The 52,947-nt window shown below is 49.2% G+C and carries 45 protein-coding genes, 1 tRNA gene and 1 riboswitch; of the genes, 23 read left to right on the forward strand and 23 right to left on the reverse strand.

Annotated features, from left to right (window positions below):
* The 7 genes from SPM24T3_RS19285 to SPM24T3_RS19310 form a co-directional block, all read right to left on the reverse strand.
* The coding region (locus tag SPM24T3_RS19285; RefSeq protein ID WP_009638488.1) for a hypothetical protein at nucleotides 1-830 on the reverse strand (830 nt) is incomplete at its 3' end.
* 78 nt (nucleotides 831-908) lie between these two features.
* Entirely contained in the window at nucleotides 909-1,571 is a 663-nt protein-coding gene (locus tag SPM24T3_RS19290; RefSeq protein WP_009638489.1) for a hypothetical protein, read from the reverse strand.
* A 164-nt stretch (nucleotides 1,572-1,735) separates the two neighbouring features.
* Nucleotides 1,736-2,704, reverse strand: a complete 969-nt coding sequence (locus tag SPM24T3_RS19295) for a TerC family protein (protein ID WP_304412044.1) — start codon at nucleotides 2,702-2,704, stop codon at nucleotides 1,736-1,738.
* A gap of 37 nt (nucleotides 2,705-2,741) precedes the next feature.
* Nucleotides 2,742-2,912, reverse strand: coding sequence for a hypothetical protein (locus tag SPM24T3_RS25975; protein ID WP_237713122.1), 171 nt, complete (start codon nucleotides 2,910-2,912; stop codon nucleotides 2,742-2,744).
* A 100-nt stretch (nucleotides 2,913-3,012) separates the two neighbouring features.
* Complete coding sequence (locus tag SPM24T3_RS19300) at nucleotides 3,013-3,759, reverse strand: glutamine amidotransferase (RefSeq protein ID WP_009638491.1); 747 nt, start codon at nucleotides 3,757-3,759, stop codon at nucleotides 3,013-3,015.
* Nucleotides 3,760-3,846: 87 nt separating this feature from the next.
* Nucleotides 3,847-4,839, reverse strand: a complete 993-nt coding sequence (locus SPM24T3_RS19305) for a Gfo/Idh/MocA family protein (protein ID WP_009638492.1) — start codon at nucleotides 4,837-4,839, stop codon at nucleotides 3,847-3,849.
* Nucleotides 4,840-4,913: 74 nt separating this feature from the next.
* Nucleotides 4,914-5,420, reverse strand: coding sequence for a M48 family metallopeptidase (locus SPM24T3_RS19310; RefSeq protein WP_009638493.1), 507 nt, complete (start codon nucleotides 5,418-5,420; stop codon nucleotides 4,914-4,916).
* Nucleotides 5,421-5,591: 171 nt separating this feature from the next.
* Between SPM24T3_RS19310 and rlmG the strand changes: the two genes are divergently transcribed.
* Entirely contained in the window at nucleotides 5,592-6,731 is a 1,140-nt protein-coding gene (gene rlmG, locus SPM24T3_RS19315) for a 23S rRNA (guanine(1835)-N(2))-methyltransferase RlmG (RefSeq protein ID WP_009638494.1), read from the forward strand.
* Nucleotides 6,732-6,733: 2 nt separating this feature from the next.
* Here rlmG and SPM24T3_RS19320 read toward each other — a convergent pair whose 3' ends face one another.
* From SPM24T3_RS19320 to SPM24T3_RS19330, 3 genes are all read right to left on the reverse strand, one after another.
* A complete protein-coding gene (locus SPM24T3_RS19320) occupies nucleotides 6,734-8,767 on the reverse strand; it encodes an NADPH-dependent 2,4-dienoyl-CoA reductase (RefSeq protein WP_009638495.1) in 2,034 nt (677 codons plus the stop codon).
* A 184-nt stretch (nucleotides 8,768-8,951) separates the two neighbouring features.
* The gene (bglX, locus tag SPM24T3_RS19325; RefSeq protein ID WP_009638496.1) at nucleotides 8,952-11,264 is read right to left on the reverse strand and encodes a beta-glucosidase BglX; all 2,313 of its coding nucleotides are present in this window, start codon (nucleotides 11,262-11,264) and stop codon (nucleotides 8,952-8,954) included.
* Nucleotides 11,265-11,503: 239 nt separating this feature from the next.
* A complete protein-coding gene (locus tag SPM24T3_RS19330) occupies nucleotides 11,504-11,785 on the reverse strand; it encodes a YjcB family protein (RefSeq protein ID WP_009638497.1) in 282 nt (93 codons plus the stop codon).
* A 718-nt stretch (nucleotides 11,786-12,503) separates the two neighbouring features.
* Here SPM24T3_RS19330 and SPM24T3_RS19340 point away from each other — a divergent pair.
* From SPM24T3_RS19340 to SPM24T3_RS19365, 7 genes are all read left to right on the forward strand, one after another.
* Nucleotides 12,504-13,118 carry a response regulator transcription factor gene (locus SPM24T3_RS19340; RefSeq protein ID WP_009638499.1) on the forward strand — a complete coding sequence of 205 codons (615 nt, stop codon included), beginning with the start codon at nucleotides 12,504-12,506 and terminating at the stop codon, nucleotides 13,116-13,118.
* Nucleotides 13,119-13,212: 94 nt separating this feature from the next.
* Nucleotides 13,213-13,746 (forward strand): methylated-DNA--[protein]-cysteine S-methyltransferase, encoded by a 534-nt coding sequence (locus tag SPM24T3_RS19345; protein WP_009638500.1) that lies wholly within the window; start codon nucleotides 13,213-13,215, stop codon nucleotides 13,744-13,746.
* A 789-nt stretch (nucleotides 13,747-14,535) separates the two neighbouring features.
* On the forward strand, nucleotides 14,536-14,778 hold the full coding sequence (locus SPM24T3_RS25605) for a hypothetical protein (RefSeq protein ID WP_009638501.1): 243 nt from the start codon (nucleotides 14,536-14,538) through the stop codon (nucleotides 14,776-14,778).
* Nucleotides 14,779-15,115: 337 nt separating this feature from the next.
* Entirely contained in the window at nucleotides 15,116-16,261 is a 1,146-nt protein-coding gene (locus SPM24T3_RS19350; RefSeq protein ID WP_009638502.1) for a polysaccharide export protein, read from the forward strand.
* Between the two features lie 26 nt (nucleotides 16,262-16,287).
* Nucleotides 16,288-16,722 carry a protein-tyrosine-phosphatase gene (locus tag SPM24T3_RS19355; protein WP_037379197.1) on the forward strand — a complete coding sequence of 145 codons (435 nt, stop codon included), beginning with the start codon at nucleotides 16,288-16,290 and terminating at the stop codon, nucleotides 16,720-16,722.
* Nucleotides 16,723-17,069: 347 nt separating this feature from the next.
* Complete coding sequence (gene wbaP / locus SPM24T3_RS19360) at nucleotides 17,070-18,497, forward strand: undecaprenyl-phosphate galactose phosphotransferase WbaP (RefSeq protein ID WP_009638504.1); 1,428 nt, start codon at nucleotides 17,070-17,072, stop codon at nucleotides 18,495-18,497.
* Nucleotides 18,498-18,821: 324 nt separating this feature from the next.
* The gene (locus SPM24T3_RS19365; protein WP_009638505.1) at nucleotides 18,822-20,069 is read left to right on the forward strand and encodes a glycoside hydrolase family 28 protein; all 1,248 of its coding nucleotides are present in this window, start codon (nucleotides 18,822-18,824) and stop codon (nucleotides 20,067-20,069) included.
* 285 nt (nucleotides 20,070-20,354) lie between these two features.
* Here SPM24T3_RS19365 and SPM24T3_RS19370 read toward each other — a convergent pair.
* A tRNA-Ile gene (locus SPM24T3_RS19370) sits at nucleotides 20,355-20,431 on the reverse strand.
* A 142-nt stretch (nucleotides 20,432-20,573) separates the two neighbouring features.
* On the opposite strand from SPM24T3_RS19370, the gene mug reads away from it, so the two are divergent.
* Complete coding sequence (gene mug / locus SPM24T3_RS19375) at nucleotides 20,574-21,068, forward strand: G/U mismatch-specific DNA glycosylase (RefSeq protein ID WP_009638506.1); 495 nt, start codon at nucleotides 20,574-20,576, stop codon at nucleotides 21,066-21,068.
* A 215-nt stretch (nucleotides 21,069-21,283) separates the two neighbouring features.
* On the opposite strand, the gene rpoD is transcribed toward mug, so the two are convergent.
* From rpoD to rpsU, 3 genes are all read right to left on the reverse strand, one after another.
* Entirely contained in the window at nucleotides 21,284-23,122 is a 1,839-nt protein-coding gene (gene rpoD / locus SPM24T3_RS19380; RefSeq protein ID WP_009638507.1) for an RNA polymerase sigma factor RpoD, read from the reverse strand.
* A 575-nt stretch (nucleotides 23,123-23,697) separates the two neighbouring features.
* On the reverse strand, nucleotides 23,698-25,443 hold the full coding sequence (dnaG, locus tag SPM24T3_RS19385) for a DNA primase (protein ID WP_009638508.1): 1,746 nt from the start codon (nucleotides 25,441-25,443) through the stop codon (nucleotides 23,698-23,700).
* Nucleotides 25,444-25,632: 189 nt separating this feature from the next.
* Nucleotides 25,633-25,848 carry a 30S ribosomal protein S21 gene (gene rpsU, locus SPM24T3_RS19390; RefSeq protein WP_001144069.1) on the reverse strand — a complete coding sequence of 72 codons (216 nt, stop codon included), beginning with the start codon at nucleotides 25,846-25,848 and terminating at the stop codon, nucleotides 25,633-25,635.
* A 347-nt stretch (nucleotides 25,849-26,195) separates the two neighbouring features.
* Here rpsU and tsaD point away from each other — a divergent pair, with 347 nt between their 5' ends.
* Nucleotides 26,196-27,209, forward strand: a complete 1,014-nt coding sequence (gene tsaD, locus SPM24T3_RS19395) for a tRNA (adenosine(37)-N6)-threonylcarbamoyltransferase complex transferase subunit TsaD (RefSeq protein ID WP_009638509.1) — start codon at nucleotides 26,196-26,198, stop codon at nucleotides 27,207-27,209.
* Between the two features lie 167 nt (nucleotides 27,210-27,376).
* Here the strand turns inward: tsaD and plsY are convergent, their stop codons facing one another.
* Entirely contained in the window at nucleotides 27,377-28,018 is a 642-nt protein-coding gene (gene plsY / locus SPM24T3_RS19400; RefSeq protein WP_009638510.1) for a glycerol-3-phosphate 1-O-acyltransferase PlsY, read from the reverse strand.
* 123 nt (nucleotides 28,019-28,141) lie between these two features.
* On the opposite strand from plsY, the gene folB reads away from it, so the two are divergent.
* Together folB and bacA are read left to right on the forward strand one after the other, a co-directional pair.
* Nucleotides 28,142-28,501 carry a bifunctional dihydroneopterin aldolase/7,8-dihydroneopterin epimerase gene (gene folB, locus SPM24T3_RS19405; RefSeq protein ID WP_009638511.1) on the forward strand — a complete coding sequence of 120 codons (360 nt, stop codon included), beginning with the start codon at nucleotides 28,142-28,144 and terminating at the stop codon, nucleotides 28,499-28,501.
* Nucleotides 28,502-28,680: 179 nt separating this feature from the next.
* The gene (gene bacA, locus SPM24T3_RS19410; protein WP_009638512.1) at nucleotides 28,681-29,508 is read left to right on the forward strand and encodes an undecaprenyl-diphosphate phosphatase; all 828 of its coding nucleotides are present in this window, start codon (nucleotides 28,681-28,683) and stop codon (nucleotides 29,506-29,508) included.
* 68 nt (nucleotides 29,509-29,576) lie between these two features.
* Here bacA and SPM24T3_RS19415 read toward each other — a convergent pair whose 3' ends face one another.
* Nucleotides 29,577-30,815, reverse strand: coding sequence for a multifunctional CCA addition/repair protein (locus SPM24T3_RS19415; protein ID WP_009638513.1), 1,239 nt, complete (start codon nucleotides 30,813-30,815; stop codon nucleotides 29,577-29,579).
* A gap of 192 nt (nucleotides 30,816-31,007) precedes the next feature.
* A complete protein-coding gene (locus SPM24T3_RS19420) occupies nucleotides 31,008-31,628 on the reverse strand; it encodes a TIGR04211 family SH3 domain-containing protein (protein ID WP_009638514.1) in 621 nt (206 codons plus the stop codon).
* Nucleotides 31,629-31,859: 231 nt separating this feature from the next.
* On the opposite strand from SPM24T3_RS19420, the gene SPM24T3_RS19425 reads away from it, so the two are divergent.
* From SPM24T3_RS19425 to hldE, 3 genes are all read left to right on the forward strand, one after another.
* On the forward strand, nucleotides 31,860-33,167 hold the full coding sequence (locus SPM24T3_RS19425) for an inorganic triphosphatase (protein ID WP_009638515.1): 1,308 nt from the start codon (nucleotides 31,860-31,862) through the stop codon (nucleotides 33,165-33,167).
* Between the two features lie 54 nt (nucleotides 33,168-33,221).
* Complete coding sequence (gene glnE, locus SPM24T3_RS19430; RefSeq protein WP_009638516.1) at nucleotides 33,222-36,074, forward strand: bifunctional [glutamate--ammonia ligase]-adenylyl-L-tyrosine phosphorylase/[glutamate--ammonia-ligase] adenylyltransferase; 2,853 nt, start codon at nucleotides 33,222-33,224, stop codon at nucleotides 36,072-36,074.
* 151 nt (nucleotides 36,075-36,225) lie between these two features.
* Nucleotides 36,226-37,656 (forward strand): bifunctional D-glycero-beta-D-manno-heptose-7-phosphate kinase/D-glycero-beta-D-manno-heptose 1-phosphate adenylyltransferase HldE, encoded by a 1,431-nt coding sequence (hldE, locus tag SPM24T3_RS19435; protein WP_009638517.1) that lies wholly within the window; start codon nucleotides 36,226-36,228, stop codon nucleotides 37,654-37,656.
* 132 nt (nucleotides 37,657-37,788) lie between these two features.
* Here hldE and SPM24T3_RS19440 read toward each other — a convergent pair whose 3' ends face one another.
* On the reverse strand, nucleotides 37,789-38,097 hold the full coding sequence (locus SPM24T3_RS19440) for an accessory factor UbiK family protein (protein WP_009638519.1): 309 nt from the start codon (nucleotides 38,095-38,097) through the stop codon (nucleotides 37,789-37,791).
* Nucleotides 38,098-38,232: 135 nt separating this feature from the next.
* Nucleotides 38,233-38,417, forward strand: a riboswitch (FMN riboswitch).
* 136 nt (nucleotides 38,418-38,553) lie between these two features.
* Here SPM24T3_RS19440 and ribB point away from each other — a divergent pair.
* Nucleotides 38,554-39,207, forward strand: coding sequence for a 3,4-dihydroxy-2-butanone-4-phosphate synthase (gene ribB, locus SPM24T3_RS19445; RefSeq protein WP_009638520.1), 654 nt, complete (start codon nucleotides 38,554-38,556; stop codon nucleotides 39,205-39,207).
* 299 nt (nucleotides 39,208-39,506) lie between these two features.
* Nucleotides 39,507-40,295, forward strand: a complete 789-nt coding sequence (ygiD, locus tag SPM24T3_RS19450) for a 4,5-DOPA dioxygenase extradiol (protein ID WP_009638521.1) — start codon at nucleotides 39,507-39,509, stop codon at nucleotides 40,293-40,295.
* A gap of 11 nt (nucleotides 40,296-40,306) precedes the next feature.
* On the opposite strand, the gene SPM24T3_RS19455 is transcribed toward ygiD, so the two are convergent.
* The 3 genes from SPM24T3_RS19455 to tolC form a co-directional block, all read right to left on the reverse strand.
* Nucleotides 40,307-41,467, reverse strand: coding sequence for a glutathionylspermidine synthase family protein (locus SPM24T3_RS19455; protein ID WP_009638522.1), 1,161 nt, complete (start codon nucleotides 41,465-41,467; stop codon nucleotides 40,307-40,309).
* Nucleotides 41,468-41,469: 2 nt separating this feature from the next.
* The gene (locus tag SPM24T3_RS19460; RefSeq protein WP_009638523.1) at nucleotides 41,470-42,132 is read right to left on the reverse strand and encodes a DUF1190 family protein; all 663 of its coding nucleotides are present in this window, start codon (nucleotides 42,130-42,132) and stop codon (nucleotides 41,470-41,472) included.
* A 248-nt stretch (nucleotides 42,133-42,380) separates the two neighbouring features.
* Nucleotides 42,381-43,886, reverse strand: coding sequence for an outer membrane channel protein TolC (gene tolC, locus SPM24T3_RS19465; protein ID WP_009638524.1), 1,506 nt, complete (start codon nucleotides 43,884-43,886; stop codon nucleotides 42,381-42,383).
* Nucleotides 43,887-44,117: 231 nt separating this feature from the next.
* Between tolC and nudF the strand changes: the two genes are divergently transcribed.
* From nudF to parE, 5 genes are read left to right on the forward strand one after another with little or no spacing between them, the layout of a single operon-like run.
* The gene (nudF, locus tag SPM24T3_RS19470) at nucleotides 44,118-44,753 is read left to right on the forward strand and encodes an ADP-ribose diphosphatase (RefSeq protein ID WP_009638525.1); all 636 of its coding nucleotides are present in this window, start codon (nucleotides 44,118-44,120) and stop codon (nucleotides 44,751-44,753) included.
* Nucleotides 44,753-45,175 carry a DUF1249 family protein gene (locus SPM24T3_RS19475; RefSeq protein WP_086013240.1) on the forward strand — a complete coding sequence of 141 codons (423 nt, stop codon included), beginning with the start codon at nucleotides 44,753-44,755 and terminating at the stop codon, nucleotides 45,173-45,175. The genes nudF and SPM24T3_RS19475 overlap by 1 nt, the downstream gene beginning before the upstream one ends.
* Before the next feature lie 27 nt (nucleotides 45,176-45,202).
* Nucleotides 45,203-46,030: a 3',5'-cyclic-AMP phosphodiesterase gene (cpdA, locus tag SPM24T3_RS19480; RefSeq protein ID WP_009638527.1), complete on the forward strand. Its 828-nt coding sequence runs from the start codon at nucleotides 45,203-45,205 to the stop codon at nucleotides 46,028-46,030.
* The gene (gene yqiA, locus SPM24T3_RS19485) at nucleotides 46,030-46,611 is read left to right on the forward strand and encodes an esterase YqiA (RefSeq protein ID WP_009638528.1); all 582 of its coding nucleotides are present in this window, start codon (nucleotides 46,030-46,032) and stop codon (nucleotides 46,609-46,611) included. Before cpdA ends, yqiA begins: the two co-directional genes overlap by 1 nt.
* A 55-nt stretch (nucleotides 46,612-46,666) precedes the next feature.
* On the forward strand, nucleotides 46,667-48,562 hold the full coding sequence (gene parE / locus SPM24T3_RS19490; protein ID WP_009638529.1) for a DNA topoisomerase IV subunit B: 1,896 nt from the start codon (nucleotides 46,667-46,669) through the stop codon (nucleotides 48,560-48,562).
* A 48-nt stretch (nucleotides 48,563-48,610) separates the two neighbouring features.
* Here parE and dcuR read toward each other — a convergent pair whose 3' ends face one another.
* Both dcuR and SPM24T3_RS19500 read right to left on the reverse strand, forming a co-directional pair.
* The gene (gene dcuR / locus SPM24T3_RS19495; protein WP_009638530.1) at nucleotides 48,611-49,327 is read right to left on the reverse strand and encodes a two-component system response regulator DcuR; all 717 of its coding nucleotides are present in this window, start codon (nucleotides 49,325-49,327) and stop codon (nucleotides 48,611-48,613) included.
* Nucleotides 49,327-50,958 (reverse strand): sensor histidine kinase, encoded by a 1,632-nt coding sequence (locus tag SPM24T3_RS19500; protein ID WP_009638531.1) that lies wholly within the window; start codon nucleotides 50,956-50,958, stop codon nucleotides 49,327-49,329. Before SPM24T3_RS19500 ends, dcuR begins: the two co-directional genes overlap by 1 nt.
* A 276-nt stretch (nucleotides 50,959-51,234) precedes the next feature.
* On the opposite strand from SPM24T3_RS19500, the gene mqo reads away from it, so the two are divergent.
* The gene (gene mqo, locus SPM24T3_RS19505; RefSeq protein WP_009638532.1) at nucleotides 51,235-52,899 is read left to right on the forward strand and encodes a malate dehydrogenase (quinone); all 1,665 of its coding nucleotides are present in this window, start codon (nucleotides 51,235-51,237) and stop codon (nucleotides 52,897-52,899) included.
* The last annotated feature ends 48 nt before the right edge of the window (nucleotides 52,900-52,947 follow it).

Consider the following 52,947-nt stretch of genomic DNA (forward strand, 5'->3'; position numbering starts at 1 on the left):
TTGGCATCCATTTTTTTAGTTACCACGAATGCGCTTTCATAGGAGTTATAAGACATACGAGCATTATTTTTTGGCTTACTGGTTTTATCACTCTCTTTTACTTCGAATCGAATATCGAGATTTTCTGTTTCTACACTATTATGCCGCAGCGCTCGATACATCTGGTCGATAGTGTCATCAATGCTTAGCTGGCAGTCACTAGCAAAATTATAGGCTTGCCTGATGATGACGTTGTAGTGATGAGTGTTGGAAGCGGTGCGGATCTCCGTATTAACCAACAGATTTATCTTTGGTTCAACGATTAAGGTATCTTTGTCTTGATGAACAATGATGTTGTTTTTACTCATCAGTGCGCGCTTTTCTTCAAAGCTATTGATTTTTTTATAAGCCTCGCTCTGATAAAGAAAATTAAATCTTGTTTCTAACTTAGCGTTGCTGTTAATAAATATAACCTCCTCCCTGGGCGCTAAAATTTCCCGAGCAACAAAAATGTCAGGCTTTGGCGCGGATTTTTCCAGACGACTAAAATTATTGATTGAGCCAATCGGTATCTGGAACATCATTCTATTAATGGCTGCGTTAAGCCGTTTGCTATTATGGTTAGAATATTTACTTAAATGCTCTTGTAAATCCTTTAACTTGGCTAAAGCTATTGGATCATATTGTAATTCTTTTTTAAGACCCAGCTTACCGAGTAAACTAGTAGGTTTGTTTTTTGAAACTGAAACATGGTTGATATATTTTATTATGTTTTTTTCGGTTCTTGTGTCAGCAGCTCGATCAAATAAAATGCTTGATTGAATTGCTGCACTGCCCATTATAGCTTTCATTACATTTCCCTGGATATTGGCAAATTGATTCAGGATCCTAAGTTTTGGCGGTGTTTTTAACTATCATAAATCGCTGATTTAAAAGTGTGTGTAGCAATTCCCTTCTTGATCATAAAAAGTGACGCCAAGATGTTTCTTGAGATTCTCATTCCTTGCTGCGGCATATTGCATGCGCGGTGAGTCTTCAATGCGGGTTGATTGGGTCTCTGGGATGCTGATTGAATCGTAATATTCTGTTGAACGGCCGTGCTTTTCAATGAGTTTAAAGCTATTTTGCAAATTTGAATCGGTTCCGAAAGCCGCTTTAAACAGCTTTTTTGTCAGAGTAGAAGTTGAGTAGGGAATCTTCATTTTTTGGTTTGCCGGATCAATCTTTTGCTGATTCAGGTATTCACTGAAGCTATTGCTGCCAACAGATAAATCAGGGTGATATAACGGTTTGAAATCAAGCTTCCTGTTAATTATTCTATTAAGGTTTTTGGCTATAGCCTGATTGATTAGAGTATGTTTCTTTTCGCTAAAGTTGGCTTGGCAATGTTTTAGCTCTAACAAATCACTGTGTATTTTAGAATAATCAAAAGAGTTATTGTTATTCTTTTTAGAGAATAAACATCGGTTGTTATTTTTAACCGCGCAGACATTCTTTATATATTTATTAACGTTCTTGGTGGTTGGGTTTTCTTCAATTTTTGTTAATAATATAGCTGAACGTAAAGATAAACTGGCTATGAGTGGTTTCATTAATTTAGCTTATTAAAGTGGTTGAGTAATCCAAGATGATAACTCAATACTGTGGTTTGAAACTGTCAGGAATCGATTATTTTGATTTTTTATTTTAGGCGCTATAGTTGTAGTAATAATAACAAGCACGTAATAAATACGTGCCTGTTAAGTTTTTATTATTTTTATGATTGACGCAGCTTGTCTTTTCTATGATTGACCCAGGCATTGATAATCAACGTCAATGCCAGAATGCTCGCGACGACGCCGAGAGAAATCCCCACCGGGATATGCACCAGGTCGAGAAGCAACATTTTTGCTCCGATAAAGATCAAAATAACCGCCAACCCATACTTAAGCATTGAGAAGCGTTCTGCGACGTTGGCCAACAGAAAATACATGGCGCGCAGGCCGAGGATTGCAAACAGGTTAGACGTTAAAACGATAAACGGATCGGTGGTGACGGCAAAAATGGCTGGAATACTGTCGACGGCAAAAATGACGTCGCTCAATTCAACCATGATCAAAACCAGGACCAGCGGAGTAGCAAAGAGCAGGCCGTTGCGGCGTACAAAGAATTTTTCCCCTGACAGTTCATCGGTCATGCGCAGGTGTCCGCGAAGCCAGCGAATGATTGGTTTGTCACCGATTGCGCCGTCATCCTCTTTGGCGATCGCCATTTTTATACCGGTGAAGAGCAGGAAAGCGCCGAACAGGTAGAGGATCCAGCTGAATTCTGCCACTAGCCAACTGCCAGCGAAGATCATTCCAGTACGCAGTACAATCGCGCCTAAAACGCCGTAGACTAACACTCGACGCTGCAGGCTTGCTGGCACGCTGAAGTAACTAAAAAGCATCAGCCATACGAAGACGTTATCGACCGCCAGTGCTTTTTCGATCAGGTAACCGGTCAGAAAAGCCAATGCTTGTTTATCGGCGACTTCGCGGCCAAATTCGCCGTTCAGATACCACCAGAAAGCAAAGTTAAATAGCAGAGAGAGGCTAACCCACAGTAGAGACCACAGCGCTGCGCTTTTCATGGTAATGGTTTGCGCGCCTTTACGGCCCTGAAGCAGCATGTCGACTGCCAGCATGACAACCACCACCACGGCAAAAGATCCCCACAGCAGCGGACTTCCCACGGAATTCATCATTATTTACCCCTCAAAAAAGCAAAAAAAACGGCTAACGTCAGAAGACGTGTGCCGCTTTTTCAGACTTTTTGTCTGGATTGTAAGCAACCTCGCCTTCCGGCAAGGTCTCACTCACAACCTGAATATTCTTTTTTATTAACGCGATAACCACGCCAATTGTCTTGAATACTGAATTCGGGTTGCTCGGTAACCGGGTGATAAAAATCACCGTAATGACGATTAGCCGACTTGGAAGTTACTCCCCTTTGCATCGACGAAAATAATTCAAAATATTTCTATCGTCAAGCATTTTGTAACAAATTTGCCTGTTATCCCGCCAGTGCGCGCTGTTTACCAAGAGACTCGACAAAGTTTAGCAATAGACTCTGGCTTAGCGGGGTGTCGCTGATGTTTTGCAGTTTTCCCTGATAATCAACGCTGTCATCTTCGGCCTGTTGGTCCAGCCACGGTAAATAAGTTTTCATGATTGCCGCACTAAATTCCGGGTGGAACTGGGTGCTAATCGCATTGGGGCCATAGCGCAGGATCTGATGCGGATCGTGAGCAGATTTTGCCAATACGGTGGCACAGGCGGGCGGCTGCAGCACGGTTTGTAGATGAATCAAATTTGCGCTGAAGTGAGCCGGAAGCGTTGAAATTAAAGGATCTTTCGCGGCCTCAGGCAATAATTCTATCGCTTCGGTTCCGACTTCGATTCCTTGCGGATGATAGCCGACCTCACCACCCAGCGCGTAAGCCATCAGTTGATGACCATAGCAGGCACCCAGCATCGGCAAGTCAATCAGCATGGCCTGACGGATCCAGTCGGCGGCGTCTTCGCTCCAGTCCAGATGCTCGGTGACCATGCTGCGTGAGCCCGTGATTACCGCACCAGCGTAATGCTGTGGTGGCTGCGGGCGTTCACCAGCCTGTAAATCGATGATTACCACCTGCTGACTGTCCATATTCCCCTGGCGAATAAACATCTGCGGAAAGTTGCCGTGCAGCGCGCGGATCGGCTCGGGTGCCTGGCCGGTTTGCAGAATAAGCAGCGGTTTCAGGTAGGTTTGACTCATGCTGGCTCCTTACATTTTTTATCGAATGGTTTCATCAACAGGCTTTTCAGCAGCCTTCAAAAAACAGGTTGTCTATCCGCAGACTGTTTATTGATCTGCCGGGAAAACCACGCCGGTCTGACGACGAATTTCAGTCAACAATTTAGCGGTAATTCGCGACACTTCCAGTCCCGGATGACCGTAAAACTTGCTGTCTACCAAGGTCGCAAAGGTTTCGGCTTCATAAAGCATACTGTTAATGTGCTGTGGCTGCGTCAGGTCGAGCATCTGCCCGCCGCGTGGCGTGTAACTCAGGCTTTGACATTCGGCAAGCTTCTCGATGCGCAAAGTACCGTCTTCACCCTGTATCTCGCTAGGCAGCCAGGAATCACTCACTTTGGAATGGTTAATCACCACTTCGAAATCGCCATACTGATGATTGCCGTAGCTCAGCAGCACCGTGCCTTGTGCATCGACACCGCTGGCAAGCAGAGTGGCGGTAGCTATCACCGAATCTGGTTCGCCAAATAGGGCAACGCTGCTCGCCAGGCAGTAATACCCGATATCCATAATCGAGCCGTTGGAAAAGGCTGGATTAAAAGTATTTGGATTTTCGCCGTTTAAATAGCGCTGATAACGTGAAGAATATTGGCAATAATTGAGCACAGCTTTGCGCAAGGTGCCCATGCGGCTGAGGGTGCTTTTTAGATGCAGAAAATTGGGCAGATAAGCCGTTTTAAACGCTTCGAACAGCACCACCTGATTTTCTGTAGCGCAGCGGATCATGCGTTCTGCTTCCAACTGATTGGAAGCCAGCGGTTTTTCACAAATCACATGCTTTTGATGACTAAGAAAAAGCAATGCCTGCTCGCAATGAAGCGAGTTTGGGCTGGCAATGTAGACTGCGTCAATCTCTTCTGATGCGGCCAGCGCTTCCAGTGAATCAAAATAGTGTTGGACAGGGTAGTCGTGACCGAGTGCCTTGGCATTTTCCAGCATGCGTGAATAGACTGCCGTAAGCTTGAGTTTGCCGCTTTCATGCGCCGCATCGATAAAGCTTTTGGTTATCCAGTTGGTGCCCACTACGGCAAAGCGAATCATGGTTTACTCCCTTTATTATTTTTGTGAGAAAGACCTGAGTAAGTTGTGAAAAAACACTGATAAAAATCTGATGATCAGACGTAGAGCTTGCCGAATAAATCAAGATGAGTCAGATACATGCGAGTATCGAACTCGAGCTGATGGTAATCGGGTGTCATATGACAGCACAGGCTGTAGAAAGCCTTGTTGTGATCTTTTTCTTTTATATGTGCCAACTCGTGAACCACAATCATACGCAGAAAAGCTTCGGGCGCGCTCTTAAATACCGTCGCGACGCGGATTTCTGCTTTAGCTTTAAGCTTGCCGCCCTGAATGCGCGAAATGGCGGTGTGTAATCCAAGGGCGTGACGCATGACGTGGATTTTGTTGTCGTAAGCCACCTTGCTCAGCGGCGACGAACTGCGCAAATATTGATTCTTCAAGTCGAGCGTATACTGATACAACGCTTTGTCGTTGGTCAGTTCATGAGGCTCGGGGTAACGACTTAGCAGCACACTGCCAAGACGCTCTTGTTCGATTAGCTGGCGCACCTGAGCTTGAAGATGCTCCGGGTATCCTTGCAGATAGGTCAATTCTGGCATAACTGTTTGCTTTGGCTCTCTTTAATGGAGGGAAAAGCCGCACGCAATCTGCCCGAGAACGACCGTCGGGCAGCAAGGTGTGACAGATAATCCCTTTTTAACTGAAAAAACATTTTACTGATAGCGCAATTTAAGGGATAAACAGCGCAAATTGAAATATGAGGAGGGCCAATGAGCCATTTTGAACTGGGTACACTGCAACTTGAGTTGGAACGTTATCCCTTACAGGAAGAGTCCACGACGTTGCAGGCGTGGGAAGCCGCGGACGAATATCTGCTGCAGACCTTGACCACCGATACACTCAATGGCCGTCCTGTGCTGATCTTTAACGACAGCTTTGGCACCTTAACCTGCGCGCTGCATGAGTTCTCGCCGATTAGCATTGGTGACTCATTCATGAGCCAGCTGGCGACGCGCTATAACCTGCGCCTGAATGCTCTGGACGATGAAATGGTTACTACCCAGAGCAGTCTCGATCCGCTGCCGCAGGCACCCGGACTGGTGGTGATTAAAGTCCCTAAAACGCTGGCACTGCTGGAACAACAACTGCGAGCGCTGCGCGAAGTCGTGACACCGGATACGCAAATCATCGCCGGTGCCAAGGCGCGCGATATCCATACCTCGACGCTGCAACTGTTTGAAAAAATCCTCGGCACGACCCGTACCAGTCTGGCGTGGAAGAAAGCGCGCCTGATCCACTGTCAGCCAGAAAATGATCTACAGCCTGCCGAGCCGGTGACCACTGAATGGGCGCTCGACGACAGCGAGCTGCGCATCACCAATCACGCCAACGTGTTTTCACGCACCGGTCTGGACATCGGCGCACGCTTCTTTATGCAGCATCTGCCGGAAGGCATTGAAGGGCGTATCGCCGATCTCGGCTGTGGCAACGGCGTTATCGGGATCACCGCGTTGGCGCTGAATCCTGATGCTGAGATGCTGTTTGTCGATGAGTCTTACATGGCGGTGGAATCCAGTCGCGCCAACGTGGCCAACAACCTGCCGCAGGATCTCGAGCGCTGCGAGTTTGAAGTCAATAACATGCTTTCGGGCGTTGAGCGCGAATCACTGCATGCTGTGCTTTGCAACCCGCCGTTCCATCAGGGTACAGTTATCAGCGATGACACGGCATGGCGTATGTTCTGCGACGCCAAGCGCTGCCTGCAACCGGGTGGTGAACTGCGTATCGTCGGCAACCGCCATCTGGATTACTATCAGAAATTGCGTCGCCTGTTCGGCAACTGCACCACTATTGCGACCAACCAGAAGTTTGTGATTCTGCGTGCGGTTAAAACCAACGCGGGTTATTAATCCTAAATAGTCAGCGCCAGACGGGTGCCCTGATCGATTGCGCGACGGGCATCCAATTCCACAGCAACATCTGCTCCACCAATCAAATGGACGATTTTTCCCTGTTGCATCAATGGTTCAAGCAGACTGCGCCGAGATTCTTGCCCGGCACAAATAATGACGTTATCCACTTCGAGACAGTGGCTTTCGCCGCCAACGTTAATATGTAAACCACGATCGTCAATGCGCTCATAGCTCACGCCATTTTGCATCTGCACACCTCTTGCCAGCAGGCTTGCTCGATGTATCCAACCCGTGGTTTTGCCTAAACCCGCCCCGACTTTGCTGCTCTTGCGCTGTAATAAAGTGATTTGCCTTGGCGATGGCTGAGGCACAGCCCCTTGAGCTGCCAGGCCACCACGCTGGCGATAATCCTCATCAATGCCCCATTCCTGATTAAACGCGGCGATGTTTAGACTTGCCGCAGGTTCAACGTGGCTGAGATACTCCGCAGTATCAAAGCCAATACCGCCTGCGCCGATAATGGCGACTCGCTGGCCGACCGGTTTTTTATCTCTCAATACATCAAGATAGGTCAGAACGCAGGGATGATCGATGCCTTCGATTTCCGGCAGGCGCGGCAAAATTCCGCAGGCGAGGATCACCTCGTCATACTCTTTCAGCGCCTCGGTATCGACTTGCTCGCCAAGTTTTAGCTGCACGTCAAGCAGAGCAAGCTGGCGTGAGAAATAGCGCAACGTTTGATAAAACTCCTCTTTGCCGGGGATCTGTTTAGCAATATTGAACTGCCCGCCGATCTCCGGCTGGGCATCAAACAGTGTCACCCGATGACCGCACAATGCTGCGGTAGTTGCAAATGCCAGACCGGCAGGACCAGCGCCGACCACCGCGAGAACTTTGGGTTGCCGGGTAGGATAAATTGGCAGCTCGGTTTCGCGACAGGCGCGAGGGTTGACCAGGCAAGAGGTTAGCTCACCGGCAAATATCTGATCAAGACAGGCCTGATTACAGCCGATACAGGTGTTAATTTCATCCGCACGTCCCTCGGCGGACTTTTGCACAAAGGCCGGATCGGCAAGGAAAGGACGCGCCATCGACACCATGTCGGCGTAACCTGCGGCCAGCAAATCTTCAGCTACCTGCGGATCGTTAATCCGATTGGTGGTAATCAGCGGAATATTCACACTGCCCATTAGCCGTTTGGTGACCCAGGCGAAAGCCGCGCGAGGAACCCGGGTAGCAATGGTCGGGATCCGTGCTTCATGCCAGCCGATGCCAGTATTGATTAATGTCGCGCCTGCTTTTTCAATAGCCTGTGCTAACAGTCGCGTTTCCTGCCAGCTGCTTCCCTGTTCAACCAGGTCGAGCATCGACAGGCGGTAAATAATGATAAAGTGGGCTCCGCATGCCTGGCGCACCCGACGCACTGCCTCAATCGCAAATCGCATTCGATTCTCGCGGCTGCCTCCCCATTGATCGTCGCGCTGGTTGGTGCGTTCGGTTAAAAATTCATTAATCAGATAGCCTTCCGATCCCATGATTTCAACACCGTCATAGTCCGCTAATTGCGCGAGGCGTGCGCATTCTGCAAAGTCATTTAGCGTATGTTCGACTTCGTTTTCACTTAGCGCGTGGGGAGTAAAGCGATTGATCGGTGCCTGGAGAGCGGAAGGGGCCACGGGATCGGGCTGGTAGCTGTAACGGCCAGCATGCAGGATTTGCAGCGCGATTTTGCCTCCAGCGGCGTGAACCGCCTCGGTGACCACCAGATGATGGGCAATTTGCGCTGGCTGATTGAGTACGGACCCCCCACGATAGACCACACCCTGTTCATTCGGGGCTATGCCGCCGGTGACGATGAGGCCTACGCCAGCCGCGGCACGCTCGGCATAGAAAGCGGCCAGGCGCTGCGGGCCGTCGCTTAGCTCTTCCAGTCCGGTATGCATTGACCCCATCAATACTCGATTTTTTAATTGAGTAAAACCTAGGTCGAGAGGAGCCAGTAAATGAGGATAGGGGACGGATTGATTATGCATGACGTACTCCATCAAAAAGATCCGCAGACTCAGTTATCACCAAGTGGTCGGATGAGATGAAGTTAACTCTATCGCCATCGCGGTGGCTTTCAAACACAGGCCGCTGCGAATGTGACAGCTATCATAAATTATTCTGTTAAAGGGGGGCCTCTCAAACACGGATGGCTTGAGAGGCTGGAGGACATTAAAGCAGCAGGAAGCTGCTTTCTTTGACATTCAATGAGTCCAGTCCGATGAATACATTAAATTTACCGGCCTGCGACGCCCATTTAAGCTGATTGTCGAAGAAACGCAGATCTTTCTCTTGCAGAGAAAAGGTTACGCGCTTTTCTTCACCAGGTCGCAGATAGACTTTCTCGAAACCTTTCAGCTCTTTAATCGGGCGGCTGAGAGAGGCCGTCACATCTTGGGTATAAAGCTGAACGATAGTCGCACCGGCAACCTTACCAGTGTTTTTCACCATCACGCTGGCCTGGATATCGCCGGTACGCGAGAGGGTAGTGGAGGACAGGCTGACATCAGAAACGGAGAAATCGGTATAACTCAGGCCATAGCCAAACGGGAATAGCGGGCCGTAGGCGGTATCAAAATAACGTGAGGTGTACTTGTCCGGTTTTTGCGGATTGAACGGACGGCCAGTGTTGAGTTCACTGTTATAGATAGGGATTTGGCCGACATCGCGCGGGAAAGTCATCGGTAGCTTGCCCGAAGGATTGTAATCGCCAAACAACACATCGGCGATGGCGTGGCCGCCTTCTGTGCCGCTATACCAGGTTTCCAGCATTGCGTTGGAGATGTCGTTTTCCCAGCTCAGGGTCAACGGGCGTCCGTTCATCAGCACCAGCACCAGCGGCTTACCGGTGGCTTTCAGAGCTTTGATTAGCGCCTGCTGTGCTTGCGGAATATCGATATTGGTGCGGCTTGAGGCTTCGCTGGACATGCCCTGAGATTCACCAACCACCGCGACGATGACATCGGCCTGGTCAGCGGTTTTCACCGCTTCGTCAATCATCTGCTGTGGCGTGCGAGGATCGTTGACGACCGCTTTGTCATAAGAGTTCAGGAAATCGTAAATCGCTTTGTCATTGGTAATATTCGAGCCGCGAGCGTACAGCAAGGTGGCTTTATTGCCGAGTGCATCCTGCATACCTTTCAGCACGGTAACCGACTGTTTTGCAACGCCTGCAGCCGACCAACTCCCCATCATGTCGCGCTGGCTGTCTGCCAGTGGGCCAATCAGCGCGATAGTACCTTTCTTTTGTAGCGGTAAAATGTGATGGTCGTTTTTCAACAATACCAGCGTGGTGCGCGCCACTTCCCGCGCTTGTGTACGATGCAGACGGCTTTCGGCGTTGGTATTGGCAGGATCACTCGAGGCCGGGCCGAGATGGCGATAAGCATCGGCAAACAGGCCCATATCCCACTTGGCAGTTAATACATCACGCACTGCGCGGTCGATATCCTGCCGAGAAACTAATCCATCCTTGAGGAGCCCTTTAAGATATTTGCCGTACATGTTGTCGGCCATATCCATATCCACCCCGGCTTTCAGTGCCATGGCAGCGGCCTGACGATCGTTTTCGGCGACTCCATGTTTAACCAGCCCGCCAATCGCTCCGTGATCGCTGACTGTCAGTCCGTGGAATTTCCACTGGTCGCGCAAAATATCCTTCAACAGCCAGGTATTGGAGGTTGCCGGAACGCCGTTGACCGAATTCAGAGCGACCATCACCCCGCCTGCTCCGGCATCAAGCGCGGCTTTATAAGGCGGCATATAGTCGTTAAACATGCGCGACAGGCTCATATCGACAGTGTTGTATTCACGACCGCCTTCCACTGCGCCATACAGGGCGTAATGTTTAACGTTAGCCATGATGTTGTCAGGAGCCGAAGGGTCATTGCCCTGATAGCCTTTTACCGTAACGGCAGCCATGAGTGAGGTCAGGTAAGTGTCTTCGCCAAAACCTTCCGACACGCGGCCCCAGCGGGGATCGCGGGTGATATCCACCATGGGTGAGAAAGTCATGTTGAGTCCGTCGGCAGCCGTTTCTTCTGCCGAGATGCGGGCGCTGAGGGCTACTGCATTAATATCCCAGCTGGCGGCCAATCCCAAACTGATGGGGAACACGGTACGCTGGCCATGGACAACGTCATAGGCGTAAAACGGTGGGATCTTCAGGCGGCTATACTGCACCTGATCCTGCATGGCGCGAATATCGGGTTTCGTTACCGTGTTGAACACTCCGCCCACTTTATCGGCGCGAATGTCAGCCATAATCTGTTGTTTTGGATTATCCGGCCCGACGCTGACCAGATTAAGCTGGCCGATCTTTTCGTCCAATGTCATTTTTTTCATCAGACTGGAGATAAAGGCGTCTCGCTGTTTCACCTGTAATTGGGGAATATTGGCAGAGGCGGGTGTTGATGAAATATTTTGAGCATAGAGCGGCGAGCTAAACATCAAAAATGCTGCACTGAGTAAATAATGCTTTTTCATTAAATATCCTAGATCTAAACACCGGCCTACCGACAAAAATACTCAATTATTGCAGGCAAACTTAGAAAGATTTTTTATGGTAATTAGAAGAAGAATTTAATAGGGAGCAGGGGGAATGGCAATGTATATATTGGATAAGCATAGGATTAATCACGGTATCACACATTCAGTCGAGTGTTTTGATACCGCAATAGTCTGGCAATAGCGGGAATAGCTAAGTGACGCGTCAGAGGTTTGCGTTAGGGCATCGGCCAATTGGTTGGCGTTTTACTCATCACATCGATAAATACGTCTTTCGAGGCCAACCAGAAATGCGTCATCGCTTCAATACTCAAGTTCATACCCATTAATCCCATGACAAACCAGAACGTCATCGACAGGCCAAGGCCACTGCATACAAATGCCAGGGTATTCTTACTGGTTTGACGGCAAACTACATTGAGTTGGCTGGCGAAAAACATCATAAAGGCGCTCAGTAATTCCCAGCGCATCATCATGAAACCAGTAGTCAGGGTATTCATCGGTTCTCATTCCTTAGTGCAATCAATCTTTTACGCTTACTAAACGGCATAATTCCATGGCAAAGCCATGAATTTAAATAGGTAATGGTAGAAGTTTGGAAAAGTTAAATGGTGTCAAAGTGTGATTCAGGTCACATTCTATCATCTGTTTTTAGAATTGTGCAAAAAACAATCTGGAATAATAACCGACATAAATCGTCTAAAAGTTATTAAAAAATGCACCTTATACTTTTTTAACGAAAATTTAACTCAGTTGGTCAAACTGATTACGGGTGATGGCCTAAGAATTTTCTCACCATCGGTGGCAGTAGTTTGGATTCTCTTCAGGCCAAAGATTTGTAAATCAGTAAATAAATTTATGAAATGGAGCCGATTAGGTATCAAATTCGAGGGATTTGACTAATTTATAACTAGGAAGTATAAGTTTTTTTTGAGTAGTTTTAGGTTGCAACGTAATTACCAAGAAAAATCCTAGTCATACCGTATGGATTTAGTGGCTATTTTTGCATGAAATTTAAGCAATATCTGGCTGCGGGATTTAAAGTGCCAGGTGGAAGTTTTGATAAATATTAAAAGTCGATATAAAAAATGGCTATAAGCGCTTTTTTCGGGTTTTTACGTCTTAATTCAAATTTAATGAATTAAGCCTATTCATGATGTGCGCCTAAAATTATATTTTTAAGTGCCGTTAGGATGACTCTTTATATTTAAGGGAACTATGAAAAACTTGGTCTTAATGGAACCGCATTCCTTTACCTGTATGGCTATTAGAACGCTCATTCCTGAAGATGTAAAAATCAGAGGCGCGCTAAAAGGTTATCCTCCGTTACAGTCTATGCTTGATGCAGAAATGATCGATATTGTCATTATGGAAATATACGATACGAATTTATTTCCCATGGATGGTATAGACTTTATACGACGCAATGTACATCATTGGAATCGTGTAACACTGATTATTTGTACGGATGTTGATAATATTTTTCTTATCAAAGAGTTAATGAAGTGTAAGGCCCGCGTTCTTATATCTAAAAAAGATGACATTGCTTCTATTCAGCATGCTATCGATAAAGGTATTTCGGGCGATTATTACTGTAGCTCTAACTTACTTGCTGTTGTTAATGCTGATAATAATCAGCTATCTTTAACTTCAAGCGAGCTGAGGGTGATGTCGTTATTATTGAATAACAATACGCCGATTGAAATATCGGAGTATCTTGGCGTCAGCTATAAAACGGTACAAACGCATAAAAGAAACGTTATGCAAAAATTGGGTGCTAGAAATAGTTTCGGATTATTAAAAATAGGCTATGAATATAAGGCTAAATTATAGTATTGCGTAATCTTCACCAGCCTGGGTGTTTCCCCACCATTCTATAATCCTTATACTGAGGGAAGTGACTAGGCTGCCTTAAGGACGTGAATAAATGGAATGCACATTCAAACTGATGCCGTCTCCTGTCGGGATGCTAACTTTGATAGCCCGAGGAAATGCTCTTGCCGCCGTGCTTTGGGAACATGAGCGAAAAAATCGCGTCCGGCTTGGTGTGTTAACAGAAGACAGCTCCCATCCAATATTGCTTGAAACCGAAAATCAGCTGAACGAATATTTTTCCGGAACTCGGACTCAGTTTCAGCTGGATCTGGATTTTCAAGGCACTGAATTTCAAAAGCAGGTCTGGCAAGCCCTGCTAGACATTCCTTATGGTGAAACCCGCAGTTACGGTCAAATTGCCCTTTCCCTGGGCAATCCCAAGTCAGTTCGCGCCGTGGGGGCTGCCAACGGCCGGAATCCGATTTCTATTATTGCCCCCTGCCATCGAGTGATTGGTGCTTGCGGATCATTGACTGGTTTTGCTGGTGGTCTGGAGGCAAAAGCCTTTTTATTGACTCTTGAAGGGCATAATTTTTCCAAATCGGATCAGACTGCGCTTGCCTATCAAACCGAGCTGCCTTTTTAATGGCATCCAGACATCTTGCGTATTATCGCGCTATATAGACATCGTTTTACTGTTAAATTTTACTTATGTTAATGTGTTTTTCTGTCGGCTGATGCTAATGGATGATCATGTTATTTCATAATAAATTTATGATGATAAGAAAATCCGGTTTAATCCTATCGTTAAAAATCCTAAAACTTGGTTAACTCAGTGTGCTTGGACAATAGACAACAATTGTCTAGTCTGAAATGTAGGGCTCGAAAGAGTTTTTGCGTGGCTTGCGGCAAAAATTATGTCATTTTCAGATAGTTTCATTATATTCTGATAGGCAAGTAAGTCATTGTATCAAAAATGGGTCTTTCTGTTTTCCTCGATTTCTTCGCGAGTGTTGCTGTTTGTTAAGAGGTCAGGATAGTGGCTCATGCCAAAAGGGATTTTTTAGGCCGATATCACACTATAAATTAGGATATTTGTTGGTTTATTACTCTATTGCCAGAACAATTATCCTACGATTGACGGGCAAGGAGCCCACAGTGCTATGGTTGCTGCTAAGCCATGGCGGTAGCGTGCTTATAAAACGCGTCAATAAAAACTGTATGTTGAAAAATCTGTAGTCTCATCACCCGCCTGTGGCATTATCATTGTCAGGATTTCTTTTGTCTCAGCTTGGCCGTGTGCAAAGATTTAGTTCGATGACACCTACAAGTTTCAAACGTTGAGCTATTTGTTAGCCATTTAGACGATCGGGATGAATGACTCAGCGTAAATTGCCCTATCTTTTATCTGCATTAAAGGAAAGAGAGCAACCTGATGGCAAAAACAGTGGCGATAAAACGAGCTCCTTCAAAAACTCTTTTTTCTGAGATATGCAGCCTTGCCTTCTTGTTGACAGGTAGCTCAGCAATCCGATCGCTGCAACACATCAATGATTCACGCACAAATTTTCCCTGGTTAGCCGCCCGCATTATTATCCTGCAACAGATAGCCAGTGTTATCGGTGTGAAGTGGATCAGAGTGGGAAGTCAAAAAAAGATCAGCTATCTTTTACTTTGAGACGACTAGTTTTCAGATTTGTAATTGCGGCTGCGTTGTCCTTATTTATCATAATAGTTATTATCGTCAAAGTTATCGACTTGATGAAGCAATCGAGCTGAAGGCAACATGGCTTGGTCGTTGAGACCTATATCTTGCTGTATGCCAATCAACCTGCGACAGTGGTAACCCGATGAAGAAAAAAGTAACAGTAATATTGTTGGGGCCAGTGCTAAATTGGATTTACCTTTAGACCTCTAAGCTACCTGGTTATGTAACGTGGTCGGGCAATAAAATAGGGGATATGGGTGATAGCGCGTCCTTTCCGTAACTTGACTCTAACTTTGAACAAATTTCAATGACAAAAAAATATGCATTCAAGTTGACAGCGATGGCTGTTTTTATAGGACTTCTCAGTGGTTGTACGATAATTCCTGGTCAGGGTTTAAGCACTCTTGGCAAAAATGAGGTTAAGCAACCTGACAGCGGAACCGACTGGGATTCCAAAATTAATGTCTATCCGATGACACCGCAACTGGTAGCCAAATTGCGTAGTGCGCCTGTCGTGGCTAGACCAAATCCTGAATTAGATGCATTAATAAGCCGTTATCAATATCGTATCGGTGTTGGTGATGTCTTGAATATTACCGTGTGGGATCATCCGGAGCTAACTACTCCCGCGGGCACTTATCGCAGCGCTGCCGAGAGCGGTAACTGGGTCGGTGCAGACGGTAATATCTTCTATCCTTACATTGGTAATGTTTATGTTGTGGGTAAAACTATTGATGAAGTTCGTCAAGAAGTTGCCAAGCGCCTTGTGACCTATATTCAAAGCCCGCAGGTTGACGTTAGTGTTGCCGCTTTCCGTTCGCAGAAAGCTTATATTTCCGGTGAGGTGACAAAGTCTGGTCAGTTACCGATTTCGAACATACCGTTGACCGTCGTTGATGCAATAAATGATGCGGGTGGACTGCTGGAGGATGCCGACTGGCGTAATGCCATATTGACGCATAATGGCAAAGATCAGAATATCGATCTCTCCGCTTTACTCCAGAAAGGTGACCTGACCCAAAACCATTTACTTTATCCTGACGACATACTTTATGTGCCGCGTAATGATAGCCAAAAAGTATTTGTGATGGGTGAAGTTGTTAAACAGAATACTCAAAAAATCGACAGTAGTGGCATGACACTTGCCGAGGCATTAGGAAACGCAGACGGTATTAGCCAAATTACCTCTGATGCCACCGGTGTCTTTGTTATCCGCCAGATAAAAGGTGGTGATAAACAGGGCCATATAGCCAATATTTATCAGCTCAATGCTAAAGATGCGACCGCGATGGTTATGGCATCACAGTTCCAGCTCCAGCCGTACGATATCGTTTATGTGACTAGTACACCGCTGACCCGTTGGAACCGCGTAATCTCACAATTGGTTCCAACTATTACCGGCGCAAACCAGCAGATCCAATCAATCCGTTATATCAGGGATTGGAATCAGTGATGAATATAAGTAACTGGGCATAATTTATGTTTAATTCGGTGCTAATCGTATGTACTGGTAATATCTGCCGTTCTCCTACGGCAGAGAGAAGACTGCGCCAATTATTACCGGACATGAAGATTGATTCGGCGGGTGTTGGAGCTTTGGTTGACCATGAGGCCGATCAGGACGCATCACTTATCGCAGAAAAACATGGGCTTTCACTGGTAGATCATAAAGGACGGCAATTTAATGCCGCATTAGCTCGCCAGTATGATTTGATACTAGTGATGGAGCAGTCACACATTGAGCAGGTGACGCGCCAGGCAATTGAAGCCAGAGGTAAAACTCTGCTTTTAGGGCATTGGTTAGATAAGAAAGAGATCCCCGATCCCTATCGTAAAAGTCGTGAGGCTTTTGAACATGTTTATCAATTGATTGATAAATCCTGCCTAAGTTGGTCAAAGAAGCTAGGCAGTTAAAACGTTAACGTTGGTTACTGCATAGTGCTAGGCAATATCTGAAAATAAGATTCAGCTCTTTAATACCCAAGAGCTGAATCAGTTTTTTTGGTAAACTAAGTCATAAAAAATTATTACTAGCGTAATTTGATGATTCCCCCGACGGATTATACTTTCAGAGCCTTTTTGCACTGTTTTAATATGCATTGAATTAATTTTGGCTGAACAGCGGTTGGCCAATGCTGCAATTTTTGGTTTCAGTAATAAAAACAGGTTGTACTTAACGGGTCAAAACGATTTAGAACTAGAAAATCCCAATATATCCACTTCTCTCGTTTTGCTTTCTCTCCTTTCTGAGGACTCACATAATGCGTTTTGCCAGAAATTTATGGGTTACTTTTGCCCTGGCTCTATCAGATTTTATAAGTTTTGCTCTTTCGTTATATCTGGCTATTGGTGTAATGCACCTGACTTTGAGTCACTATGATATTGAAGTACCTGAAACACAGATTGAGGGATGGGTATTCCTTCACTGGTTATTAGCATGCAGTATGGTGATTTGGTGCGGTGTTCGCCTGCGTCATTATTTTTATCGTAAGACCTTCTGGTTCGAGCTCAAAGAAATCCTTCGCACACTGATCATTTTTGCAATCGTCGAGATAGCGGTCATCGCATTCGCCAAGTGGTATTTTTCTCGCTATTTATGGTGCACCACCTGGGCATTTGTGGTCATCTTAGTACCCGCCGCCCGCATGTTTACCAAGCTATTGTTAGTTAAGTTGGGGCTTTGGCAGCGCGATACTATGATTATTGGCAGCGGCAAGAATGCCGTGGAAGCCTGCAAAGCCATTTCGGATGAAACTAATATGGGTCTTCGCGTAATAGGTTTCATTTCTAATAAACCTTCTGAACTGCCTGATGATCGTCTTGAGGGACTTCCGGTAGTTCATGCCAATGCCAAGTGGCTGGATAATGGCATCGATAAACGTATGCAGTTTATAGTTGCGGTTGAAAATGATGAAGGTGATATCCGTAACTCCTGGCTGCGTGAGCTGATGATTAAAGGTTATCGCTACGTTTCCGTTATTCCGACATTGCGCGGTATGCCGCTTGACAGTACTGATATGTCCTTTATTTTTAGCCACGAAGTCATGATTTTCCGTGTTCATAATAATCTGGCAAAATGGTCATCACGCATTATTAAACGAATGTTCGATATTTGTGCTTCGCTAGCAATAATTATTCTGCTCTCTCCTGCGCTACTTTATATTATGCGTAAAGTTAAAAAGGATGGCGGTCCTGCTATTTATGGTCATGAACGTATCGGCAAGAGTGGCATTCCATTTAAGTGTTTAAAATTCCGCTCCATGGCGATTAATTCAAAAGAATTATTGGCAGAGCTGTTAGAAACAGATGCTGAAGCTCGAGCCGAATGGGAGGAGACGTTTAAGCTTAAAAACGATCCGCGCGTGACCAAAATTGGTAGCCTGTTGCGCCGCACCAGTCTGGATGAACTTCCTCAGCTGTTTAACGTGCTGAAAGGGGAGATGAGCCTGGTAGGTCCGCGTCCAATTATTCATGCCGAGCTAGAACGTTATCGCGACCAGGTTGATTATTATCTGTTAAGCAAGCCTGGAATGACTGGCCTTTGGCAGGTCAGCGGCCGAAGTGACGTTGACTATGAAACTCGCGTCTATTTTGATGCCTGGTATGTGAAAAACTGGTCAATGTGGAATGATATCGCAATTCTTTTCAAAACTGTCGGTGTAGTATTCAAACGCGATGGCGCTTATTAATACCAAAATTTAATACTTCTGCTGCTTGTTTTATGCAAAGCCGGTCCTGATTCAGGTCCGGCTTTTTTATTGGGTGCGGATTACCGTAGTAAGGGCTCAACGATAGGGACAATCTTCTGCCAGTTAATGAAAATCAGAATTGCTGCGGCTGCTAAAACGATGAATACCCATTTTCCAAGCATATCCGTTCCTCTGTTCTCTGAAGTAGATTCCTAATCTTTTATCTTATACCGCATGAATGTGTTGATTTACTTAAAATGTGTTTAATTAGTGTTGCGGTTTTTTGCCGCATGCTGAGAGACGACTTTTTAAAGGCAACGAGCTATGAAACGGGCTTTTGACCTCACTGTTTTCCCTCCTATTCTTTTTATACTAATCGGCCTTTTGCTGATTGCCAACGTGCACGCTGCCGACAGGAGAAAGGTTTTAGAGCCAGAGTTGCCTAAAATCGTGTGCGCAACACTGTTGCCGATAAAAGATAAAAACGCCGATCAGCAAAGGATTCAGGCCGCTATTGACCACTGCCCCTCAGGTGCTGCGGTGCGTTTTAGCAAGGGAGGTTTCATCAGTGGGCCACTAGTTATCCGTTCTGGTGTTTCTTTATGGATCGACAGCGGTGCAGTCCTGGCGGCCTCGAACGATCCCCATTCCTACGATAGGGGCAAGGGCCTGTGCGGAACACTAGCTGGCCGCGGAGATGGTTGTCGGCCATTCATCACCTTTGAGGGCAATAATGGCGGTGGAATTACTGGCGATGGCGAGATAGACGGGCGTGGCGGTCAACTTATGAAAGGCCGAAATGAGTCTTGGTGGCAGCTTGCTCGACGTGCGCAGAAGGAGCATCGCCGACAGAACACTCCGCGACTTATCGAAATTGAACACGCCAGAAATTTGGTTTTCTATCGTATCAGACTGGTGAATTCCCCTAATTTTCACATGGCTATGAACCACGTCGAGGGTATTACAGTTTGGGGAGTGACTATCAACGCGCCTGCCACGGCGAGAAATACCGACGGTATTGATCCAGGCGCTGCGACAGACGTCACCATCGCACACAGCATCATCAGTACAGGGGATGATGATGTAGCGATCAAAGCGGGTAGCGGATGCGGCAGCCGTTTTATTTCTATTATCGATAATCACTTTTATGCTGGGCATGGTATGTCGATTGGCAGTGAAACATCAGCTGGAGTAAGTGATGTATTAGTTAATGGATTAACGTTGGACGGGACTACTTCTGGCCTGCGGATTAAAAGCGATGTCAGCCGGGGAGGATTGGTAAACAATCTCGACTTCGAGAATATTACATTGCACCACAACCGCTGGCCGATCAATTTCGATACCCGTTATGATCCCGATGCTAAAGGCAATTTAATTCCTCAATTCCAAAATATAACCCTCGTCAATATCCGTGGCGGATCGGGGGTTATGATCATGCGAGGCTATGATCCCGCTCATCCTCTCAGCGTTACGCTTAAAAATGTACATTTTGATAAAGAAGCGCGATGGGAAGTAGAAAATACTCATGTGAAGGTCTTAGGCGATCTTTATCCAAAGTTAGCACCACGCTAGATCCTATTTTCTAGCTTTTGCAGACTTCGAGAACACTTTACCGGCGGCTGATTATTTATTTGGACCGAGGTATAACGAGGATCTTTGAACCAAAACAATATCGTCAACTTTTCCCTGATGCATAAAACGAAACTCACAATTTCATTAGAGAAGCGAAAGCGGGTTTTTTGACAACGTGAAAGTGGATGAAGATTCACTATCGCCACTAAGTGGCCATTTGAAATTTAGGCAATAAAAAAGCCACTTCGAAAAGTGGCTTAATATGCTGATTTTATAGCTAAAATTTGGTGGCCCCTACTGGACTTGAACCAGTGACCAAGCGATTATGAGTCGCGTGCTCTAACCAACTGAGCTAAGGGGCCGCGGGGCGAGATTATACGGCAGTTAGTTGCCCCAGGTCTACACCTCAAACAACCGTATGCCTGATTAATGTACAACTTTTAGCTTGTTGTTATTGCTGCGAGTTTTTAGGATAGCAACATTAAAATTTACTAAAGGCTTAACATGATCACTGACATCATTGACCACAATCTTCGCGTGCTTTTCTGCGGTATCAATCCTGGCCTCTCCACTGCGCACCACGGCTTCCATTTTGCTAACTCTAACAATCGCTTCTGGAAAGTCATTCATCAGGCAGGTTTCACTGAACGGCTCTTAAAACCAGAAGAAGAGCAGCATCTGCTGGATACCGGCTGCGGGATCACCATGCTGGTCGAGCGGCCAACGGTGGAAGCTACTGAATTGGCGCGCAACGAGCTGCGCAATGGCGGTGAAGCGTTGAAAGACAAGGTCATGCAGTATCAACCTCGGGCATTGGCAGTGCTGGGCAAGCAGGCATTTAGTAGCGCATTTGGTATTCGCAAGGTTGAGTGGGGTTTGCAACCTGTTACGCTTGGCGAAACGCAGGTATGGGTATTGCCTAATCCAAGTGGTCTCAATCGTGCGACATTAGATGCACTGGTAAAAAGCTATCAAGAGTTATACGACGCGCTAAAATAGTGCTGACAAGCTTTGCAGGGCTTTATTTGGTAATTTAAAACTAAATTGGGCAGCCTCATTCAATAATTTACCCGAATTTTGGGGCCTGATTTAGCCAGCACTTTCTATCTTGCCAAAAGATTGGCCTGCTGAATTAAGATCGAGGCTCATAAAAAAGCCCCGTCGGGATAACCAGACGGGGCTTTTGTTTTCAACTAACCATTATCGCTTATCGATTAATCGTCGAGGAAGCTACGCAGTACTTCAGAACGGCTTGGATGGCGCAGTTTACGCAACGCTTTCGCTTCGATCTGACGGATACGCTCACGGGTAACGTCGAACTGTTTGCCCACTTCTTCCAGCGTGTGGTCAGTGTTCATATCGATACCAAAACGCATACGCAGAACTTTCGCTTCACGAGCGGTCAGACCAGCCAGTACGTCGTGTGTTGCAGAACGCAGGCTCTCGGAAGTGGCAGAATCCAGTGGCAGCTCGAGGGTAGTATCCTCAATAAAATCACCCAGATGCGAATCTTCATCGTCGCCGATTGGCGTTTCCATGGAGATAGGCTCTTTGGCGATCTTCAGCACTTTACGGATTTTGTCTTCTGGCATCAGCATACGCTCGGCCAGTTCTTCAGGCGTTGGTTCGCGGCCCATCTCTTGCAGCATCTGACGGGAGATACGGTTGAGTTTGTTGATCGTCTCAATCATATGTACCGGGATACGGATGGTACGCGCCTGGTCGGCGATAGAACGGGTGATAGCCTGACGGATCCACCAGGTCGCATAAGTCGAGAACTTATAACCACGGCGATATTCAAACTTATCAACAGCTTTCATCAGTCCGATGTTACCTTCCTGAATCAGATCGAGGAACTGCAAGCCGCGGTTGGTGTATTTCTTGGCGATCGAAATAACCAGACGCAAGTTGGCTTCCACCATCTCTTTCTTCGCGCGACGCGCTTTCGCTTCACCGATCGACATGCGACGGTTGATATCTTTAACCTGTTCGATGGTCAGACCGGTTTCTTCTTCGATCTGGCGCAGCTTTTGCAGCCCGCGCTGTACATCTTCAGTCACTTCTTTCAGTTTTTCAGACCATGGCTTAGCCATTGCCAGTGCCGCTTCGAACCAGGTTTGATTGGTTTCGTTGCCGGCGAACAGGTTGACGAAGTTTTTCTTCGGCATTTTGCACTGTTCAACACACAGCTTCATGATCAGACGTTCCTGAGCACGAACGCGGTCCATCATGGAGCGCATGCTGTTAACCAGGAAGTCGAACTGCTTAGGCACCAGACGGAACTGTTTGAAAACTTCAGACAGTTTCAGGATCTCTTCAGCAGAACTCTTGTGGCTGCGGCCGTTTTTCTTGATGACTGAACGGGTCGCTTCGTGCTGCTCACGCAGTTCGGTAAATTTCTGACGCGCCAACTCAGGGTCGATGCTGTTGTCGTCTTCGGCATCGTCGTCTTCGTCTTCATCGTCGTCTGAATCGTCTAATTCTTCGTTAGACAACTCTGAACCAACGTGAGTCGCGGTCGGTGCAATTTCTTCTTCTGCGTTAGGATCAACAAAACCGGTAATCAAATCTGACAGACGAGCTTCGCCTGCTTCAACACGGTCATATTGCTCTAACAAATAGGTGATAGCTTCAGGATATTCGGCAACCGAGCACTGAACCTGGTTGATACCGTCTTCGATACGTTTGGCGATGTCGATTTCGCCTTCACGGGTCAAGAGTTCTACGGTACCCATTTCACGCATATACATGCGGACAGGATCGGTGGTACGGCCGATTTCAGATTCTACGCTTGAGAGCACCTGCGCTGCGGCTTCTGCTGCATCTTCGTCGGTATCAGGTCTATTTTCGGCCAGCATCAAATCATCGGCATCAGGCGCTTCTTCAAGAACCTGTATACCCATGTCGTTGATCATCTGGATGATGTCTTCGATCTGGTCGGAGTCGACGATATCTTCCGGCAGATGGTCATTGACCTCAGCAAAGGTCAAATAGCCTTGCTCCTTACCACGGGTGACAAGTAGCTTAAGCTGTGACTGCGGGTTTTGCTCCATAAGACGGTATCCACACTTCAGAGTATTGGGTTGGTGTCGGTCGGCGAAACCGCCAACTATAACATTTGGGGCGTATTTGATTTCGCCGCGGCCCACTATGGCGGCATTTTGCGGGGTAGCATCCCGCTATTTTGCGGCACTTAAGCCGTTATGTTCTGTACGCTTTGTCCTTGAAGCTACAGCTTTGTTGGCTTCTTTCATTCACTCCGGTCACTTACTTAATGTAAGCTCCCAGAGGTTCATTCGCTCGCCGCCTTGCTGTAACTTCAATGACTTTGCGTGACGCTTTGTCCTTGAAGCTACGCCTGCGTTGGCTGCGTTCATTCACTCCGGTCACATACTTAATGTAAGCTCCCAGAGGTTCATTCGCTCGCTGCCATGCTGTAACTTCAATGACTTTGCGTGACGCTTCGTCCTTGAAGCTACAGCCTTGTTGGCTTCTTTCATTCACTTCGGTCACTTACTTAATGTAAGCTCCCAGAGGTTCATTCGCTCGCCGCCTTGCTGTAACTTCAATAACTTTGCGTAGCGTCAAGTAGCTTTAATAAAAGGTACTCAACGTATAAATTTGTGTTCTAGCGCTTTCTGCGCGCTTCGGTAATGGCTCGGACTTCTTCCCGTTCCTCGGCACTCAAGCCTTCGGTTCGTGAGCGGGCGATCAATGTTTCCAGTCTTTGCACCAATGCCGAGTCAAACAAATGATCCAGCGCGTCCAGGAATGTTTTTTCTGCAATGTCCCTATCTGCTATATCGTCCCACATTGCCAGGATTTCAAGCTGTGGGCCGAATTTATTATCGCGATACATCTCCAGCAACTGGCCAGTTTTCAGGCCTGGCTGAGCATTACAGATGTCAGCGAGCTCTTTTAGCAGATCTAACCCCGGAAGTTTTGATTGCTCTAAACCTTGCAACGAGGGTATAAGTGTAGCCAGTTGTGGATTTTGTACCAGTAATCCTATCAGTATACGCATGGTTGTGCGTTTTAGCTGTGGAGCCTGGTAGCTATTTGCACTTTCCGCCGGCTTCGGCATCAGTTTTTCCAGCTGACTATCATCTAATATCCCAAGCTTGTTGCCTAACTGCTGACGCAAATACAGCCGCAGCGTCTCGCCTGGAACCTGGCTCACCAGCGGTAGCGCGAGCATGCTCAGTTTAGTGCGTCCTTCCGGACTGGTTAAATCGACCTGCGGCATCAGAGTGTCAAACAGGAAAGTCGAGATTGAATGCGCCTCTTCCATCCGTTGTTCAAACGCCTCTTTACCTTCTTTACGCACCAGCGTATCGGGGTCTTCGCCGTCGGGTAAAAACATAAAACGTAGCTGACGGCCATCCTGCAAATAAGGCAGGGCGGTTTCCAGCGCGCGCCAGGCGGCTTCTCTGCCTGCCCGGTCGCCGTCATAACAGCAAATCACGGTGTCAGTCGCGCGGAACAACAGCTGAATATGTTCAGCCGTAGTTGAGGTTCCCAGCGAGGCGACGGCGTAATCTACGCCGAATTGCGCCAGCGCGACGACATCCATATAACCTTCAACGACCAATAATTTGGCCGGTGTCGGGTGATTTAACTGTGCTTCATAAAGACCGTAAAGCTGGCGGCCCTTGTGGAAAATTTCTGTTTCTGGGGAGTTGAGATATTTGGGTAATGCGTCGCCCAGTACTCGCCCACCAAACGCAATGACCCGGCCGCGTTTATCACGGATTGGGAACATGACACGTTCGCGAAAACGGTCGTAACTCCGCCCTTGTTCATTGGTGATCAACATACCTGCGTCAGTCAGAGAGCTTCTGTCGTCGGCGGATTTGCCAAAGCGTTTTAACGCGTTGTCCCAGCCCGCAGGGGCGAAACCAATGGCAAAGTGGTTGATAACTTCGTCGCTTAAACCGCGCTGCGTCAGATACTTGCGAGCAGGCTCTCCGGCAGGTTGTTTAAGTGACTGCTGGTAGAACTCGCTAAGCGGTTCCATCAACTGATAAAGACTTTGACGCTGATGACGCTCCATCGGGGTAGGGCCAGTGCCGACTTCATAAGGCACTTCCAAACCTTGCATGGTCGCCAGTTCCTCGATGCACTCGACAAATTCAAGCCGATCGTAGTTCATCAGGAAGTCTACGGCGTTGCCGTGTGCTCCACAGCCGAAACAATGATAAAACTGCTTATCGCTGTTTACGGTGAATGAGGGTGTCTTCTCATGGTGGAATGGGCAGCACGCGTGATAATTCTTGCCTTGTTTCTTTAGCTTTACACGGGCATCGATTAAATCGACGATGTCAGTGCGGGCCAGCAAGTCATTGATAAATACGCGCGGAATTCTCCCAGCCATAAGCCCCTTACTCACTTACCCTTCATCTTTAGTTTTGCAGCATTAGCGGCATTACTGAAGCTATCGGGGGTAGCCTATAAACGAGAACAAGCCGCGCATTCCTTTCGGAAAGCACGGCCTTCGTATGCAACTACTCGGTCTGCGCGTTTTAAAAAACAGTATCACGCGGGTGGGGTTGCCCCCGAAGAATTAATACAGACGAGTGCGACGTGCGTTTTCGCGAGCCAGTTTCTTGGCGTGGCGTTTTACAGCAGATGCTTTAGCGCGTTTACGTTCGGTAGTCGGTTTTTCATAGAATTCGCGACGACGAACTTCGGCTAGAACACCTGCTTTTTCGCAGGAACGCTTGAAGCGACGCAGAGCTACGTCGAACGGCTCGTTTTCACGTACTTTAATTACAGGCATGTGCCTCTCACCTCGATAAAATCGGTTTGTTCGCTAGCGTTGTGCCAGCTCATTTCAAAATGGTGCGGAATTTTACTCCACTTTGCCTGGCCTTGTAAAGCCCAATGGCAAATTGAAACGGGCGTTTTACAATCCTCATTACGGGGGACTGTGCGTTCGCTTTTGCGTCGGCCGGCGATTATATACCAATCAACTTGAATTGCTCGATATTAATCATTGTTTTGCACACAAAGCTGGCAATTGTGGCTGTTTAACACCCGCTTCTCCAGTGACCAGGCATTACCGTTGACAGGTTGTATGCTAGACTACGCGCCGCGAGTTAGCGCAAAAACATGATGGAAAGAGTGATGCGAGTACTAGGTATAGAAACGTCCTGCGATGAAACCGGGATTGCAATTTACGACACCGAAAAAGGGTTGTTGGCTAACCAACTGTATAGTCAGGTAAAAGTGCACGCTGATTACGGCGGTGTGGTGCCAGAACTGGCCTCACGTGACCACGTGCGTAAAACGCTGCCGCTGATTCAGGAAGCGCTGAAAGAGGCGAATCTGACTGCTCGAGACATTGATGGCGTGGCTTATACCGCCGGTCCGGGGCTGGTGGGTGCATTATTGGTCGGCGCCACCATTGGCCGCTCGTTGGCATTCGCCTGGAACGTGCCCGCCGTTCCCGTCCATCACATGGAAGGTCATCTTTTAGCGCCGATGCTGGAAGATAATCCGCCTGATTTTCCTTTCGTCGCGCTGCTGGTTTCTGGTGGTCATACCCAACTTATCAGCGTGACCGGCATTGGTGAATACACCCTGCTCGGCGAGTCTGTGGATGACGCTGCGGGTGAAGCCTTTGATAAAACAGCAAAACTGCTGGGTCTTGATTATCCTGGCGGGCCGATGCTCTCCAAAATGGCTCAGCAGGGAGTTGCCGGGCGTTTTACTTTCCCGCGTCCAATGACCGATCGTCCGGGCCTGGATTTCAGTTTTTCGGGCCTGAAAACCTTTGCCGCCAACACTGTGCGCGGCAATGATAGCGACCCGCAAACTCATGCTGATATTGCGCGAGCCTTTGAAGATGCGGTTGTTGATACGCTGGCCATTAAATGTAAACGTGCGCTGGATCAGACCGGTTTTAAACGTCTAGTGATGGCAGGCGGCGTAAGCGCTAATCGCACGTTGCGCAGCAAACTGGCAGAAGTAATGAGCAAGCGCGGTGGCGAAGTGTTTTATGCGCGTCCGGAATTTTGTACCGATAATGGTGCCATGATTGCCTATGCTGGAATGGTTCGTTTGAAAACGGGCGCAACAGCGGATCTCGGCATTTCGGTTCGTCCACGTTGGCCGTTGGACGAGCTCGCGCCCGTGTGAGGTGAGCTACGACTGCGTTTGTATATCACAACGTCTCACACAGGATGGATTCTAAAAGCATGTTGAGTTCTAACAGCAAGTTGGATTCTAAAAGCGGGCTGGATTCTAAAAAACTATTATAGCAAGCAAATAAAAACGACCCTTTTGAGGTCGTTTTTTTATGTCTGTTATTTGCCGTCTTTGACTTGCTGCGCCGCCTTTTTATCGTTGCGCTTTTGCTTGAGTCGAGTCCAGATTTTGGTTTCTTGCCCACGCCACAATCGCTGAATATTATCGTGATGACGCAGCAATATCAGGCAGGAAAGCATGGCAACCGGGAAAGTAAACTGTGGTTTGAACCACCAGACATAAAACGGTGCGATTAGCGCGCTGACAATTGCGCCCAGTGAAGAGTAACCGCTCAAAAGAACCGTTAATAGCCAGGTACCCATCACCAGGCCGGTAAGGTCCCAGCCGATAGGAGCGATGGCACCTAACGCGGTAGCAACGCCTTTGCCACCCTGGAAACGGAAAAATACCGGGTAAATATGTCCAAGGCAGGCGGCGATGGCGGTCAAGCCAAGATACATTGGGCTGACATGTAGCTTATAGGCGAGCCATACAGGCAGCATACCTTTTAAAACATCAAATACCAGAACCGATGCGGCGGCGGCTTTCCCACCAAAACGCAGTACATTGGTTGCGCCGGGATTGCCGGAGCCTTGGGTTCGGGGGTCGGGTAATCTCGCCAGGCGACAGACCAGAATAGCGCTGGAAATTGAGCCGCAAAGGTAGGCGAGAATAATCATTCCAAGCGCGGTTGCACTCATAAAAGCAATTCCGTCTATTAGGGGGTCGTGTAAAACACTACTTCCATGGATAATACGCACTTTCAGCTGGAAGTGGTATACCTTTGGGTTAATCTGGCGGGGCCAAAAACAGAGAATCGTGTGATGGATATCGTATTTATTGAACAACTAAATGTAATCACCACCATAGGCGCTTTTGAGTGGGAACAAACCATTCAGCAGAAGCTGGTGTTTGATATTGAGCTTGCCTGGGATAATCGTAAATCGGCGAAAAGTGATGATGTAAACGACTGCCTGAGCTATGCAGATGTCAGTGACGTCGTTATCCAGCACGTGACCTCACAAAGTTTTGCGCTGGTTGAACGTGTCGCCGAAGAGGTCGCCAGCCTGCTAATGTCGCGATTTAATACTCCATGGGTGAGGATCAAGCTCAGTAAGCCAGGTGCCATTGCACATGCGGCAAATGTTGGCGTTATTATCGAACGCGGTACGAGGACTCAATAATTTTAACTATTATTAAATTCAAATAGTCATAATTGAAAAACTGCTGTCATAATAATGTATTACTAATATCATATTAATTAGTCTTTTTTGAGTAAGAGTAGGCAAATTCTTAATTTTGCCTTAAGACGTTAGAGCATATTGCGCTTTTAAGTGAACACTCTATTTGGGGCAGGGATATTATGGTAACTGAAGGTCATCAGCTATTAATTGCGCTGATTTTAGGAATTGTTGAAGGCTTGACGGAATTCTTGCCGGTGTCATCTACCGGACACTTAATTATCGCAGGTAATCTGATGGGGTACACAGATGATAAATCGAAAGTTTTCGAGGTTATCATCCAGTTAGGTTCCATCCTTGCCGTTGTTGTAATGTTTTGGCGTCGCTTATTTGGCTTGATAGGCATTCATTTTGGCAAAAAAGTCGAACACGAAGGCATTGGTAAAGGTCATTTAACCCTGCTGCATATTATTCTTGGCATGCTGCCAGCGGTAGTTATTGGCCTGCTGTTTAGTCATGACATCAAAGGTCTATTTGAACCTAAATATGTCATGTATGCATTGGTGATCGGCGGTATTTATATTTTAATTGCCGAATGGATAAAGCCGAAATTCCCCAAGGCAGTAGGTGTTGATGATATTACCTATTTGCAGGCATTCTTGATTGGTTGTTTGCAGTGTCTGGCGCTGTGGCCTGGTTTTTCTCGCTCCGGTGCAACTATTGGCGGTGGATTACTCGTCGGTGTCAGCCGATATGCCGCTTCAGAATACTCTTTCCTGCTGGCTGTGCCGATGATGTTAGGCGCCAGCGCGCTTGATCTTTACAAGAATCATTCGATTCTGAGCTGGTCAGATTTGCCGATGTTTGCCGTCGGTTTCATTACTGCTTTCATCGTCGCGCTAATCGCCATTAAAACCTTCCTGGCAGTGATCAAACGTATTTCGTTTGTTCCTTTCGCTATTTATCGCTTCGTTGTAGCGGGGCTGGTTTACTGGGTGTTTATGACCTGATGAGTTAGATTAATAAAAAAAACCCGCCTTGGCGGGTTTTTTTATGACAAAAGCTTAAAACTACAATTTCAATGCGGCATAATTCTTTGCGTTTCACGCCATTCGGCCATGGCTGCGATACGGCGTTTGCCAAGCTCCTCGCGGATGGCCATTCCCTGCAGGCCCAGCGCGACGACTTCTTTAATCGATACACTATTGGCAGCATCGAAGGCGGAACGTAAATAATCCCCCTGCGGATAAGGATTACGTTCAAAACCGGTCCGCCCGCGAGCATCTGCCTCGCTGGTCAGGATCATTTGCTCAAGACGCTGCGGCTTGCGCCAAACGTCGATGGTATCGAATAACTTGAGCAGTGTTTCGGGGCGCAGGCGTTCGACCGTGTGAATAAGATCATGAAACTCAGCGACTAAAACCGCTAAATCACGAATTGCAGTCGGCACACGCAGGCGCTGGCACAGTCCCTCAACCAATTTAACCCCGGCAGGACCGTGACCGTGATGACTTGGCCAATGCTCCGGCGGGGTCAGGCCTTTACCAAGATCATGGCACAGGGCCGAGAAACGAATATCAACGTCATCACTAAGCTCGGCGGCAAGCTTGAGCGTCATCATTGTATGAATCCCGGTATCAATTTCCGGATGCCATTTTGCCGGAGCAGGGACTCCAAACAGTGCATCGATTTCAGGGAAAAGCACCTTAAGTGCGCCACAGTCACGTAACACCTGAAAATAAACTTGCGGATCCTGCGTTTGCAGAGCCTTTTCAGTCTCTTTCCATACCCTTTCTGGCGTTAGAGCTTCAAGTTCGCCGCTGGCGGCCATTTCGGTAATCAATTGCTGTGTTTCAGGGGCAATGGAAAATCCAAGATGCGCAAAGCGAGCGGCAAAACGCGCCAGACGCAGAACGCGCAGCGGATCTTCGCCGAAGGCAGTGGAAACGTGGCGCAGAATGCGCGCTTCTAAATCACCCTGGCCATGGTAGGGGTCGACTAAATCACCTTCCGCGCTACGAGCAATGGCGTTGATGGTGAGGTCGCGACGCATCAGATCCTGCTCGAGTGTCACATCGGGCGAAGCGTAGCAGGTAAAACCGTTGTAACCGGCCCCGGATTTGCGCTCGGTGCGGGCGAGGGCATATTCATCACGGCTGACAGGGTGGAGGAAAACAGGAAAATCTTTGCCAACCTGTTGATAGCCGAGTTCGAGCATTGCCTCGGGCGTGGAACCGACCACCACCCAATCTTGCTCATGAACGGCAAGGTTTAACAGACTGTCGCGGACGGCACCGCCGACCAGATAGATTTTCACGGGAAACTCCTGAAACATATAACCAGAGGAATAGGGCTTAAGCCTTTATTGTAGCAAATTTGTTAATGGCATTTCTTGTCTATCGGTTTGTTACACGCTACGGCCCTATATAGCAGCAACACGAAAAGGCACCCAAGGTGCCTTTTCGTTGGAGGTCTAAGAATCTGCTCAGTATAAGGGGAGGAATAAACCTCAGCTCATCCAGCGATCTTTCTTCTTACGGCGTGGAACCAGGTGTGGTAACACCAATCCGAGGATCAGGCCGATGCCCGCTACGCCACCGCCATACATAAACCATTGTAAAATAATGGTTCTTTGTTTGTCGTCCAACTGAACGTTAACGGCGCTAACTTTTTTCTGCGCCACAATCAGCTGATTTTTAAGATCCTGATTCTCTTTCTTCAAACCGTTGATAATGCCATCGCTGGAAGAGACTTTTTGCTGCATCTCTGCGGTGCGCTGATTCCAGCTATTATCAATATTGCTAAGCTTGTCGGTCAGCGTTTTCACCTGCTGTTGCAGGTCAGGTACTTGGGTGCGAACGCTCGGTGCGGTGCTCAGCTGGTCCAGGGGGATCCAGGCGTCACGGCCTTTGGCATCAACGATTTGACCATAGTTAGTGGTGGTATTGACACTCTTTAAAGTCACTTCATCGCCGGAATTAAGTGCGCCAACGATGCGGAATTGGTTTCCTGGGCCACTGTGGATATAGGTGATGAGATCGTCGGAAATATAGCGCTTTTCATCTGCATGAGCGCCCCAAGTAATACCTAAAGAAAGCAAAGCGAAACCGAAAAGGCGTAGTTTATTCATTATTAATCATTCTTCGTAGTTTGCGGGCCTGCGGATCAGTGCCCCGACTGTCGATAAATTTAAAGTTGAACGATAGTAAGGGCAACAGTGTGACGACGCAACGCATAAACCTAAATGAGAACTATCTTACAATCCCACGAGATGCGGCTCGCAGCAGGCGTGTGTGCTAGAATCGCAAAAATTTTTCGTATAAGCCCAGAGGCTTATCAGCCAAGACCGGTGCCAAGACTTATGACCCTAGAAATTGAATTAAAATTTATTGCCAGTCCAGCGGCAATTGCCGAACTGCCAGAACAGCTGGCTACGTTTTCAAGCCAGCATTCTGCACCACAGAAGCTGACCAATATTTATTACGAAACTGCCGATAATCGCCTGCGTAAGCTTGATATGGGGCTGCGTATTCGTGGTTTCGACGACAGCTACGAGATGACAATCAAAACTGCCGGAAAGGTTGTTGCGGGTTTGCATCAGCGCCCTGAATATAATGTCAGCATCAACAAGCCTGAGCTGGACCTGAGCCTGTTCCCGGCGGATATCTGGCCGGAAGGCCTGGACATCAGCGCGTTACAGGCTGAGCTGTCGCCGCTGTTCCGCACTGATTTTGTTCGCGAGAAGTGGGTGATCACTTACCAGCAAAGCGAGATTGAGCTTGGTCTCGACCAAGGAAGCGTAACCGCAGGCGAGCTTAGTGAACCGTTGGCGGAAATCGAGCTGGAAATCAAGGAAGGCAACACGGCCGATCTGCTGGAGCTGGCGTCACTGCTGGGTAAAAATGGCGGCCTGCGTCTTGGTGGTTTGAGCAAAGCGGCACGTGGCTATCATCTGGCGCAGGGCAATGTGTTGCGCGAAGCGCGCAGCCTGCCGGTCTATCAGCCTGCAGCAAAAACCACGGTAGAACAGGCTTTGAGCGGCATGCTTGAGCTGGCGCTGAGCCACTGGCAATATCACGAAGAACTGTGGGTTCGCGGTGAAAAAACCGCACGCATCACCGTCCTGCAAGCGGTAGAAGCCGTGCGTCAGACGCTGGTTATTGTTGGTGGCCTAATTCCACGTAAAGCCTCCACCGAGCTCCGCGCATTGTTGACCGAGCTGGCTGAGAAGCTGGAAAAGAAAGGTTTGGATGCTCAAGAAGTATGCCTGAGTGCTGATTATCTGAAGTGTAAGTTAGTGCTTACTTCATGGCTGGCGAATCAAGGCTGGAAGCCATTCGTTGATGATAAATCACAGAAGAAACTCGACGGCTCCTTTAAGCGTTTTGCTGACATCATGCTGGGCCGCACTGCTGCCGATCTGAAAGAAGCCTTTGCCCAGTCGCTCACCGAAGAAGGTTTCCGCGATCAGCTTGCCCGCCTGAAACGGCAGATTATTTCCTTCCACCTGCTTTCTGGTGCTTATCCTCTTGCAGAATCAATGGCCTACATTAATGTATGGACTGAGCTGCAGCAGGCTATCGTTCAGCAACAGCACGCCTGGGAAGACTCGGCTCGTCAGCACGCGGTCATTCAGCCAGCATTCTGGCTAAACGGACAGCCACGTTAATTGTTAAGCCCGGCCTGATTGCATGTCAGGCCGATTATTATAGGAAGCCGAAAAATGTTGCCTCTCACTCCGCTGCTTGAAGCTCAGGCCGAAAAGTTGCACCTGCGTTTTAAACAAAGCATCGAACAACAGCAGTTAAATGACGCACCAGCGCTTAACGAAGGCGCGCTTCGCGTATTAGCCAGCAGCGATTTCATTAGTGAGAATTTTATCGCTCATCCGCAGTGGTGGCAGGATATTTTTGCCAACCCGCCGCGCGTTGACGAATGGCAACATTATTCAACCGAGCTGGCAGTTGTGCTGGCACAAGTTACGGATGAACCGGGTTTGATGCAGGCACTGCGTCTGTTCCGCAAAGCCAAAATGCTGCGTATCAGCTGGTCTCAGGCGATGCAAACCAGTAGCTGTGAGCAAACGCTGCAACAATTGAGCGTGTTGGCTGAAACACTGATCGTCGGCGCCCGCGACTGGCTTTACGAAGTTTGCTGCCGCGAATGGGGTACTCCGGTCAATGCGGCGGGCGATCCGCAGAAGCTGCTTATCCTCGGAATGGGAAAATTGGGCGGTGGCGAGCTGAATTTTTCATCTGATATTGATCTGATTTTTTCTTATCCTGAGAACGGGCAGACCCAGGGCGGCCGCCGTCAGCTTGAAAATGCGCAATTTTTTACTCGTCTCGGCCAGCGGCTGATTAAAGCCCTGGATCAGCCAACTATCGACGGTTTTGTCTATCGTGTCGACATGCGGCTGAGGCCGTTTGGTGATAGCGGTCCGCTGGTGATGAGTTTTTCGGCGATTGAAGATTACTATCAAGAGCAGGGCCGCGACTGGGAACGCTATGCGATGGTCAAGGCCAAGCTGATGGGCGGGGCGGAAGATACCAGCAGTCAGGAAATTCGCAAGATGCTGAAACCTTTTGTGTTTCGGCGCTACATTGATTTCAGCGTAATCCAGTCGTTGCGTAACATGAAAGGTATGATCGCTCGAGAGGTGCGCCGTCGCGGCTTGAAAGACAACATCAAGCTGGGAGCGGGCGGCATCCGCGAGATTGAATTTATCGTTCAGGTATTCCAGCTGATCCGCGGTGGTCGCGAGCCGTTGCTTCAGCAGCGATCGCTTTTGCCAACGCTGCAGGCGATAGAAGCTCTTCATTTACTACCTGAGAATCAGGTCAGGCAACTCACTGACAGCTATCTCTTTTTACGCCGACTAGAAAACCTGTTGCAGGCGATTGCCGATGAGCAAACGCAAACACTGCCAGAAGATGAGCTAAATCGCGCCCGATTGGCCTGGGGCATGAATTTCGAGACCTGGGCTGAGCTGAGCCAGCATACAGCGCAGCACATGCTGGCAGTTCGCGCAGTGTTTGACGAGCTGATTGGCGACGACACCCCGGATGCCGGGGACGATCCGCAGCAGGAGCAGTTCAACAGCCTGTGGACCGATCAATTGGACTACAGCGACTTACTGACTTTGGCCGCAGACCTGCCAGACCAGGGGCGAACCAATCTGCTGCGCACCATTTCCGAGTTCCGTCAGGATGTTGATAAACGCACCATCGGTCCTCGCGGTCGTGACCAGCTTGATCAACTGATGCCAAGGATGCTGGCGCAAGTGTGTACTTACCACAATGCTGATGTGGTGCTGCAACGCCTGACCCTCTTGCTGCTCAATATCGTCACGCGTACAACCTATATCGAGCTGCTGGTGGAGTATCCCGGCGCGCTCAAACAGCTGATTCGCCTGTGTGCGGCTTCGCCGATGGTGGCCAATCAGCTGGCGCGACACCCTATCTTGCTTGACGAACTTCTTGATCCTAATACCCTTTATAATCCCATCGCGCCTGAGTCATATCCCGATGAACTGCGCCAGTATCTGCTACGCGTGCCGTCGGACGATGAGGAGCAGCAAATTGAAGCGCTGCGCCAGTTTAAGCAGTCACAGCAGCTGCGTATTGCCGCAGGAGACATTGCCGGAGCCTTGCCGGTGATGAAAGTCAGCGATCATCTGACCTATCTGGCTGAAGCGATTCTTACGGCGGTTATTCAGCAGGCCTGGGATCACATGCTGACGCGCTATGGTCAGCCGGGTCATTTACAGCAGCGCGAAGGGCGTGGTTTTGCGGTCATTGGTTATGGAAAACTGGGTGGCTGGGAGTTGGGCTACAGCTCGGATATGGATCTAGTGTTCCTGCATGATTGCCCGATGGACGTGATGACCGACGGACCGCGCAGTATCGACGGCCGTCAGTTTTACCTGCGTCTGGCCCAGCGCATCATGCACCTGTTCAGCACTCGTACCGCATCAGGCATTCTCTACGAGGTAGACGATCGCCTGCGGCCTTCCGGTGCTTCCGGCATGCTGGTCAGTACCATCACAGCCTTCCATGATTATCAGCAGGAAAGCGCCTGGACCTGGGAACATCAGGCGTTAGTCCGCGCTCGAGTTGTTTACGGCAGTCCGGAAATGACCAGGCAGATCAATGCGATCCGCCGAGAAATTCTCTGCAAACTGCGTGACGGCGAACAGTTGCAAAAAGAAGTGCGCGAAATGCGTGAAAAAATGATCACTCATCTGGCGAGCAAAAAAGGCGACGTTTTTGACCTCAAAGCGGATCCCGGTGGAATTACGGATATTGAATTTATCGCGCAGTATTTAGTGTTGCGTTACGCCAGTATTGAACCGGAGTTGACGCGCTGGTCCGACAACGTGCGTATTTTTGAACTGATGGCACGCTACAACATTATGCCGCTGCAAGAGGCCGAACAGCTGACTCATGCCTACGTGACATTGCGTGATGAAATTCATCATCTTGCATTGCAGGAACATAATGGAAAAGTTGCGGTCGATATGTTTGTCACCGAGCGTGAGTACGTCAGGGCGAGCTGGCAGCATTGGCTGGGATAATGGGTTTTAGCCCTATACTATTTGGCCTGTGATATTATCGCGCGCATTGTTTTGCGGATGACAATCCGTATTTGGCTACGATTGATTGCGCTAGCCTGTTTGCCGAGTTTTCTGCCCAAGAGTGATGGGTATATCTGTTTTGGAGTGTGGGATGAAAGTAACTTTGCCTGAGTTTCACCGTGCCGGTGTTTTGGTGGTTGGTGACGTAATGCTAGACCGCTACTGGTATGGCCCAACCAGCCGTATTTCACCGGAAGCCCCGGTGCCAGTGGTTAAAGTCAACACCATTGAAGAGCGTCCGGGCGGTGCAGCAAACGTGGCAATGAACATTGCCTCGCTCGGTGCGCGTTCTCGGCTAATAGGCCTGACCGGCGCAGATGATGCCGCGCGTGCTTTAAACGAACGTTTGAGCGAAGTAAACGTCACCTGTGATTTTCTCGCCGTGCCGTCTCATCCAACTATCACTAAATTACGCATCCTGTCGCGCAACCAGCAGCTGATTCGCCTTGATTTTGAAGAAGGTTTTGAGGATGTCGATCTGCAGCCGATGCTTGAAAAAATCAAGCTTGCGCTGCCGCATACCGGCGCGCTGGTGCTTTCAGACTATGCCAAAGGGGCACTGAAAGACATCGAGCAAATGATTGCGCTGGCCAATGCCGCAGGAGTTCCCGTATTGATCGATCCTAAGGGATCGGATTTCGAGCGCTATCGTGGGGCGACGCTGCTAACGCCTAATCTTTCCGAATTTGAAGCAGTCGTTGGCCCTTGCAAAACCGAAGATCAGCTGGTGGAAAAAGGCATGGCGCTCATCGCTAGCTTTGAGCTTTCCGCGCTGTTGGTCACTCGCTCTGAACAGGGCATGACCTTGCTGCAGCCGGGTAAAACTCCGCTACATTTGCCGACGCAGGCGCAGGAAGTGTTCGACGTGACCGGCGCTGGCGATACGGTAATCGGCGTGCTGGCCACTGTGCTGGCCGCGGGCGCGAGTCTGGAAGATGCCTGCTTCCTGGCCAATGCTGCTGCCGGTGTGGTCGTCGCCAAGCTCGGGACGTCTACTGTTTCTATTGTCGAGTTGGAAAACGCCATCCACGGCCGTTCAGAAACCGGCTTTGGCGTGATGAGCGAAGAAGAGCTAAAGCTTGCGGTTGAGCAGGCGCGCAAACGTGGTGAGAAGGTCGTTATGACTAACGGCATTTTCGACATTTTGCACGCTGGCCACGTTTCATATCTGGCCAACGCCCGCAAGTTGGGCGATCGCCTGATTGTCGCCGTTAACAGCGATGCCTCTACCAAACGCCTGAAGGGCGAGACGCGACCCGTGAATCCGCTGGCTCAGCGCATGGCTGTATTGGCCGCGCTTGGCGCTGTGGATTGGGTGGTCGGCTTCGAGGAAGATACGCCACGTCGCCTGATTGCCGGTATCTTGCCGTATCTGTTGGTAAAAGGCGGAGACTATCAGCCGCACGAGATTGCAGGCTGTGATGAGGTTTGGGCGAACGGTGGCGAAGTTAAAGTGCTGAACTTCGAGGACGGTTTGTCGACGACTAAAATCATTAATCAGATCAAAGCGCAGCAAGATTAATTCGCTATTGGTACGATTTTTCTATAACAATCTGAAAAATAAATAATTTTCTTCAAATGAAAAAGGCCAGCCGAGATGCCGGCCTTTTTGTTCTGCAGGATTAAACGGACTGAAAACTGCCGATCCGTATAATTACTCTGCTTTTGGAGCCGCAGCTGGGGCGGTCGCTACGTTTGGCACTGGCGCAGTCGTTGCGGTATTCAGCTTACCTTCCAGTTCGGCGAGACGTTGTTCCAGCAAGGTCAGTTTTTCACGGGTGCGCAACAATACCTGAGTTTGCACGTCGAATTCTTCACGGTTAACGAGATCCATGCGGCTGAACTGAGCCTGAAGAACCTGGCGCACTTTCTTTTCAGTATCTTCCCCAAAATCGCGGATGCCTTTCGGCAGCGCTTCATGCACCTGTCGAGCAATTTGTTCAATTTTTTTAGTGTCGATCATTGTCGTTACCCTGTTTCAGAAAAGTGGCGTTCTCTTAGTGTAATGCCTGAACGCCATTCTATAAACCTATGTACTGGCTTTTAATAGCACAAAGGGGTCATTGCCCCGACGTTTTTTTGGCGTTATAGTTGCTTTGCTTATTCTCAGGGCGGGGTGCAAGTCCCCACCGGCGGTAAACCACAGAGTAAATTGGTGAAACACTCTTTCATCATCGTGGAAGCCCGCGAGCGCTTGAGTTTCTCTTTAGGGAGAGCTCAAGGTCAGCAGATCCGGTGTAATTCCGGGGCCGACGGTTATAGTCCGGATGGGAGAGATTAACGAATTTATCGGGCTTGATTGCCCGCTACGTTATTTTATAGCGATAGCCTGCTATTCGTACGGCTATGCTTACTCCGCAAGACGCCCTGATTCTGGTAATCCATTTATTTTTCATTGTGTTAATGAGGTTATTTTACCATGAATCAGACTTTACTTTCCGAATTCGGTACACCCGTAGAACGCGTTGAACGTGCGCTTTCGGCACTGCGCAATGGTCAGGGTGTGATGGTACTGGACGACGAAAACCGCGAAAACGAAGGTGATATGATTTTCGCCGCAGAAACCATGACCGTTGAACAGATGGCGTTGTCTATTCGCCACGGCAGCGGAATTGTTTGCCTGTGCCTTACCGACGAACGCCGTAAGCAGCTTGAATTGCCGATGATGGTTGAGCACAATTCCAGCCACTTTCAGACCGGTTTTACCGTAACTATCGAAGCCGCTGCTGGCGTCACCACTGGCGTTTCGGCGAGCGACCGTTTGACCACTATTCGTGCGGCGATTGCCGATAACGCGAAGCCATCAGACCTTAACCGCCCTGGACACGTTTTCCCGTTGCGTGCCCGTGATGGCGGCGTATTGACCCGCCGTGGTCACACAGAAGCGACCATCGATCTGGTGAGCCTTGCGGGTTTCCGCCCGTATGGCGTGCTGTGTGAATTGACTAACGATGATGGTTCCATGGCCCACGCGCCAGAATGCATCAGCTTTGCCAACGGCCACAATATGCCGATTGTTACCATTGATGACTTGGTTGCCTATCGCGAGGCACTGACTCAGCAGGCCGGTTAAATGTCGCTGTAGTCCTGGAGCAGTTAATAAATGCCGACGTCAGCGCGTCGGTTTTTTTACGTCTGCCGATCTCTAAACGCATAATTTATCATCGCTATTTTTACAATCATTAAGAATTTTTTGACGTCTCTGCGCATGAGTTAGAAAGTTTGTATTCAAATTTATTGAATATCTTCATCACAGTTATCCGGCTGTTTCAGACAAGCTAAAGGAGTAATCTCTTTCTATCGAATGGTCGCTGCGGTGTAACCCCGGACAGCGCGCCATTGCCTCCTAATCTGAGCGGTAAGGAAAAACTTATGACCACCTCACGCATGCCAGCGCTGTTTCTTGGGCACGGTAGCCCGATGAACGTGCTCGAAGACAACATTTATACTCGTGCCTGGGAAGCGCTGGGGCAAAACTTGCCGCGTCCGAAAGCCATACTTGCCGTTTCTGCCCACTGGTACACCCGAGGCACTGCCGTTACTGCGATGGAACATCCACGTACTATTCACGACTTTGGCGCTTTTCCGCAGGCGCTGTTTGATAAACGCTATCCGGCACCGGGTTCACCGGCGTTGGCGAAACGGGTACAAGAATTGCTCGAGCCGATTGATGTCATTGCTGATACCGGTGAGTGGGGCTTCGACCACGGATCCTGGGGCGTGTTGATCAAGATGTATCCTGATGCGGATATCCCGATGATCCAGCTCAGCATCGATGGAACAAAACCAGCCGAATATCATTATCAACTGGGTAAAAAGCTGGCAGCACTGCGTGAAGAAGGCGTGATGATCGTCGCCAGCGGCAACGTGGTGCATAATTTGCGGATGGTGAAATGGGAAGGCAATGCCGCCCCTTATCCTTGGGCTGAATCCTTCGAGCAGTTTGTAGAAGATAATTTAGAGTGGAAAGGCGAAGCGAAGGATCATCCGTTGGTCAATTTTATGCAGCATGAAGGCGGCGCGCTGTCGAACCCAACGCCCGATCACTATTTACCATTACTGTATTTATTGGGATCGTGGGACGGCGTAGAGCCCATCACCAAGCCAACTGAAGGGATCGTGATGAGCTCGCTGAGCATGCTTTCGGTGCAGCTTGGTTAAGTCAAAGATCGCTAATCTATAATGCTATGCGGATAGAAGCGCGAGAGATCCTGGGTGATCAGCGCTCTGTCTTCACGCAGTCCGATGCCGCAAGGTTTGTCGTTGATTAACCAACTGCCGATCAGCGTATAGCTGTCGTTGAAGCGCGGCATCGGGCAATACTCTTGCACGATCATTCCTTCTTTACCGTAAGGGCCGTCCGCGCTGGCGAGCTCTTTACCGTTTTCAATGATACGGATGTTTGCCCCCTCGCGAGAGAACAGCGGCTTTATTACATAACTGTTCATCGGCGGATGCGCATCGTCGGCAAAGTAGGACTCGAGCAGGTTAGGGTGATTCGGAAACATCTCCCACAACAGCGGCAGCAAGGCTTTGTTGGAAATAATGGCCTTCCATGCTGGCTCAAGCCAGCGCACACCGGCATCTTCGAGCTTGGTGGAGAACGTCTCACGAAACATGAATTCCCATGGATAGAGCTTGAACAGATTACTGATGATCTGATCTTGTGGATCGGTAAACTGCCCGCGTTCTCCAAGGCCTATCTCTTCTATATAAAGAAACTCGCTGGCCAGCCCGGCTTCGAGCGCACAGTCCTGCAAATATTGCACTGTTCCGCGATCTTCCTCGGTGTCCTGACAGCAGGCAAAATGCAGCAGCGAAAAACCGTGCTGGTTTTTCAGCTCGGTAAAACGTTCAATCAGCTTTTCCTGCATGCTATTAAACTGATCGGCATTTGGCGGAAGGTTGCCTGCAGCTATCTGATCTTCAAGCCATAGCCACTGGAAAAACGCTGCTTCATAAAGCGAGGTTGGCGTATCGGCATTGTTCTCCAGCAGTTTCGGAGGATTAACGCCGTCGTAAACCAGATCCAGCCGCGAGTAGAGCGAAGGCTGTTGTGCGCGCCATGAGGCTCTGACAAATTCCCAAACGTGCCGGGGAATTTGAAACTTCGCCATCAATTCATCACTGTTGACCACGCGCTCGACGACTTTAAGGCACATCTGGTGCAGCTCGGCGGTGGCATCTTCAATCTGATCGATCTGGGCCATCGTGAATTGATAATAAGCATCCTCACACCAGTAAGGTTCGCCGTACATGGTGTGAAAATTGAAACCAAACTCAGTGGCTTTCTCGCGCCAATTCGGGCGTTCTTGCAGGGCTACGCGTTTCATTATTAGCCACCCATACTGCGCATTGGCGTGCGAGTTGCCGATGCTGCACTGCGCTGCATTGAGGTTTGTTTAGCGACGCTTTCGCCAAAACCACCGCGAGTTACGGTGCTGGTGGTAGCGGGTTTAGGTGCCATGGCTGAAGGCGGAACGTTCATGCTGCGGCCAGAAGTTGCCGGGCCGTAGCTTTTACCTGTGGCATCAACAAACTTGCCGTTCGCCGGGCTGCCCGCTGATTTCGAGGTGAACAACGGCTGCTGCGCGTATCCACCGCCGCCCATCATGCGACCCATCATAAAACCGGCCATCAATGGCATCCACATGCTGCCGCCCGATTGCGATTCGGCGTTCATACCCGCCTGGGCTGGGGCTTGGGTACACTGATTTTCACCGAATTCGGCAACACAGTCAGCGCGATTGGCATATTTAGGCGCGGTTTTAGCAGCTTCAACTTTTGCGTCGCTAAAAGCCTTGGTGCATTGCGCGCTGTTAGACGGATTAGCCTTGGAACAGTCATCCGCATTCTGATACATCGAAACTTTATCATCGCTTTTTTCGCAGGCGCTGAGCATGAAAACGGCGCTGATTGCCACAGCAACAGGGGTAATTCGCGAGCTACGCCAGGATTTCCGGAAGGTAGCCAGATTAATATTTTGTGTCCGTTTCATTTTATAGATCCCATAGACGGGCTTTTTCGCCCTTTCCCAGAGTAACTTACATTTGTAACAGAATAAGAATAAGGTAAAGATGCTTACTATTAAAGCAGGAAAGGCAAACGTTACGAGACTTTACGTTCAGACGTGAAATAACTCGCGAAACGGCTATTTTAGGAAATCAGAAAGTAAAAACCGCCCAACAAAGGCGGTTTTTTAGATTCTTGATATCTGCAAGTGAGCGGCTATCAAGGACATAAACATTAGTTTTGGAAAGGATTACCGCTCTTTTTAGCACTTTTAGGAGCAACTCGATCGCTGGCACGAACAACCGGAGCTGTTGGAAGTGGCGCGGCCTGTGGCGTGACGTCATTGTCATAGCCGTCAGCCGCCGCGTTTTGCTGTGGCGTTTCCGGCGCAACCTGTTCAGGGTTGGTCGAAACGGGCACGCTCAGGAAACCATTAAGCGCCAGCAAATCATTTTCATTAAGCGTGCCGAGTGCTGATTTTACGTTAAGCTGATTAATAAGGTAGGTATAGCGCGCACTGGAAAGTTCCTGCTTGGCGTTATAAAGCGTCGTGGTGGCATCGAGTACGTCAACGATAGTACGCGTGCCGACTTTATAACCGGCTTCTGAAGCATCGAGAGAGCTTTGCGCAGAAACCACAGCCTGCCGATAAGCATTAATGCTGCTGATCGACGCGGAAATATTGTTAAAGGAGGAACGGACAGTTTGCACCATGCTACGGTAGGCGCTTTCTAGCTGTTCGCTGTAGGACAAGAAGCTCAACTGCGCCTGCTTGACCTGCGAAGTAACCTGACCGCCACTATAAATTGGGATAGTCAGGCTCAGGCCGACCTTGTTATCGCCAGCGATAGAGTCATCGTAGCCATTTAACGGACCGGTTCTGCTGCCGTTATATTTAGTGTTGGTGAGGCCGGTCGACGCTGTCAGATCCAGCGTTGGCATATGGCCTGCTTCATAATAGCGAATTTCTTCACGCGCCAAATCCTGTGACAGGCGCGCCGAAAGCAGGGTGAGATTGCGATTCTCGCCTTCTTTCAACAGCTTTTGCACCGGCTCTGGTCGCTGAGTATTGAAGGTGTTGATATTCAACGAAGCCAGCTGTGGATAGTAAACGCCGGTAACCTGACGCAATACTTCAATGTAATTATCCAAAGCGTTACGGGCAGTAACTTCGTTGGCCAACACGGTGTCATAGGAGGAACGGGCGTTTTGCACATCAGTGATGGCAACCAGGCCAACGCCAAAACGCTGGGTAGTCTGATCCAATTCGCGATAAACCGCCTGTTTCTGAGCTTCGACATAGGTGAGTGCATCAATCGCACTCAAAACGTTGAAATAGGCGGTGGCGGTGTTCAGAATAAGAGTCTGCTGCGCGGTCTGATAGGTGACATCGGCAATGCCGGCAGTTTTTTCCTGCAATGTCAGCGAGCGCCATTTAGACATATCAAATATTGTCTGCGTTAACTGCAAAGCTCCGCTGGCGACTTTACTGTTTACCCCATTGGCATCACGGTAACCGTTGGTGTAATCATAATCGAGCCCTAATCCGAGCTGTGGCAGCAACGGGCTGCGTGCTTCATTAATTTTCTCGAATGCAGCATCGCGCGTTGCGGCAGAAGCTCGCAAATCCGGGTTACTTTCCCTGGCTTGCTTATATACCTGCATGAGATTTTCAGCCTGGCTTACCGTGCTGAAGCCGCCGAGGCCCAGCATGATGAGAATAGGGAGCAGTTTCTTCATTTGCATTCCTTGTAGTGCAGCAATGTTATTATTTAGTGCTGTCATTAACCATTGAGGTATCGACGCGGATACTAGCAGAGACCTGTGAGCAAATTATGTGGCCTTAAGTGCCCTCTCACTCGCGCGAATCCAAATCTAACACAAAAAACCTTGATTATTATTACCGCGTCTTCATCTAAATTATCTCTGTTGAAGATAATTTACCTTTAACCACTGACAGGGCGAGGCCGAATGAGTAATTTTAAACATTCTCCAGTGCGTCTCGGCAAGAAAGATGTCGAGATTATTGCAGTTGAGAACCGCTATCAGGGATTTTTCGCAATTAACGCGTATCGGTTTCGCCATCGTCTGTTTAATGGTGAAATGAGCGGCGAGGTGGTACGGGAAGTGTTCGAACGTGGCCATGCTGCGGTGCTGCTTCCTTATGATCCGCTACGCGATGAGGTCGTGCTGATTGAACAAATTCGCCTGCCTGCCATGGAAAGCAGCGACACCCCCTGGCTACTCGAGATGGTGGCCGGTATTATTGAAGAGGGTGAATCAGTAGAAGATGTCGCCCGCCGCGAAGCATCGGAAGAAGCCGGCATCATCGTTGGGCGCTGCAAACCCGCACTGAGTTATCTGGCCAGTCCGGGTGGCACCAGTGAGCGTCTTTCTATTATGATCGGCGAGGTTGATGCCTCTACGGCAAAAGGAATTCATGGTCTGGAAACTGAAAATGAAGACATCCAGGTGCATGTGGTTAGCCGGGAACAGGCTTACCGCTGGGTGGAAGAAGGAGCAATAGATAATGCTGCGTCAGTGATTGCCTTACAGTGGCTGGCTCTGCACCATGAATCCTTGAAAAAAGAATGGGCTAAAGAATGATAAAGCGCTATGTACCCGATTTCCCTGAAATGATGCGATTGTGCGAAACCAACTTTGCACAGCTGCGCCGTTTGCTGCCTCGTAACGATGAAGTGGGGCAGACGGTGACCTATCAGGTGACTAACGCGACCTACCAGTTAAAAATTCTGGAATCGACACGCTATACTTCACTGGTCGAGATCAAGCAAACCGTTCCGGCCGTTAGCTATTGGAGCCTGCCTTCAATGAGCGTGCGTCTTTATCATGATGCAATGGTTGCTGAAGTGTGTGCGAGCCAACAGATCTTTCGCTTCAAGGCACGCTATGATTATCCTAATAAAAAGTTGCATCAGCGTGACGAAAAGCATCAAATTAACCAGTTTCTAGCCGATTGGTTGCGCTATTGCCTGGCGCATGGAGCTATGCCAGTTCCGGTTTATTAGACAGACTTTGATAACAAAGGATCGAATTTGGAAAGCCTGTTTGAGCTGCCTTTGGTAGATGGGGCCAAAGTCAGGATACTGCAGATAACAGACACTCATCTTTTTGCGGGTGAAGACCAGACTTTGCTGGGCGTGAATACTTTTCGCAGCTATCGAGCCGTGCTGGACGCCATCTGCGCGCAGCAACGCGAGGTTGACCTGATTGCTGCAACCGGCGATCTCGCCCAGGATCAGTCGCTTGAGGCCTATCACCATTTTGCCCGGGGCGTGAGCCGTCTTAATGCCCCTTGCGTCTGGTTGCCCGGAAATCACGATTTTCAACCGGCGATGGTTGACGCGCTGGCAGAAGCAGAGATCAGGCCGTCCAAACAGGTGCTACTAGGCAAAAACTGGCAGGTTTTGCTGCTTGATACTCAGGTTTTTGGCGTGCCTCATGGCGAACTCAGCGAGTATCAGCTTGAATGGATGACCCGCTGCCTCGACCAGTTCCCCGAGCGTTTTACTCTGATTATGCTCCATCACCATCCGCTGCCTTCGGGCTGTACCTGGCTGGATCAGCACAGCCTGCGCAACGCCCACACGCTGGCGTCAGTGCTGGAAGATTACCCTAAGGTATCGACGCTGATTTGCGGACATATCCATCAGGAACTTGATCTCGACTGGTACGGCAAGCGACTGTATGCAACGCCTTCCACCTGCGTGCAGTTTAAACCGCACTGCACCAATTTCACTCTGGACTCAGTGGCACCCGGCTGGCGGTATCTTACGCTACATCCTGACGGAAACGTCGAGACCGAAGTCTGCCGTTTGCAAAGCGATGAGTTCAGCCCTGACGCCGATGCGGAAGGTTATTAATGAGCACCTTGCTGTATTTGCACGGTTTTAACAGTTCTCCCCATTCTGCCAAGGCTACGGCGATGAAAAATTGGCTGGCCGAGCATCACCCGCACATCGAGATGCTGGTGCCGCAGCTTTTGCCATTCCCAGCCGATGCCGCAGAGCAGCTAGAGAAGCTGGTGATGGATAAATCCGGCGAGCGGATCGGCATTGTCGGTTCGTCGCTTGGGGGGTTTTACGCTACCTGGCTGTCGCAATGCTTTACATTACCCGCGGTGGTGGTTAACCCGGCGGTTAGACCTTATGAACTTTTAATCGACTATCTCGGTGTGAATCACAACCCCTACACCGGCCAGCAATATGTGTTAGAGTCTCGCCATGTTTACGATCTCAAAGTGATGCAGATCGAGCCTTTAGAGTCACCGGATTTACTCTGGTTACTCCAGCAAACCGGCGATGAGACCCTCGATTACCGTCAGGCCCTGTCGTATTATACGTCGTGCCGCCAGACCGTAGAACCCGAGGGTAATCATGCATTTGTCGGGTTTGAACGTTATTTCTCACCGATTGTGGATTTCTTGGGGTTGGCAGCGGAGTAGTTTTTGCCAACAACAGTATCGTTCACTCACAACCAGAGCCACGAATTAATAAACGATGAGCCAATCTACTTATAACGCGGATTCCATTGAGGTCCTCAGCGGCCTTGAGCCGGTGCGCCGCCGCCCTGGCATGTATACCGATACCTCGCGGCCGAACCATCTCGGCCAGGAAGTCATCGATAACAGTGTCGATGAGGCGCTGGCGGGCCATGCCCGTCGTATTGAAGTTATTCTGCACGCCGATCAGTCACTTGAAGTGACCGATGACGGTCGCGGCATGCCGGTGGATATCCACCAGGAAGAAGGTATTCCGGCAGTTGAACTAATTTTCTGTCGCCTGCACGCGGGCGGTAAATTCTCCAACAAAAACTATCAGTTCTCCGGCGGCCTGCACGGCGTGGGGATCTCGGTGGTTAATGCCCTGTCGAAACGCGTCGAAGTGACTGTGCGCCGCGATGGGCAAATCTATTCCATGGCGTTTGAAAACGGCGATAAAGTCCAGGACTTGACAGTGACCGGCACCGTGGGCAAACGCAACACCGGTACCAGCGTACATTTCTGGCCAGACGTAAGCTTCTTTGACAGCCCGCGTTTTTCGGTCAGTCGCCTCAGCCATTTGCTGAAGGCCAAAGCGGTACTGTGTCCTGGCGTTGAAATTACCTTTAAAGATCAGGTGAACAATACCGAGCAGAGTTGGTGTTATCAGGACGGCCTGACCGATTACCTGATGGAAGCAGTCAACGGTTTGATAACCCTGCCGGAAAAAGCTTTTGTCGGTGCCTTTGCCGGTGACACCGAAGCGGTCGACTGGGCGCTGCTGTGGTTGCCCGAGGGCGGTGAAATGCTCACCGAGAGCTACGTCAATCTGATCCCGACCATGCAGGGCGGTACCCACGTCAATGGGCTGCGTCAGGGCCTGCTCGACGCAATGCGCGAGTTCTGCGAGTTTCGAAATATCCTGCCGCGCGGGGTCAAACTCTCTGCCGAAGATATTTGGGAACGCTGCGCCTACGTGCTGTCGGTGAAGATGCAGGATCCCCAGTTTGCCGGTCAGACCAAAGAACGCCTGTCTTCCCGCCAGTGTGCGGCTTTTGTTTCCGGCGTAGTCAAAGATGCCTTTAGCCTGTGGCTGAACCAGAACGTGCAAGCTGCCGAGCAGCTGGCCGAGTTGGCAATTTCCAGCGCGCAGCGTCGCATGCGTGCGGCGAAAAAAGTGGTGCGTAAAAAGCTGACCAGCGGCCCGGCATTGCCTGGCAAACTGGCGGACTGCACCTCGCAAGATTTGAAAATGACCGAGCTGTTCCTGGTGGAAGGGGATTCCGCGGGCGGCTCTGCCAAACAGGCGCGCGACCGCGAATATCAAGCGATCATGCCGTTGAAGGGTAAGATCCTCAACACCTGGGAAGTTTCTTCCGATGAAGTGTTGGCCTCGCAGGAAGTTCACGATATTTCTGTGGCGATCGGCATCGATCCTGACAGTGAAGACTTGAGCCAGCTGCGCTACGGCAAGATCTGTATCCTCGCGGATGCCGACTCCGATGGCTTACACATCGCCACATTGCTGTGCGCACTGTTTGTCCGTCACTTCCGTTCCTTGGTGCGCGGCGGCCACGTTTACGTCGCCATGCCGCCTCTGTACCGCATCGACTTGGGTAAAGAGGTGTTCTATGCGCTGGATGAAGAAGAGAAAACCGGCGTGCTGGAGCAGCTTAAGCGTAAAAAAGGCAAGCCAAATGTCCAGCGATTCAAAGGATTGGGTGAGATGAACCCACTGCAGCTGCGTGAAACGACGCTGGATCCTAACACTCGTCGTCTGGTACAGCTGACTATCGATGAAGCAGATATCGATCAGACACTGCGCATGATGGACATGCTGTTAGCCAAAAAGCGCTCGGAAGATCGCCGCAACTGGCTACAGGATAAAGGCGACACCGCCGAGCTGTCGGTTTAAGCCTCTTGTTATAGACGTCTCAAAACACGCCTTACTGGCAACTATTTTCTACAGGCAGTATTGTTGCAGTAAGGCGTGATATTCAGACTGTAATCGATAACGGTAAACCGGCCTGCCGGTGACGCCATAGTGAATGCTGGTGAACAAAATGTTCATCTGCGCCAGCCAAATCAGGTATTTGCGGCAAGAAACGCGCGAAATGCTCACTTCGTTTGCCAGTTCATCCGTTGAAAACTCCTGGTCAGGATGAGCATCAATCCACTGACAAAGCGTTCTCAGCGTCTGCGCAGTTAATCCTTTGGGTAATTTCTTTTGCTCAGTTTCAGGCTGATTGCCGTGAATCAGGCGATCGACATCTGCCTGCTGATAAAACGGCTGATTTTCCAGCAGGCGTTTTTTTTGTCGCCAGCCGGTTAGCGCCTCCTCAAAACGCGAAAACTGGAAGGGTTTGATCAGATAATCCACCACACCATAGTTCAGAGAGTTTTTAATCGTTGCAGCATCGGCGGCGGAAGAAATGATGATCACATCGAAAGGGTGCTGCGCGCTGCGCAACTCGGGCAATAAATCCAACCCGTTTTCCTGTTGCATATAAATATCCAGCAAAATCAGGTCAACGGCAGGGTGATGGTGCAGCAAACGGTCTTTCGCCTGCTGCAACGTTGCAGCGACGCCACAGCAGCTAAAGCCCGGCACCTGGCCGATGTAGCTACGATTTAATTCGGCGACCATGGCATCATCGTCAACCACTAATACATTAATCATCAGGTATGGTTTCCTTTTCCCCACGGTAGCTGTACCAGGAATTGAGTGTAAACTTCCGGTTCTGATTCCACCGTGACAGTGCCGCCCAGGCTATGAATTTGCTGCTCCACCAGAAACAGTCCTACACCACGCTGCTCGCCTTTGGATGAAAAGCCGCGTTCAAAAATGCTCGTTAAGCGATCGGCGGCGATGCCCGGTCCGTCATCACTGACTTCACATGCCAGCCATCCATTCTGGTAATGCAGCATAACGTGAATTTCCCCCTGCGGCTGGTGGTCCAGCGCCTCGATTGCATTCTCGATCAGGTTGCCTAACACCGTAATCAGCACCGCGGTCTGCTGCTCGCTGCCATTATCGGGCAGGTCACAAGCCTCGCTAAGCAGCAGTTTATGCCCGTAACTCTTGGCGCGATCAATTTTGCTGAGCAAGAATCCGGCAATGACAGGCGAGCGAATTTTCCCCTGCAATGCGCCAATTTCAAGCTGATAATTATTGGCGGTCTTGAGGATAAACTCCTCCAGGCGGGTAAAGTTTTTCATATGCAGCAGGCCAAGAATGACGTGCAGCTTGTTCATAAATTCGTGCGAGCGTTCGCGCAGAGCATCGACGTAGTTTACCATGCCGTCCATGCGCTGCATCAGTTGACTGACCTCAGTCTTGTCCCTGAAGGTACACACCGCGCCAATAATTCGCTGGCCGCTGCGCACCGGCACGGTATTGCTAATCAGCACGCGCCCTGCAACGTTTACTTTTTCATCGTGCCAGGCGGTTCCGTTGTGCAGCGCCTCGCGCAGATGGCTGAGCATCATTGAAGACTCCGGGATCGCATCACCGGTTAGCGGGGTTTCCGCTGCTGTTTCCTGCAACAGATGGCGCGCAGCCTTGTTGATCAAGGTCACTCGCGAGTGTTCATCTACGGCAATCACCCCTTCTTTGATCGACTCCAGGATCGCCTGTCGCTGTTCAAACAGGGTCGAAATTTCGTAAGGCTCCAGCCCGAACAAAATTCGTTTCAAGGCTTTAACCAAAATAAAAATGCCCAGCAGGCCAACCAGAGCGCCAAACAGCACGGTCCAGAGAATATTCCAGCGGCTTTGAGTGATTTGCTGCGTTACGTCATCGAGGGAAATACCCACGGCTACCACGCCAATTTGTTGACGCCGGGCATTGTAAATAGGCGTGAAAACGCGCAGCGCCTCAACCAGAACACCATGATTAACAGAGACATTTTCCTGTCCCTTTAACGCTGGAATAAAATCCTCACCGACAAAGTGCTTACCGATGTTTTGTGGATTCGGGTGCGAGAAGCGAATACCTTGCATATTAATGATGGTGACAAACAGCAGGCAGTCGCGATCTTTCACCTGGGCGGCAATCGGCTGAATAATATTGCTTTCTGCGGGCAGGGACAGCGCGTGCTGGATTTCCGGCGATGAAGCCAGCGTGCGCGCTACCGCCATCGCTTTGTCCTGCAGATGCATCTTGGTGAAGTTTTCAATCTGCACGTAATACAGTAAATGCACGCTGAGCAGCACCGTGACAATCACCGCGCCGATCATTAGCGTGACCAGAGTACTGAGTTTAATTGGGCGTTTGCGCACCGGCTTTTGTTGCGGCTGCTGGCTTGTCATGGCGATTCTTTGAAGATTCTTTAAAGAGGGCAGTTTACTGTATTTGTTGCAAAACTACGCGGTGAATTAAGGCGGACTATCATCGAAAAATAGCGCACGGAGGGCGATATTATCCTGCTAAATGGCGTGGGTTCTGGCTTCGAGGTTTTGTAATTAAAGAAACAATAAACCAATATTTTTAATTAAAAAACTAATGATACTTTAACTTATCGATAACAATATCTTAAATTCCACGCACTTTTTTACTGTCATCAAACAACAAAGTGTAGAACCGGAATGATTAACGTCAATAAATTACTTCCTTCGCTCTCCCTTTCAGCATTGCTCGTGTGTTCAGCCGTTCATGCTGAAACTGCGCCAGAGAAAACCGATGTGCTGCTGATTGGCGGCGGCATTATGAGCGCTTCACTAGGCACCTGGTTAGAAGAACTTCAGCCGAGCTGGAAACAGATCATGGTCGAGAAACTCGACGGCGTGGCGCTGGAATCTTCCAACGGCTGGAACAACGCGGGCACCGGGCACTCGGCCAACATGGAGCTGAACTATACCCCGGAGCGTCCGGACGGAACTATTGACGTCAGCAAGGCGTTAGAGATCAATGAAGCCTTTATGATCTCGCGCCAATTCTGGACTTCACAGGTAAAAAGCGGCGTGCTGAACGATCCGCACTCCTTTATTAACTCGACACCGCACATGAGCTTCGTGTGGGGCGATAAAAACGTTGAGTATCTGACCAAACGTTACGCGGCTCTGCAAAAAACCACGCTGTTCCAGGGCATGAAATTCTCAACCGACCACGGCCAGATTCAGCAATGGGCACCGTTGATAATGGAAGGACGCGACCCACAGCAGAAAGTTGCGGCAACCTGGACGCCGGTAGGTACTGATGTTAATTACGGTGAAATCACCCGTCAGCTGATTGGCAGCCTGAAAAAGAACGACAATTTCAAGCTGGAAACCTCGTCTGAAGTCACTGATTTCTCGCGCAATGCCGACAATTCCTGGCACGTGACCATCAAAGATGCAAAAAGCGGTGACGAGCGCGAAGTTGACGCTAAATATGTATTTATTGGGGCCGGTGGCGGAGCTTTGAAACTGCTGCAAAAAACCGGCATTCCTGAAGGCGAAAATTACGCTGGTTTCCCGGTGGGCGGCTCGTTCCTGGTTACTGAAAACCCGGCGATTACTGAACGTCATCTGGAAAAAGTCTATGGACAGGCTTCCGTAGGCGCACCGCCGATGTCTGTACCGCATCTTGATGCCCGCTTCCTGGACGGCAAGCGCGTGGTACTGTTCGGGCCTTTTGCTACGTTCTCTACCAAGTTCCTGAAAAACGGTTCACTGTTTGATTTGCTGAGCACCACCACGACTCACAACTTGCTGCCAATGTCTCACGTTGGCCTGGATAACTTCGACCTGGTTAAGTATCTGATAGGTCAGGTTATGTTGAGTGATGACGATCGTTTTGCAGCACTGAAGGAATATTTCCCGAATGCCAAAAAAGAAGACTGGAAGCTGATTCAGGCCGGTCAGCGCGTGCAGATTATCAAAAAAGACCAGAGTAAAGGTGGCGTGCTGAAACTCGGTACCGAGATTGTTACCGACCAGCAGAAAACCGTAGCTGCTTTGCTGGGTGCTTCTCCCGGCGCATCCACCGCTGCACCGATTGCTCTGAACGTGATGCAAAAGCTGTTCCCTGAAGAGTTTAAATCCGCAGCATGGCAGAGCAAGATTCGAAAAATCGTTCCAAGCTTTGGCCAGAATCTGAATGACGATCCGGCGTTGACTCAGCAAGTGTGGAATGACACCGCAGCGACCCTGGGTCTGGTCAAGCCACCGGTATTGCAGATTTTAGAGAAGGGCACCGAGGCTCCGGCCGCAGCTGCATCGCAGGATAAAACTGCTGCACCGGCATCTGCACAACACGATATGGCACTGTAATCCCTCGGGCCACTTTGTGAGTAGGATGAAATAAAGTCCATAAAAAAA

This window comes from Serratia sp. M24T3 (assembly GCF_000257645.1).
Lineage (GTDB): Bacteria > Pseudomonadota > Gammaproteobacteria > Enterobacterales > Enterobacteriaceae > Rouxiella.

What these genes read in the sequence shown, in the direction of transcription:
- SPM24T3_RS19440 (WP_009638519.1), bottom strand. Translation starts at nt 38,097, where the DNA reads ATGATCGACACTAAAAAAATTGAACAAATTGCTCGACAGGTGCATGAA.
- SPM24T3_RS19320 (WP_009638495.1), bottom strand. Translation starts at nt 8,767, where the DNA reads ATGCATAATCAATCCGTCCCCTATCCTCATTTACTGGCTCCTCTCGAC.
- mug (WP_009638506.1), top strand. Translation starts at nt 20,574, where the DNA reads ATGATCACTGACATCATTGACCACAATCTTCGCGTGCTTTTCTGCGGT.
- rpoD (WP_009638507.1), bottom strand. Translation starts at nt 23,122, where the DNA reads ATGGAGCAAAACCCGCAGTCACAGCTTAAGCTACTTGTCACCCGTGGT.
- SPM24T3_RS19290 (WP_009638489.1), bottom strand. Translation starts at nt 1,571, where the DNA reads ATGAAACCACTCATAGCCAGTTTATCTTTACGTTCAGCTATATTATTA.
- SPM24T3_RS19455 (WP_009638522.1), bottom strand. Translation starts at nt 41,467, where the DNA reads ATGAAACGCGTAGCCCTGCAAGAACGCCCGAATTGGCGCGAGAAAGCC.
- SPM24T3_RS19365 (WP_009638505.1), top strand. Translation starts at nt 18,822, where the DNA reads ATGAAACGGGCTTTTGACCTCACTGTTTTCCCTCCTATTCTTTTTATA.
- wbaP (WP_009638504.1), top strand. Translation starts at nt 17,070, where the DNA reads ATGCGTTTTGCCAGAAATTTATGGGTTACTTTTGCCCTGGCTCTATCA.
- tsaD (WP_009638509.1), top strand. Translation starts at nt 26,196, where the DNA reads ATGCGAGTACTAGGTATAGAAACGTCCTGCGATGAAACCGGGATTGCA.
- hldE (WP_009638517.1), top strand. Translation starts at nt 36,226, where the DNA reads ATGAAAGTAACTTTGCCTGAGTTTCACCGTGCCGGTGTTTTGGTGGTT.
- bacA (WP_009638512.1), top strand. Translation starts at nt 28,681, where the DNA reads ATGGTAACTGAAGGTCATCAGCTATTAATTGCGCTGATTTTAGGAATT.
- nudF (WP_009638525.1), top strand. Translation starts at nt 44,118, where the DNA reads ATGAGTAATTTTAAACATTCTCCAGTGCGTCTCGGCAAGAAAGATGTC.
- SPM24T3_RS19300 (WP_009638491.1), bottom strand. Translation starts at nt 3,759, where the DNA reads ATGAGTCAAACCTACCTGAAACCGCTGCTTATTCTGCAAACCGGCCAG.
- bglX (WP_009638496.1), bottom strand. Translation starts at nt 11,264, where the DNA reads ATGAAAAAGCATTATTTACTCAGTGCAGCATTTTTGATGTTTAGCTCG.
- rlmG (WP_009638494.1), top strand. Translation starts at nt 5,592, where the DNA reads ATGAGCCATTTTGAACTGGGTACACTGCAACTTGAGTTGGAACGTTAT.
- SPM24T3_RS19420 (WP_009638514.1), bottom strand. Translation starts at nt 31,628, where the DNA reads ATGAATAAACTACGCCTTTTCGGTTTCGCTTTGCTTTCTTTAGGTATT.
- plsY (WP_009638510.1), bottom strand. Translation starts at nt 28,018, where the DNA reads ATGAGTGCAACCGCGCTTGGAATGATTATTCTCGCCTACCTTTGCGGC.
- ribB (WP_009638520.1), top strand. Translation starts at nt 38,554, where the DNA reads ATGAATCAGACTTTACTTTCCGAATTCGGTACACCCGTAGAACGCGTT.
- glnE (WP_009638516.1), top strand. Translation starts at nt 33,222, where the DNA reads ATGTTGCCTCTCACTCCGCTGCTTGAAGCTCAGGCCGAAAAGTTGCAC.
- SPM24T3_RS19350 (WP_009638502.1), top strand. Translation starts at nt 15,116, where the DNA reads ATGACAAAAAAATATGCATTCAAGTTGACAGCGATGGCTGTTTTTATA.
- SPM24T3_RS19295 (WP_304412044.1), bottom strand. Translation starts at nt 2,704, where the DNA reads ATGATGAATTCCGTGGGAAGTCCGCTGCTGTGGGGATCTTTTGCCGTG.
- dnaG (WP_009638508.1), bottom strand. Translation starts at nt 25,443, where the DNA reads ATGGCTGGGAGAATTCCGCGCGTATTTATCAATGACTTGCTGGCCCGC.
- rpsU (WP_001144069.1), bottom strand. Translation starts at nt 25,848, where the DNA reads ATGCCTGTAATTAAAGTACGTGAAAACGAGCCGTTCGACGTAGCTCTG.
- SPM24T3_RS19345 (WP_009638500.1), top strand. Translation starts at nt 13,213, where the DNA reads ATGGAATGCACATTCAAACTGATGCCGTCTCCTGTCGGGATGCTAACT.
- SPM24T3_RS19355 (WP_037379197.1), top strand. Translation starts at nt 16,288, where the DNA reads ATGTTTAATTCGGTGCTAATCGTATGTACTGGTAATATCTGCCGTTCT.
- SPM24T3_RS19500 (WP_009638531.1), bottom strand. Translation starts at nt 50,958, where the DNA reads ATGACAAGCCAGCAGCCGCAACAAAAGCCGGTGCGCAAACGCCCAATT.
- SPM24T3_RS19305 (WP_009638492.1), bottom strand. Translation starts at nt 4,839, where the DNA reads ATGATTCGCTTTGCCGTAGTGGGCACCAACTGGATAACCAAAAGCTTT.
- SPM24T3_RS25605 (WP_009638501.1), top strand. Translation starts at nt 14,536, where the DNA reads ATGGCAAAAACAGTGGCGATAAAACGAGCTCCTTCAAAAACTCTTTTT.
- ygiD (WP_009638521.1), top strand. Translation starts at nt 39,507, where the DNA reads ATGACCACCTCACGCATGCCAGCGCTGTTTCTTGGGCACGGTAGCCCG.
- SPM24T3_RS19460 (WP_009638523.1), bottom strand. Translation starts at nt 42,132, where the DNA reads ATGAAACGGACACAAAATATTAATCTGGCTACCTTCCGGAAATCCTGG.
- yqiA (WP_009638528.1), top strand. Translation starts at nt 46,030, where the DNA reads ATGAGCACCTTGCTGTATTTGCACGGTTTTAACAGTTCTCCCCATTCT.
- SPM24T3_RS19425 (WP_009638515.1), top strand. Translation starts at nt 31,860, where the DNA reads ATGACCCTAGAAATTGAATTAAAATTTATTGCCAGTCCAGCGGCAATT.
- tolC (WP_009638524.1), bottom strand. Translation starts at nt 43,886, where the DNA reads ATGAAGAAACTGCTCCCTATTCTCATCATGCTGGGCCTCGGCGGCTTC.
- dcuR (WP_009638530.1), bottom strand. Translation starts at nt 49,327, where the DNA reads ATGATTAATGTATTAGTGGTTGACGATGATGCCATGGTCGCCGAATTA.
- SPM24T3_RS19330 (WP_009638497.1), bottom strand. Translation starts at nt 11,785, where the DNA reads ATGAATACCCTGACTACTGGTTTCATGATGATGCGCTGGGAATTACTG.
- SPM24T3_RS19310 (WP_009638493.1), bottom strand. Translation starts at nt 5,420, where the DNA reads ATGCCAGAATTGACCTATCTGCAAGGATACCCGGAGCATCTTCAAGCT.
- parE (WP_009638529.1), top strand. Translation starts at nt 46,667, where the DNA reads ATGAGCCAATCTACTTATAACGCGGATTCCATTGAGGTCCTCAGCGGC.
- mqo (WP_009638532.1), top strand. Translation starts at nt 51,235, where the DNA reads ATGATTAACGTCAATAAATTACTTCCTTCGCTCTCCCTTTCAGCATTG.
- SPM24T3_RS19340 (WP_009638499.1), top strand. Translation starts at nt 12,504, where the DNA reads ATGAAAAACTTGGTCTTAATGGAACCGCATTCCTTTACCTGTATGGCT.
- folB (WP_009638511.1), top strand. Translation starts at nt 28,142, where the DNA reads ATGGATATCGTATTTATTGAACAACTAAATGTAATCACCACCATAGGC.